This window comes from Roseburia sp. OF03-24, from assembly GCF_003463035.1.
Taxonomy (GTDB): domain Bacteria; phylum Bacillota; class Clostridia; order Lachnospirales; family Lachnospiraceae; genus Roseburia; species Roseburia rectibacter.
Genome location: NZ_QSCK01000022.1, coordinates 356 through 58026, shown reverse-complemented (window position 1 = coordinate 58026; position 57671 = coordinate 356). Strand labels below are relative to the sequence as shown.

Here is a 57671-nt window from a genome sequence, read left to right as displayed (position 1 = left end):
TCATGAGAGTATCCAGGAAAATCGTGAACTGGAAGATCATTTTGAGATGGCACTTGAAAAAGAAGAGTTTGAGATCTGGTATCAGCCCAAATACAGCGCACATACCAGAAAACTTGTAGGTGCAGAGGCACTGGTACGCTGGAGGAGACAGGATGGAAGCCTTATTCCTCCGCTTAAATTTATTCCTCTGTTTGAGCGAAATGGCAACATCATAAGACTTGATGAGTATGTGTTCCGGGCTGTGTGCAGGCAGCAGAAAGCCTGGCAGGAACAGGGACAGAAGATGTTTCCTGTTTCAGTAAATATTTCGCGTGTCAGTCTCTATTATTCGAATGTTGTTGAAAAATATGAAAGCATTATCCGTTCGTATGATCTTGATTCAAAATATATCCAACTGGAGATCACAGAGAGTGCAACAATCGATAATAACGAAATATTTAATCTGTTAGAACAGTTTCACACGGCAGGATTTAAGATACTTCTGGATGATTTCGGAAGTGGTTATTCGTCCCTTTCCACATTAAACCGGATGCATTTTGATACGATCAAGCTGGATAAGAGTCTGGTTGATTATATCGGAGATGACAATGGGGAGAAATTGTTGAATTCTATCACAAAACTGGCGCAGAGTTTTGGAATGGAGATCACGGCTGAGGGTGTAGAGACTGTGGAACAGCTGATGTTTTTGTGCAATCTGGACTGTGATGATATACAGGGATATTATTTTTCACGGCCATTGCCGGTAAGAGAATATGAAGAATGTTTAAAAGAAGCATGCATGTAATATGCTTTGGATTCATACAATATAACAATCGATACCATGGAGGTACAGGGTGAGCGCAAAGACGAGGATCGTAGTCCTTCATATGAAGGAGGTTATCTATACAGCGATATTTGTCGGACTTGGGATCGTATTGATTATATTGCTGCTTTTCATGTTTTTGCCGAAAAAACAGAAGAATGGGGCAGAGCCAACGATGCAGTATACAGCAGGTGTATATACATCGTCGGTAATGATGGGCAGTCAGTCAGCTGATATACAGGTCATTGTAGATGAAAATCGTATACAATCTATTTCCCTGCTCAGTCTGGATGAAACAGTAGCGACAATGTATCCGCTTATGGAACCGGCATTGGAAAATGTCAGCGAACAGGTGATAAAACAGCAGTCAACGGAAGGAATTACATATAATAAGGATAATCAGTATACATCGGTCGTACTGTTAAATGCGATCGAGAATGCACTTGCAAAAGCAGAGATCGCAGAGGGGGAAGCAGATTGACAGAGCATGGAAAAAGAATGGCTGGTCTGCAGATGATATGTTATGTAAAAAAGGTTCCGGATGTTCCGGAACCTTTTTGTTGAAATGTTATTCTTCTGTATCGAGTGTATTCATATAATCATTTACTGCGTCAAGATTGGCATAGATCGTTTTGATCGGTCTGCTCTTTTCATATGCATGATAACCGGAATATCCTGCCCAGCCAACGATAAGGACTGCGATTACCCATCCACAGATAATACCTGCGATGCGTTTTCTTTTTTCCTTTGCGAGAATCTTTTTGCGGTTTGCTTTCTCTTCTTTATAGCGGTCAACTTTTGCCTGACTCATAATTATCCTCCGTATTATTATTTACATGCTGATGCATAGGTAAAAATCATATAAACATATTGATAATATACCCCATTCTGCCCCAAAAAGCAATAGAAATACACCTTGTCATTTTTGGGGAAATTGGTTAAAATGAGAGTTTGAAAGAGTATGGACAGACAGAAAACAACAATGCACAGGGAAAGAAGTGTATTGTGGATGGAGGATAGAAATTTTTATGAATATAATTGTTGCAGCAGATGAAAACTGGGCGATCGGTAATAAAAATGAATTGTTAGTCCGGATTCCGGCAGATCAAAAGTTTTTCCGTGAAACAACGATGGGAAAAGTAGTTGTGATGGGGCGGAAAACGTTAGAAACATTTCCGAATGGACTTCCACTGATGGGGCGGACGAATATTGTGCTGACACATGATAAAAAGTTCCGGGTTCCGGGAGCTTTGATCGTACATGATATGGAAGAACTTCATGAAGAACTGAAAAAGTACGATAGTGAAGATATTTATGTGATCGGCGGCGAATCCGTATATAGGCAGCTCATTGATGAGTGTGATGTGGCACATGTCACAAAGATTGATTTTGCATATGATGCAGATGCACATTTTCCGGATCTGGATGCAGATCCGGCATGGCAGGTAACAGCGGACAGTGAAGAACAGACATATTTTGATCTGGAGTATTATTTTTACCGGTATGAGAGAGTCAGAAAATAAATAAACTAAAACGGAAAGCAGTGCAGCGAAGATGGAAAATTTTATTTACAGTATCAATGTGACGTTCCCGATTTTTTTAGTTATGGTCATCGGTTATTTTTTAAAACAGATCGGAATGTTAAATGACAATTTTGTTACGGTGGCAAATCGTTTTAATTTTAAGGTGACGCTGCCGTTTATGCTGTTTCGCGATATCGCAGGTGTGGATATCAGAGAAGTATTTGATTTAAAATATGTGTTATTCTGTGCACTGGTAAGTACAGCATGTTTCTGGCTGATCTGGGGTGGTGTGAAACTTTTTCTGAAAGATAAGTCCATGCGGGGCGCATTTGTGCAGGCATCGTTCCGCAGCAGTGCAGCGGTCATGGGGCTTGCTTTTATCCAGAATATTTACGGAACTTCGGCGATGGGACCGCTGATGATCGTCAGTGCGGTACCACTTTACAACATTTTTTCTGTGATCGTGCTGACTTTCGAGGGCGAAAATGCGAGCGGAGTAAATGGAAAAGAAAAGATCAAAGAGGCATGTGTCGGAATTGCTAAAAATCCGATCATTCTTGGTATTTTAGCGGGACTGATCGTGGGACTTTCCGGAATCGAATTTCCAACGATCATAAATAAGACGGTAAACAGTGTGGCGCAGATGGCAACACCGCTTGCACTGATCACGATCGGAGCCGGATTTGAGGGGAGAAAAGCACTCGCAAAAATAAAACCGACGATCGCGGCATCTATGATCAAACTGGTGATCCAGCCGCTTATTTTTCTTCCGGTTGCAGCCTGGATGGGATTTAGCGGGGAAAAAATGATCGCGATACTGATCATGCTTGCATCCCCGACAACACCGAGCTGTTATATCATGGCGAAAAGCATGAATAATGATGGTGTACTGACGGCGAGTGTGATCGTGACGACAACGCTGCTTGCAGCATTTACGCTGACCGGATGGATTTTTATATTAAAATCAGTCGGTCTGATTGGATAAATAAAATCATTGCATTTCCCGGTAAGATGGGATATAGTTTTTTGAAAGAAAAATACCTTGGTTTTTTGGGAGGACGATATGGATATAACAGGCAGAAAATTATTTGTAAAAGCGCTGCAGGAAGAGGGCGTGGATACCATTTTCGGTTATCCGGGCGGTACTGTAACAGATCTTTTCGATGAATTATATAAACAGGATAGTATTGACGTCGTCCTGCCGAGACATGAACAGGGACTGATACATGCAGCAGAAGGGTATGCGAAATCTACCGGAAAAGTCGGTGTATGTCTGGTAACAAGCGGACCTGGGGCAACGAATATCATCACAGGACTTGCAGATGCACATTATGACAGTATTCCGTTAGTTTGTTTTACGGGACAGGTTCCACTGTCTTTAATAGGAAATGATGCGTTTCAGGAAGTAGATATTGTCGGAATGACAAGAAGTGTCACAAAATATGGCGTAACAGTGCGCAGACGAGAAGATTTAGGTCGGATCATCAAGATGGCATTTTATATCGCATCCACCGGCAAGCCTGGGCCGGTACTGATTGATATTCCAAAGGATATCCAGACGGCAGCAGGACCGGCAGAATATCCGTCAAATATCCAGATCCGTGGTTATAAGCCGAATGATTCGGTACATATCGGACAGTTGAAAAAAGCATACAAACTGCTCCGTACCGCAAAGAAACCGCTGATTCTTGCCGGAGGTGGTATCAATATTGCGCATGCAAATGATAAGCTGCTTGCGTTAGCAGAGAAGATGCAGATTCCGGTTGTTACGACGATCATGGGAAAAGGTTCGATCCCGACGAGCCATCCACTTTATGTTGGTAACAGTGGCATGCATGGAAAATATGCGGCAAATATGGCAGTCAGCAAATGTGATGTGCTCTTTTCCATCGGAACCAGATTTAATGACCGTATAACCGGAGATTTAAATGAATTTGCACCGAAAGCTAAGATCGTGCATATCGATGTGGATACGGCATCTATTTCCAGAAATGTCGTTGTGGATGTTCCGGTCGTATCGGATGCTAATTTAGCGTTGGAAAAGCTGCTTGAATGGGCAGAATCAAAGGATACAGAACAGTGGCAGAAAGAAATCGCAGAGTGGGATAAGAAAAATCCGCTTGAGATGCGCAGAGACTGTGGCATGACACCGCAGATGGTATTTGAGCATGTAAACCGTACTTTTGGGGAGGCTGTTTATGTAACAGATGTCGGCCAGCATCAGATGTGGGCAACACAGTACTTAGAGTTAGATTCCTGGCATCAGCTGATCACATCCGGTGGACTTGGCACAATGGGATTTGGATTCCCGGCAGCAATCGGGGCAAAGATCGGTAATCGTGATAAGGAAGTCGTCTGCTTTACCGGTGACGGCGGTTTTCAGATGAATATTCAGGAGATGGCAACGGCGGTGGTACAGGAAGCACCGGTGATCATCTGTCTGTTCAATAACTATTATCTTGGCATGGTACGTCAGATGCAGCAGTTGTTTTATGGAAAACGTTACGAGGCAACCTGTCTGCGGAGAAGAAGAACCTGTCCGGCGAACTGTAAGGGGCCGAATGCATCCTGCCCTCCATATACACCGGATTTTATTGCATTAGCGAAGAGTTATGGTGCACATGGTATCCGGGTGGAAAAAGAGGAGGATATCCAGGCAGCACTTGATGAGGCACGTACTTATACAGATGCCCCGACGATCATTGAATTTATGATTTCCACAGATGAGATCGTACTTCCTATGGTAAAGAGCGGAAATCCAATGAACGAGATGATTTTGAAATAGGAGAGGATACGGATATGAAAAATAGATGGATTGCATTATATGTGGAAAACCAGGTAGGCGTTTTAGCAAAAGTATCCGGTCTTTTTTCCGGAAAATCTTACAATCTCCAGAGTCTTACGGTTGGTACAACAGAGGATGAGACAGTTTCAAGAATGACGATCTGTGTGACCAGTGATGATATCACATTTGAGCAGATCAAAAAGCAGTTGAACCGTATGGTCGAGGTCATTAAAGTCATCGATCTTACAGATGTGCCGATCCACATGAAGGAGATTTTATTTGCGAAAGTGTTAGATGTCGATGAGGCTGGAAAACTTGAAGTATTCCAGATCGCACAGGTATTTAATGTGCAGGTGGCAGATATCGGAAACGACAGTGTACTCTTAGAGTGCAAACTGACAGAACGACGCAACAATGAACTGATCGCTCTGTTAAAATCCAAATTCCACCGGATCGAGGTTGTGCGCGGCGGTGCAGTGGCGATCGAGTCGATCAGCACATCGTGCAGGTAAAATTTTCCGGGATTGTTGGGTTTATATAGGCAGAAAAAACGGAATCAGCAAAGATTAGTAAATTTTACAGGGATCAATAGGGTTATATAGTTAAAACAGAACGCAAAAAAAGAGGCGGGTGATGATTTCACCTGCCTCCTTTCATTTGGAAAGAAAAATATATGGGATTGTCTATACACGCTTATTTAAGAAAGCGATAAATTTTTCGAAATGCATCGGTGTTCCCTGTATTTCCTGTACTTTCAGGCGGTTTTTCTCATTAAATCCCACAAGAATATTATGGTTTGCCTCCGAAAGATAATCAATGATACCGTCGATGTCGGATTTGATATTTTTCGGGCACTGGATATACAGATGCTTATTTGCACTGATATGCAGTGTATATGAGATACTGAAATGATACCAGAAGAACTTGTGCAGCGTGGAATATTTGTAGATCCATATGATCTGATCGATCGGTACGATCGCGTTGCCATAAACGGAAGTTTCGATGAAAAAATGTTCCGTGATAAACATATCTTCTGTTGCAAGCTGCGGCAATGTGGCAAGTTCTTCTTCTGCCTGTTCTAACATTTTTTTCGGATTGCCAAAAAGCGCAAGATCCTGGCAGGCAGGAGAGAGTACCGGGAAAAACATATACACAATAGACAGTACGACACAGAGCAGTGCATAAATCCCGGTAATAAAAATAGCTGCAAACAAGATCCGGTTCCCAACATGATTAAATCCGGGTTCACTGATATAATAGGAAGATACCTTGTTGCGGATACCATTTTCTGTCCAGTTTAAATCGGTTGAAAGGTTTGAAAGCAGGGTGTCAAAGTTTTCATTTCCCTTTGAAATCTTTCCCTGAATGGTAACATCTTCGATCGAAGGCAGACCTTCCTCACTTGTATCTGGGGCTAACAATACGATGACACATTCTCCGGCACGCATGGTGTAATAATAATAACCGTTGGTGTGCCCGAAAAGGGACTGTGTATATCCGGTAAATTTTAAATCAGAAAGCGTGGTGCTCACATACTGTTCGCCATTCCGGAAAGCTGTCTCTAAAGAAGTATCTGCAGGCAGAATATCCGGAGAAAATACGGAGGACAGTGAAAAAAAGTGCCATGCAAGAATGAGCACGATCAGGTAAATAATCGGAGCTGCAAGTCTTCGTTTATAAAACGCCTTTATATTTTTGCTGATATAATGATCGTAATTTTCAGGCATATCAAAATCCTTTTCTCAAATAAAAAATGACATACTGTTAATAGTATAGATTCTTTTTTGCTTTATTTCAACTAAAACCTGTGATAAGATGGTACTTGCTTGGAAAGGTGCTGCAGAAATGACTAAAAGGTACGGCAGAAATGACTGAAAAGCAGTAACCAACATTAAAAGGAGATTATAATTTGGAAGCATATACGAGTTTTGCACAGGTGTATGACCTGTTCATGGATAATGTTCCATACGAAGAGTGGAGCCAGTACATTATAGGACTTCTGAAAGAATATGGGATCTGTGAAGGAACAGTGCTTGATTTAGGATGTGGTACAGGAAAGATCACAAGATTGTTGAAAAAAGCGGGCTACGATGTGATCGGTGTGGATAATTCACCGGAAATGTTAGAGATCGCAGCGGAAACCGGATATCAGGAGATGCCGGAGGATGAGATTTTATATCTGCTGCAGGATATGAGAGAACTTGAACTGTATGGAAGTGTGCGTGCAGTCGTAAGTATCTGTGATTCCATGAATTATCTGCTAGAAGAGACGGATCTGCTTTCATTGTTTTATCGTGTAAATGAATATTTAGACCCGGATGGTATTTTTATCTTCGATCTGAACACAGTATATAAATATAAAGAGCTTTTAGGTGAGACGACGATTGCAGAGAACCGTGAGGAAGGCAGTTTTATCTGGGACAATTACTTTGATGAAGAAGAACAGATCAACGAATACGATCTGACACTTTTTATCCGCGAAGAAGAGGGGCTTTATCGTAAGTTTGAAGAGACGCATTATCAGCGTGCATATGCGTTAGAAAACGTAAAACATCTCTTAGAACAGGCGGGACTTGAACTCGTCGCAGCATATGACGCATTTACGAGAGAACCGGTAAAAGAGGAAAGTGAGCGCATCTATGTGATTGCGAGGAGTAATGCCGGAAAGACAGAAATAACTGAATAAAATTATAAATATAGTACGAAAATGGAGGATAAAATATGAGTGATTATATTGTAAGAGCAACAGCGGCAGACAGCCAGATCCGTGCATTTGCCATTAATTCAAAAGAGCTGGTGGAAGAGGCAAGACGTGACCATGAAACAAGACCGGTCATTACAGCAGCGTTAGGACGTCTTTTGAGTGGTGCAGCAATGATGGGAACAATGATGAAGGGGGAGAAGGATCTTTTAACGATCCAGATCCAGTGCGGCGGTCCTGCAAAAGGACTTACCGTGACTGCTGACTCCCATGGTCATGTCAAGGGATTTCCGATGGAGTCCCAGGTAGAACTGCCGTTAAATGCACAGGGCAAATTAGACGTGGGCGGTGCACTCGGACTTGGTGTGATGAGTGTAATTAAAGATATGGGGTTAAAAGAACCGTATGTGGGACAGATCGCGCTGCAGACGGGAGAGATTGCAGAGGATCTGACGTATTATTTTGCGACATCCGAGCAGATTCCGTCCGCAGTAGGACTTGGAGTTTTAGTAGATACAGATCTGTCAGTGCGTCAGGCAGGCGGTTTTATTATCCAGCTTATGCCATTTACCAGTGATGAGATCATCGAGAAACTGGAAAATAAGATCAAAGAGATCGCATCCGTGACAGAAATGTTAGAACAGGGCATGACACCGGAGCAGATCTTAGAGGAGATCTTAGGAGATTTTGGTCTTGAGATCACGGATAAAATTCCGGCGGCATTTGAGTGTGACTGTTCTAAAGAGCGTGTTTCACGCGCAATCTCCACGTTGAGCAAAAAAGATTTAGATTCGATCATCAATGACGGAGAGGCAATCGAAGTAAAATGCCAGTTCTGTAATAAGGCATATCATTTTGATGTGGACGAGTTAAAAGAAATGCGTTCCGCAAAATAGAAAGTAAGGTAAAACGTAACCGGAAAAGAGGAAAGAATGAGACAGGGATTTGTAAAAGTTGCAGCAGTAACGCCAAAGATCAGGGTTGCCGACACCGGATATAATGCAAAAGTAATCTGCCAGGCAATCAAAGAGGCAGCAGATGAGGGAGCAAAAGTGATCGTTCTGCCGGAGTTATGTGTCACCGGGTATACCTGTGGAGATCTGTTTTTGCAGGAAAAGCTGCTTCGGGAGGCAAAAAATGAATTAATAAATATTGCAAAATTTACAGCAGATATAGATGCGATCGTATTTGTTGGTCTTCCACTTGTATATAAAGGTAAATTATATAATGCGGCAGCGGCACTAAACCGTGGAAAAATTCTTGGCATTGTGCCGAAAACCTATCTTCCGAATTACAATGAGTTTTATGAGGCACGTCATTTTACAAGAGGCATGGAAGAAGTGGTTGATGTGAGACTGACCGAAGAAATGATCGTGCCAATGGGAACAAGGCAGCTTTTTACCTGCCTCGAAATGCCGGAACTTGTGATCGCGGCAGAGCTCTGCGAGGATCTCTGGACGATGAATCCGCCAAGCATTTCACATGCTGTGCATGGGGCAACTCTTATCGTGAATCTCTCTGCATCGGATGAGACAACCGGAAAACCGGCTTACCGCAGGGAGCTTGTGAGCGGACAGTCGGCGAGACTGCTCTGTGGTTATATTTATGCGAGTGCAGGAGATGGAGAATCCACACAGGATGTTGTCTATTCCGGGCATAACCTGATCGCAGAAAACGGCCGCCTGCTGGCAGAGTCGGAGCTTTTTTCTACACAGACAGTATCCACAGAGATCGATGTGATGCGTCTTGCGTCCGAGCGCCGCAGAATGACGACATTTGAGACAGCTACAGAGCCTATGTATCATGAGACAGTATTTTCCTTAAAGATGGAGGAGACAAAACTGACACGTTATATCGATCCGATGCCGTTTGTACCGTCCGGGGAGCGTGACAGAACACTGCGTTGTGAAGAGATATTATCCATTCAGTCAATGGGACTGAAAAAACGTTTAGAGCATACACACTGTAAATCTGCGGTGATCGGAATTTCCGGAGGACTCGATTCCACACTGGCACTTCTTGTTACCGTGCGTGCTTTTGATGCTCTTGGAATGGATCATGGCAATATCAAGGCAGTTACGATGCCGGGATTTGGTACGACAGACCGTACCTATGATAACGCTGTATCACTGATCCGCTGTCTTGGAGCGGACTTTACAGAGGTTGATATTAAAGACGCTGTTAACGTCCATTTCCGTGATATCGGACAGAATCCATCCGTGCATGATGTGACTTATGAAAACGGACAGGCGAGAGAGCGTACGCAGATATTGATGGATATTGCAAATAAATCCGGCGGTATGGTCATCGGAACCGGTGATCTCTCGGAGCTTGCGCTTGGATGGGCAACTTATAATGGAGATCATATGTCCATGTATGCAGTCAATGCATCGGTGCCAAAGACGTTAGTGCGCCATCTGGTACGCTATTATGCAGATACCTGTGGGGATGAAACATTAAAACAGGTTCTTCTTGATGTGCTTGACACACCGGTTTCACCGGAACTTTTACCGCCGGAGGACGGAAAGATCTCACAGAAAACGGAAGATCTGGTCGGTCCTTATGAACTGCATGATTTTTATCTGTATCATATGCTGCGTCTTTCCTATGCACCGGCAAAGGTTTACCGTCTGGCAAAACAGGCTTTTGCCGGAACTTATGATGATGCGACGATTTTTAAGTGGTTAGAGACATTTTACCGCCGGTTCTTTGCGCAGCAGTTTAAGCGTTCCTGTCTGCCGGACGGACCGAAGGTTGGAAGTGTTGCAGTATCTCCGCGCGGAGATCTGCGTATGCCGTCGGATGCGTGTGCTGCTATATGGTTATCAGAACTGGAGGAGTTAAAGGATGCAGTATCGCAGGGATAAAAAAGGAAATGAAATTTCTGTTTTGGGATATGGATGTATGCGTTTTACCAAAAACGGCAGCAGTGTGGAAATTGATAAAGCAGAAAAAGAAGTGATGGCTGCGATAAAAGCAGGTGTGAATTATTTTGACACCGCATATGTTTATGCAGGCAATGAAGTGGCAGTTGGAGAGATCTTAAACCGCAACCATTGCAGGGAGCAGATCTATCTTGCAACTAAACTGCCGCATTATCTGATCAAGTCGGTCGCAGGTGCGGAAAAGATGTTTCAGGAGGAACTTCGCAGATTAAAGACCGATTATATCGATTATTATCTGATGCATATGCTCACCGATATTCCAACCTGGGAAAAATTAAAAAAGATCGGTATGCAGCACTGGATCGAGGAAAAGTTAGCGTCCGGTCAGATCCGTAATATCGGATTTTCCTATCATGGGAATACCGAGATGTTCAAACAGCTTGTGGACGCTTATGACTGGGATTTCTGCCAGATCCAGTATAATTATATCGATGAATACTCACAGGCAGGCGTGGAGGGACTGCGCTATGCAAATGCGAAAGGACTTCCTGTTATTATCATGGAGCCGCTTAGGGGAGGCAGGCTTGTAAATCTTCTGCCGGAATCTGCAAAAGAGCTGTTCCGTAACGATGAAGAAGGACGTACACCGGCAGAACTCGCCTTAAAATGGCTTTATAACCAGCCGGAAGTGACCTGTGTACTTTCAGGAATGAATTCCATGGAAATGGTAGAACAGAATGTAAAGACTGCCTCAGAGTCTCATGTGGGCTGTCTGACGACATCGGATGCTGCGCTGATCGAACAGGTAAAGGAAGAAATCAAAAAGCACGTGAAAGTCGGATGTACCGGCTGCGGATACTGTATGCCGTGTCCGCGAGGTGTGGATATACCGGGAACATTCCGCTGCTATAATGCAATGTACTCAGAAGGAAAAAAATCTGGGCGCAGGGATTACTTACAATGCACGGCTTTCCGTAAGGACACGGCAAGTGCATCCCAGTGTATCGGATGCGGAAAATGTGAGACACATTGTCCACAGCATCTTGAAATCCGAAAAGAGCTAAAGTGTGCGGCATCAGAACTGGAAGATGTGAAATATAAAGTAATGAAATCTGCGATCCGGATTTTCAAATTATGGTAAGACAAAAAGAAAAGGATAAAAAGTATTGGAAAAAAAGAGTTTTGTTTTAAAAGGAAATATTGTATTTTCAGGAGAAAATAAAGAACTGTACAGCATGGAAGGAGGTTATATTGTTTGTGAAAACGGTATCTGTAGAGGTGCATTTGAAAAGCTGCCGCAGCAGTATGAAAAACTGCCGATTACAGATTACGGAGATAAGATCATTCTTCCGGGCATGACGGATCTTCATGTGCATGCCCCACAATATACCTTCCGCGGGCTTGGCATGGATTTAGAACTTCTAGACTGGCTGAATGTGCATACTTTTCCGGAAGAGGCAAAATATGTGGATATCTCCTATGCAAAACGTGCATATGGGAATTTTGTGTCTGATCTGAAACACAGTCTGACGACACGTGCATGTATTTTTGCAACGCTTCACAGGAAAGCGACGATCATGTTGATGAATCTTTTGGAAGAGAGCGGAGTTGTAAGCTATGTCGGTAAGGTAGATATGGATCGCAATGGCGGTGAAAATCTATGCGAGGCAGATGCGCTGACAGCAGCGGAGAACACAAAAAAGTGGATTGATGAGACAGCCGGAAAATATGAAAGAACAAAACCGATCTTAACGCCTCGATTTATTCCAAGCTGTACGGATGAGCTGATGATGGCACTTGCAAAACTGCAGAAGACCACCGGGCTTCGTGTGCAGTCTCACCTGTCGGAAAATCCGTCTGAGGTTGCCTGGGTAAAAGAACTTGTTCCGGCGGCAAAAAATTATGCAGATGCTTATGCCATTTTTGATATGTTAGGAGATAAGGAGCATCCGGCGATCATGGCTCACTGTATTTACAGTGAAGATGAGATGGATCTTTTGAAAGAACATGGTGTCTATGTGGCGCACTGTCCGGAATCAAACTTAAATCTTTCCTCCGGTATCGCACCAATCCGGAAGTTTTTAGAAGATGGTATTGCGGTCGGACTTGGCTCTGATGTGGCGGGAGGCTCATCTTTATCCATGGCAAAAGCGTTGACATTAGCAGTACAGGTTTCAAAAATGTACTGGCGTCTGATCGATGAAAACAGCAAGCCGCTGACGTTTGCAGAGGCATTCTATTTAGCAACAGCCGGAGGCGGAAGCTATTTTGGAAAAGTTGGTACTTTTTTGGATGGATATGAATTTGATGCGGTAGTAGTAGAAGATCATATATCGAAGGAAGTCAGAAAATATACACCAATAGAGCGCACACAGCGGATGATGTATGATGAGAATTTGATGACAGTCTGTGCGAAATATGTAGCGGGATACGAGTGCAAATTATAAAAATTTGCGCTCGTATTTGCGCTCGCCAGCCGGCATACGTGCCGGATTCTGTACATAAACAAGCATATACATAAATACTGCCATGATGATTCCGGTAACAACATCGAATACAGAGTGCTGTTTTAAAAACATGGTAGAAAGAATAATACTTACCATAAGAACAGCAGAGCCGATCCGGATAACTTTTTTATCACGGAAATTCCCACTGTGCCATACAGCTAAATTGACGGCAATGGAATTGTAAACGTGAATGCTCGGAAAAAGATTCGTTGCTGTATCAGTTGCGTAAAGCCATTTTACCATATGTACAAATACATTATCACGTACAAAGGTAGTCGGTCTTAAATAATGCCCGTTTGGATAAATGGTAGAAACGATCAGAAAGATCGTCATACCGGTAAATAACATGGTGCATAAACGGAAATATTCATCTTTATTTTTAAAGTAGAAGTAACCAAGTCCCCATGCCACATATCCAAACCATAAGAAGTATGGAATGATAAAATATTCACAGAAAGGAATATAATCATCCAGTGCAACATGGATCACATGAAAATGTGTGGTAACGGTTCTCTCTAAATGACCAAACCATGGCAGATAAATCATGAAATAAAGCAAAAGAAGAGCATGTTTGTTTCTCTCGATAAATGCGTTGACCGCATCACGTGTCTTTGTTTTCACGGTTTCACCCTCTTTTCATTAATCTCAACGATAGGGATTATAGCACAGCAATTTTTCAGAAACAATTACCTTTTTCTTATTTTAAGAAAGATTATTTAAAATTTAAGAAAACTTTAAGCTATGACCAGTGTTTTTGGGGAGTTTGACGGTTTTTTTTATTACAGAACAATGCGAAAAAAGAACGAATTCTTAATTTAATGTTACGATTTGGACAATTTGTTGACAAGACTTTGCGGGATATTATAATAGAGTAGGTGTCCGTTTGCATATTTTATGCGATACAACATATCTTTACACATGGGATGAAAGGATATTTAGGAGAATGAAAGAAAAAAATAAGCGGAAAAAGCAGCAGGCTGCGTCCGGGAAAAATTATACGGGACTGGTGCTTACATGCATTATGACGGCGATCGCAGTGATTTATGTCGGTTTTGCGATTTATTTTGAAAGTCATTTTTGCTTTGGAACGTCTATTGATGGAATTGCTGTCGGTGGCAGCAGTGTGGAAAAAGTCGAGGATGCTTTTCGGACTGAAATGAAAAATTACCAGCTGACAGTTACTGCACGTGAGGATAAAAATGGAACGATCGCAGGTTCGGATATTGATATGGAGCCTGTATTCCAGGGTGAGATAGAAACACTTTTAAATGAGCAGAATGGCTTTTCCTGGCTGATACGGATGTTTCAGAAGCAGGAGTTTGAACTGGAAAAGGTTGTATCCTATGATGAGCAGAAACTGAATGAGGCAGTCAGTAATTTACCATGTATGAAAGATCAGCGCACACCGGTGGATGCGACTTATGCTGATTATACAAAAGAAAACGGTTATGCACTTGTCCCGGCCGATTATGGAACAGAGGTTGATGCGGCAAAAGTGAAAAAGGCAGTAAGTGACGCCATTTTAGTACTGGATGAAACCGTTGATCTAGAGCAGAGCGACTGTTATCGGAAGCCTGCAGTCGGAGATGATGACAAAGATCTGCTGGATTTGATTGACACGTTAAACCAGTATGTAGGTGTTACGATTACATATGACTTTGGGGATGATAAGGAAGTCTTGGATGGAACTACGATCAGTACCTGGCTTTCTGAGGGTACCGATGAAAAGGTTTCCATTGATGAGGAAGAAGTGCTTGCATTTGTAAAGACGCTGGCAAAAAAATATAACACAGCCTATTCCCCGAAAGAATTAAAAACTTCTTACGGTACGACAGTTACGGTCACAGGTGGTTTTTATGGCTGGAGAATTGACAACAGTGGAGAAGTAGAACAGATTTTAGCAGATTTAAAAGCAGGAAAAGACGTGGAAAGAGAGCCGGTATATCTCACAACTGCGAACAGTCATGGAGAGCATGACTATGGTGATTCTTACGTTGAGATCAATCTGACAAACCAGCATTTATTCCTCTATAAAGATGGAAAGCTGGTGGTGGAAAGTGATTTTGTTTCAGGAAATCTTGCAAAAGGGCATGATACTCCGACAGGTGCATTCGGACTGACTTATAAGACCATGAATGCGGTTTTAAGAGGACCGGATTATGAGACACCGGTTACTTACTGGATGCCATTTAATGGTGACGTAGGTATGCATGATGCGACCTGGCGTAACAAATTTGGAGGAAGTATCTATAAGACAGGTGGTTCTCATGGATGTATCAACCTGCCGGCATCTGCAGCAAAGAAGATCTATGAGACGATCGATAAGGGATATGCAGTTTTAGTATATCGTATGCCGGGTGACAATCCGACTGTTGTGCAGCAGCCCCAGGCGGATGTTCCATCTGTGATCAATGCGATCAGTATTATCGGGCCTGTAACATTAGAGAGCGAAACAGCAATCGTGAATGCGAGAAATATGTACAATTCACTTTCAGATGCAGACAAGGCGCAGGTAACGAATTATGATACACTGACAGCGGCAGAGGCGGCACTTGCGGCATTGAAGGCACAGCAGCCGGCTGATGGAGGGCAGCAGCCAGATCAGAGCCAGCCACAGGATCAGAGCCAGCAGCCAGACCAGAGCCAGCCGCAGGATCAGAGCCAGCAGCCAGACCAGAGCCAGCCACAGGATCAGAGCCAGCAGCCAGACCAGAGCCAGCCGCAGGATCAGGGACAGCAGTCAGACCAGAGCCAGCCACAGGATCAGGGGTAATAGACAGATAAAGAGCGGTAAGAGGATGAGAAAACTAATTTAACAGATACAGAGATCAGAGAGAAAAAGCTCCTGCGCATTATGTTTAGCGCAGGAGCTTTTTCGTGGCAGATTACAGATGCTGGTTATTGGAAGAAATACTCTTATGGGCGGTCAAAGTATTCATTTCCGCAGAGTGTTGTTTTTTATGTGAACTGTCTTTTTGTATTGTGGTACCGTGTAAAGGTGCAGGATTTTTGCGTGGCGCACTGCAGCCTAACAGAACGCTGACTGCCTCATGCATTTCCGGATGTGCACGGTAGGCTTCGATGATCATCCGCTCAGAGGGCGTTACATGAAAATTTTCATTACTGTCATAACCGAATGCGTCAAGAATATCGGTAATATTATATATATCACAGAGTGTTAATAGGATATCTGCACTTGGATTTGCCTGCCCGCTTTCCCAACCGTAAATTGTCTTTGGAGCAGCGGTAAAAGAACGTTCGTCCAACAGGAGAGATACATCATTGACAGACAGATGATTACGTTTACGATATTCTTTTAAAACCTTTGCTATATTCTGATTTTTCATGTTGATCTCCGTTCTATTGCATTTTAAAGCAGTCAAAATGCTTTGTAACCGTATCATATCCCACCTCATTTTATCAGTCAACGAGTTCTTAATATGAGAGAAAAATATAATTGCAATTCCTAAAGCTAAAGAATAAAATAAGGGAAAACAGATTTTTGTAGAAGAGGTGCGATAACATGGGAAAATCAAAAGTGACTGATTATATGATCCGTTATATAGAAGAAAACCGGATGGATGCAAAATCGCTTGCGGCACATGCGGGCATCGATGCGGGAAAACTGCGGGAGGATTATGAAGAACCACTGGATGCGGAGGAATTTCTTACTTTATGTGTGTGTCTTGGCATACAGCCGGAGCAGGTGCGAAGCGTGATAAATAAAGTGTAATAAATGAAGTGCAAGTAGATGAAGACTCTGGTATAAATATCTGCAAAATGTACATGCTAAAGCATATAGAGAGCATGATGTTTGAAAAAACAATGCTGTAATTAGATCTGGAAATGGAGAATCATATGAGCATGCAGATGGGAAAACAGAGTATTTATTTTAAGGAGCCGCCTTATATCATAAGCAGCGCAAGCATTGTTGGAAAAAAAGAGGGAGAAGGGCCACTGGGAGATTGTTTTGACCTGATCGGTGAAGATGATAAATTCGGACAGAATACATGGGAAGAGGCTGAGAGTACGCTTCAGAAAGAGGCCTTTGGGATGGCGGTTGGTAAAGCAGGACTTTTTAAAGAAGATATCCGCTATCTTTTTTCAGGGGATCTCCTGGGACAAAATATTGCAACCTCATTTGGACTTATGGATTATCAGGTACCGCTCTTTGGGCTGTACGGTGCATGCAGTACCTGTGGCGAGGCACTTTCACTTGGTGCAATGTGTGTTGCGGCAGGATATGCAGATTACGTTGTGGCAATGACGTCGAGTCATTTTGCAAGTGCCGAAAAACAATTCCGGTTTCCGCTGGAATATGCAAACCAGAGACCAATGTCAGCAACATGGACGGTGACAGGGAGTGGTGCGTATGTGCTTGGAAAAAGGAAAAGCAGTGCCTGTATCACTGGAATCACGACCGGTAAGATCATGGATTATGGAATTAAAGATTCCATGAATATGGGGGCGGCAATGGCACCTGCGGCAGCAGATACGATCTGTCAGAATTTCAAAGATTTCGGACGGAAACCGGAGGACTATGATCAAATTATTACCGGGGATCTTGGAAGTGTGGGACAGGAGATACTGATCGATCTTTTAAAGAAAGAAGGATATGATATCAGCCAGGAGCATTTAGACTGTGGTATGCTGATCTTTGAGAGTAAAGCACAGAAAACCGGCGCCGGAGGCTCAGGATGCGGCTGCTCTGCCGTGACACTTGCAGGACATTTCTTAAAGCAGGTTGAGATGGGAAAATTACGCCGTATCTTATTCGTACCGACCGGTGCACTGCTTTCCACGGTATCTTTTAATGAGGGAAAAACGGTGCCTGGAATCGCACATGGTGTTGTGATCGAGCATGCAGATTAAAAAGGAGGAAAGAAAAAATCATGGATTATGTCAATGCATTCTGGGTGGGAGGTGCGATCTGTGCACTGGTACAGATTTTAATGGAAAAAACGAAGATGCTTCCGGGCAGAATTATGGTCATGCTGGTGTGTCTTGGTGCGCTGCTTGGAGCGTTGGGAATTTATCAGCCGTTTATTGAATTTGCAGGAGCGGGAGCAAGTGTTCCGTTGCTTGGATTTGGAAATACCTTGTTTAAGGGTGTGAAAGAAGCAGTAGATGAATATGGTTTTCTTGGGATCTTTTTAGGCGGCTTAAAAGCAAGTGCCGCTGGTATTTCAGCGGCACTGGTCTTTGCATATCTTGCAAGTATTATTTTTCAGCCTAAGATGAAAAAATAGACTTTATAAGTATTTTTTGATCTCTTCGATCAATGTAGCATATTCTTCCTCTGACAGGAATTTTTCTCCCGGATTCATGGCAAATGTGCCTCCCCACTCGTAACCGTCTGTATATTTTGGAACGAGGTGGAAATGCAGATGATGACCTGTATCACCGTAAGCACCATAATTAACTTTCTGCGGGTGAAATGCTTTGTGAAGTGCTTCTGCCACATGATTGATATCTTCAATGTAAGCAGCACGTTCTTCGGCGGTCAGCTCGGTGATCTCACTGACATGTTTTTTGTGTGCAACGATTACACGGCCTTTGTGGCTCTGCTCTTTAAAAAGATATACCTTTGAACTTGGCAGTTCACAGATTTTAATACCAAACTGGGCAACTAATTCGCCCTCCATACAATATGCACAATTCTGATCCATAAGAAACCTCCCGTGTCTGTTTTTTTATTTAACATTGAAAAAAAGGTCTGCACAAATCATAGACCGGTGCAGACCTGATTTTTTAAAATTATTTCTGGTTGAAGTGAATTGCGAAACCTGCGATCTCGTCTTTTAAGTAGGCAACAGTAAGTTCGCCCTTGTCATTGTATTTGAAAGAAGATTCGTCAAATACGAAACCACGTTTCTCAAGATGATAAATAGCGCGGTCTAAGTAGTTAGTCTGGATGCAGATATGACCATTGGTTCCACGTCCCGGATTTTTCATCATTTCGATCAGGGAACCTACGAACATGGAGCTGTTTCCAACTTTTACGTTTTCACCAAGTAAAGTTGCGAATTTTGCTGACTCAGCAGCAGCTACTTCCTCAGAAGCGTTGTTTACACCTACATGTAACAGTTTGAAACCTAACATGGTAGAAACAGCCTCTTTTGTTAAAGCTGTGATGCCAGCCCAGTCTTTTGCTGCGATCATGTCTTTGTTAACCATCCAGGATCCACCGCATGCGATGATCTTCTTGAAATCAAGATAGCTTGTTAAGTTCTTTGCATTGATACCGCCGGTCGGCATGAATTTCATTTTGGTATAAGGAGCTGCCATGGATTTGATCATGCTAAGTCCGCCTGCAGCTTCTGCCGGGAAGAATTTAACAACGTCAAGACCAAGTTCGATCGCAACTTCAACGTCGCTTGGGTTAGAACATCCAGGAGTTACCGGGATTCCTTTTTCTACACAGTATTTTACAACTTTTGGATTTAAACCAGGGCTTACGATAAATTTAGCGCCTGCATTTACAGCACGGTCAACCTGCTCTGTGGTAAGAACAGTACCTGCACCTACTAACATCTCCGGGAACTGCTCGGACATGATGCGGATAGATTCCTCAGCAGCTGCTGTACGGAAAGTAACTTCTGCACATGGGAGACCACCGTCGCATAATGCTTTTGCTAAAGGTGCAGCATCCTCTACATTGTCAAGTGCGATAACCGGGATAATACCGATTTTGGAAAACTCTTCTAATACTTTGTTCATAATTCTTCTCCTTTATTTTGAATAATTTTAAGGTTCTTAAATTGGTTTCGTAATATGAAACATTGTTTCATACAACGGTACAATAGTATTATAACATTACAAAATGCCTTGTCAATAATTTAGGGAAAGAAAATGTTGTATTTTGCAAAAAACAAAAATTTGACTTTTATTGGAAGGTCATGTTATGATGTCATATGGTTTCATATAATGAAACAATAATGTGAATTATGAAACCTAAAAGACAGGTATTGGAAAAATAACTGATACCTTACATAGAATATGAGGTAATTATGGCAGAACAGAAAGAAACAAAAAATCCGGTGCAGTCGGCAGAGCGCATTTTTCAGGTAATGGAAATGCTGGCCGATCACGGTGAGATGGGACTGATGGAGATCAGCACAGCATTAGGACTTCACAAAAGCACGGTACATCGCCTTCTGATGTCTTTAGTCTATATGGGATATGCAAAGCAGGATGAGGTATCCCAGAAGTATATGCTTTCCTATAAAATAGTAAGCATGGCAGGAAAAATGCTTGACCGCATGGATATTTTACAGGTCGCGAAACCATATATGGAACGTTTGTCAGATATCAGCGGGGAAACGGTGCATTTAGTGCAGCGGGAAGGAAATAATATTTTATATATTTATAAAATAGAAGCAAAGATTGGTACGATCCGCATGGTGTCCCATGTTGGTATGGTGCATCCGATGTATTGTTCCGGTGTGGGTAAAGCGATCATGGCAGAACTTCCGGAGTCGGAAGTGAAACAGATCTGGAATGAGAGCATCATCGAAAAAAAGACAGAGCATACGATCACAGATTATGATGAGATGCTTCGGGTGTTAAAAGAAGCAAAAAAGAATGGCTATGCGCTTGATGATGAAGAAAATGAAGAAGGTGTGCGCTGCATCGCGGCGAGTCTTCGTGATTATCATAATGAAGTAAAATATGCATTCAGTATTTCCGGTCCGACCAGCCGGATGACGCGAGAGCGCGTGGAAGAGCTGTCTGTGGATGTCAAAAAAGTACAGGAAGAATTATCCATGGAATTAGGCTGGTATAGAAAATAGCAGAGTTGGTCATACTATCCTTGAAAAGGTAATGGTTCAGAGAGTTTTTGAGCGGTTACAAATAATTTCTTGTAAAGTAAAGGAGAAGAATGACCATGAAAAAATTCAAAATGCTTGCGGCATGCCTGGTGCTTACATTGTCTCTTAGTGCACTGACCGCATGCGGCACAAACAGTAACAACACGGATACCAATAACAATGGAAATAATCCGGCTGTAGGTACGGAAAATCAGGTAAAAGGTAACACGGAAAATGGTGTTAATGCTACCGAAAATGGTATGAATGATACCAATGTGAATGGAACTGATACAATGAATGATACCAACGCAAATGGCACGAATGGAACCGTAAATAATAACAATGGCAATGACACAGACGGTGGTGCTGTTGTGGATGATGTAGTAGACGGCATCGGTGATGCGGGAAAAGATATTATCGACGGTGTTGAAAACGGTGTGGATGATGCAACCGGAAATAATAACAATAGTGGAAATGCTACTGATAACAGTGCAAGATAACGGATGTGGAATCTCCGGGTATGACCTTTCGGTGAAAGGAATGCCCGGATTTTTTCTGCTACAGAATATTCGCAGAAATCCTTAAATAAAAATGAAATCTTCCTGATTTCCTTGTGATTGCAGATATTTTGCGGTACAATGTCTTAAATAAGTCTGTTTTAAAGATAGATGAATGGAATGATTTAGGAGATTTTCAGATGAATAATAATGATTATAGAGAAGTAACAGAGGATGAAGCAACAACAGTTTCTACAAGTTCAAAGGACGAAATAAACGGACAGGAAAACAGTAGTGATACCCATGATGTATCAGAACATGAAAAAGAAACCGCAGAGGCAGAAGTGACAAATGCAGACACACCGGAGGAGAAAGAAACGGAATACGAAGATATCTGCTATATCTGCCGCAGACCGGAACATATTGCAGGAAAGATGATACGGATACCGAATAATATCTGTATCTGTCAGGATTGCATGCAGAAAACTTTTGACAGTATGAACCAGACAGGATTTTCCATGGATGATATGCTGAACATGAATATGGGCAAGATGCCGAATATCAGCATGATCAATCTGTCAGATCTTCAGGGGATGCAGGGATTTATTCCGAATAACCAGAAGATCAAAAAGAAAAAGCCAAAAGAAAATAAAGAGCCGGTGCTTGATATCAAAAAGATCCCGGCACCGCATAAGATCAAGGCATCGTTAGATGAGTACGTAGTAGGACAGGAGCACGCAAAGAAGGTTATGTCTGTTGCTGTCTACAATCACTATAAGAGAATCGCATCAGATGAGAAGGATGGTATTGAGATTGAAAAATCCAATATGTTAATGATCGGACCGACCGGTTCCGGTAAGACTTATCTGGTGAAAACACTTGCAAAACTTTTAGATGTGCCGCTTGCCATCACAGATGCAACATCCCTGACAGAGGCAGGATATATCGGTGATGATATCGAGAGCGTTGTAAGTAAGCTGCTTGCCGCAGCAGATAATGATGTGGAGCGCGCAGAGCACGGTATTATTTTTATCGATGAAATCGATAAGATCGCCAAGAAACGCAATACGAACCAGCGTGATGTCAGCGGTGAGTCCGTACAGCAGGGAATGTTAAAACTGTTAGAGGGTGCAGAAGTTGAGGTGCCTGTCGGAGCCAGCAGTAAGAATGCGATGGTACCGATGACTATGGTCAACACAAAGAATATCCTTTTTATCTGTGGAGGTGCATTCCCGGAGTTAGAGGATATCATTAAGGAACGTCTCAATAAGTCTGCGTCGATCGGCTTTAAATCAGAATTAAAGGATAAATATGATCAGGACGAAAATATCCTGCAGAAAGTGACTACAGAAGATGTGCGTAAGTTTGGCATGATACCTGAGTTCTTAGGACGTCTGCCGATCATGTTTACGCTAGAAGCACTTACAGAAGATATGCTGGTACGCATTTTGAAAGAACCGAAAAATGCGATTTTAAAACAGTATCAGAAGCTGCTTGCCATGGATGAGGTAAGACTCAAATTTGAGGATGATGCGTTGATGGCGATCGCAAAGCAGGCGAAGGAAAAGAAAGTCGGTGCGCGTGCACTTCGCGCGATCATCGAGGAATTTATGCTTGACATCATGTATGAAATTCCGAAAGATGACAATATCGGTATGGTAACCATTACGAAAGAGTATGTGGAGAAAAAAGGCGGTCCGCTTATTACGATGCGTGGCTGTGCACAGATTGCTGCTGTTCAGACGCAAGCTTGACACTTTGCTGTCAAGCTATGCGCCGTAGTGTATATTGTTGTGAGATTACAGCCCCTGCCTCGAAGAGGCACTTTTCATGGGCTGTAATCGTTGCTGGTCACACTGGAAGTGTGAACAGTAACCACAGATCGGGGAACAGAAAGCTCCGGAGATCGCGGCTTTCGAATAATACAATTAAATAAGTCTGTAACGGGCACTCCGGCATCTGTTTTACGATAAACAGATGACCGGAGTTTTTTCAATTTATAAAACATTTAGGGCGTATTTGTTGCGGACATTGACAGTAATGTATCTATTACATCAGGTGACACGATCTCCGGAGATGATTATGATGCAGGAGACAGCACAGTCAGTTACATTAAATGAACTTGTGCAGAAGTTCGAATTAAAATAAAAAATATGGTTCTAAAGTAAAAGATTCCGGCATCTATTTAGTAATTGAATAGATGACTGGAGTTTTTTTATTTATGGCAGATTGCAGGGAACAGGTATATTCTGATGATTTTTTTGATTTTATCGTATCTTATGAGGAAACCAGTGGACAGACGATCGCAGAGGCTTGTATCCAGAGAATCGATGAAGGGTATGATATCTATTATTATCCGAGGGAGAGATTACCTCCGCTTAGTGTAGGCGGTTATTCTTATTCTGAGATCCCAAAATGTTATGGACTGCTGGATCGGACAGCACTTGAGGTGTCCGGTATTTTAAAAATGCAGAATCAGCCTGTTCTTGCATTAAAGGGAAACGGTGTGCTGATCGGATTTATTGATACGGGGATTGATTATACCAATCCGGCATTTCGCTACAGTGACGGGAGCAGCCGGATCGTCCGTATCTGGGATCAGACGATACAGGATGGAACGCCACCAGCGGGTATTTTATATGGGGCAGAGTATACAAAAGAACAGATCAATGCGGCGTTATTTTCCGAAGACCCGTACGATATCGTGCCGTCGCGTGATACCAATGGACATGGTACATTTCTTGCAGGAGTGGCATGTGCAAGTGAGAGTGAAAACGGTGATTTTGTCGGGGCGGCACCCCAGTCTGAGATCATTATGATAAAATTAAAAGAGGCAAAGCAGTATCTTCGGGATTTCTTTTTTGTGAAGGACGGTGTTCCGGCATATCAGGAAAATGATATTATGATGGCAGTTTCTTATTTAAACAGTGTAGCAAATATTTTGAATCGTCCGCTTGTCATATGCATGGCATTAGGAAACAGTGCCGGGAGCCATGCGAGTGAGGGTTTTCTTCCTTCTTATCTTAATTATATGTGCGGAAGAAGAAAACGAGTCGTTGTGGTTGCAGCCGGAAACGAGGCGAATGCAAGACATCATTTTCAGGGACGTATCATAGGGGAGATGGAGCATGAGGATGCAGAAATCACGGTAGAGCAAAATACGAAAGGTTTTTTTGTGGAACTGTGGGCATCTGCGCCGGAACTGTATGCGGTTGCGGTAATTTCACCATCAGGAGAGCAGATTCCGCGGATTTCGGTGCGCCGTGGGGCATCAGAGCAGTTTAACTTTATTTTTGAGGGGACGACGATCACGGTAGATTACCGGATCGATATGAAAGAAACGTCAAGCCAGCTGATTTTTTTCCGGTTTATAAGACCGACACCGGGACTTTGGACAATACGTATTTTTCCACAGCTTACTGTCACCGGAAATTATCATCTCTGGCTTCCTTTGAAAGAAATGACAGATGGCAATAATTTTTTCCTTCGGTCGAATCCGGAAATTACACTGACTTCCCCCAGTGCGGCAAGACAGGTCATCACAGTGGGCGGTTATCAGGCATCGAACACCAGTATCTATGCGGATTCCGGAAGAGGTTATACTACGACAGGAGAGATCAAACCCGATTTTGTGGCACCGGCGGTGGATGTTTATGGTCCCGGACTTCGCAATAATTTTATCACTTTTACGGGAACAAGTGCAGCCGCAGCGATCACAGCAGGAGCCTGTGCGCAGATCATGCAGTGGGCGATCGTGGATCAGAATAATACGATCATGTCACATACATCTATCAAAAACATGTTGATCCGCGGTACTGCAAAACCGGAAAACCGGACATATCCGAACCGGGAGTGGGGATATGGGACACTTGATGTGTATGGGGCATTTCAGAACCTGAGACTGTGATAAAACGACGAAATATTATTTAGAAAATGTTTAGAAAAAACAGCAAGATTGTTTATCTGTATTTATGTAATTTTTGTGAAACTGGTTATAAACTTCAAAATGTAATACGATATAAATAAAAATAAGAATACAAACGGGGAGAGAAAGGCGATATCTTAAAAGTGATCCAGAAAACAAAAGCAGAAGTAGGTCAGTCTGATGGATATTCTGCTTCCGGCGGAGAAGGAAAGACAGGGCAGGCATCCGGAACTGGGGCTGCTGGTAGTGCCGGTGGCGGTGGAGACAGTGTTGACGAAACTACTACAACAACAAAGACGGTTGTGGTCAATGGTATTACTTATCTTGAAACAACGACTGTGGAGAACGGTGTCACAAGTGTGCAGAGGACAAAGATCAGTGGAGTTGGTGAAGAATAGCGATGGTAAAAAATCCGAAGGGAGTGTGAACCTTCGGATTTTTGCTGAAATCAGGAAAGTAATCCCTAAATGTTAAAATAAAATTGCTTGCAATTTGTAACATGATATGATAAGATGTTTATTGTTCGAGCGATTAAAAAAGAATAAGCCGGCGTGGCGGAATGGCAGACGCACCAGACTCAAAATCTGGCGGTGGCAACATCGTATGGGTTCAAGTCCCATTGCCGGCATTAGAAAAAAGTCCAGTTTTACTGGACTTTTTTCTTGATTCATAGGAAATTACGTCCTATGAATCAAAAAGCCCTCCGGGCAGGATCGCACTGCGGCGGAGTGGAATAATGTCGCTAGAGCGACCCGCCGCAGGACCTCCGGTGGATGTCCGCTATGCGCGGACCGGAGCGGAAACGAAGAAACTCGAAAGTTCGAGTCCGGCAGGACTCGATTTATCAAAAAAAGGACATCTGAATGATGTCCTTTTTGATGAAAGAGAGCGCGAGACGGGACTCGAACCCGCGGCCCCGACCTTGGCAAGGTCGTGCTCCACCAACTGAGCCACTCGCGCATATCTGAAATTATTCTGTATCTGTCTGTCAGACACATTTGATATCATACTATGGCAAAAACAATTTGTCAACAATTTTTTTTAAATAGCAATCATATTTTTTGAATCCTTAAGAGAAAAAGTTCATCTGTGATTTAAAAAAGAATTAATAATATTCATCTATATATTAAGTAGGAAAAATGCTATAATACGGAATGTCTGATAATCAGGATGCAGACAGTGTACATTTAAGGAGGAACTATGGAAAAGAAAAAAATAATTATTCCGGTCGTAGCCATTGCAGTAATTGGAGCAGTAGGAGGAACCGGTTATTATTATCGCGACAATATTATAGATGTGACAACACAGGCAATTGATGTAGTTTCAGAGAAAATTCCGTTTTTACAGTCAGGAAAATCGGATGACAAGGTATATGTTGAGAAAGTTTCTAAGATCATGAATACATATACGGGAAATACCAACCGGTATAATGGTGTTGTGGAATCGCAGGACAGTTATGAGGTAAATGTAGATTCATCGCGTACCATCAAAGAAATCCTTGTAAAAGTAGGGGATGAGGTAGAAGAGGGTCAGACACTTGTTACCTATGATACCAGCGAACTTGAGATGCAGGTGAAACAGGCAAAACTTGAACTCGAGGGAATCCAGAATGAGATTGACAGTTCCAAAAAAAAGATAGCCACATTGACCGATGAATTAAATAAAACGACAGATGAGGACGATAAATTTTCACTGACGACAGATATTCAGTCGGAGGAAAATTCCATCGAGGAGAATAAACTTGATCTTGAGAGCAAGAACCTTGAAATATCAAAATATGAAGCCCAGATCGATGCATCGTCTGTTGTCAGCAAAAAATCCGGCGTGGTAAAGGAAATCAACGAGAACGGTACAGACAGTAATGGTAATAATGCTGCGTTTATGACGATTCTTCAGACAGGTGAATACCGTGTAAAAGGAAGTATCGATGAGCAGAATGTATGGATGATCTCAGATGGACAGGCGGTCATCATACGTTCGAGGGTGGATGAAAGTCAGACATGGAATGGAACGATTTCAAAGATTGATACAGATAACGTGCAGAAAAGTGATGACGATTCATCTTCAGACAGTAGTGTCTCTGCAACAAAGTACCCGTTTTATGTGGAACTTCCATCTGCAGAGGGACTGCTGTTAGGACAGCATGTATATATTGAACTTGACGAAGGTCAGGACGATCAGCAGAAAGAAGGAATCTGGCTGTATTCAAACTATGTTGTTCAGGATGACAGCGGTGCTTATGTCTGGGCTGCAAATGATAAGAAACGTCTGGAAAAACGATATGTAGAACTTGGTGAATATGATGAGGATCTGGCAGAGTATGAGATCTTATCCGGTCTTTCACTTGATGATTATATCACATGGCCGATGGAAGGACTCTATGAAGGAGTAACTACGGTGACAGATGTGAGCGAGGTCGATTATTCTTCTCCGTTGTACAATCAGGATGGTACAGAGATGCTTGATTACGGAACCGAAATGTTGTATGAAAACGGAATGTACGATACGGAAATGATGAACGATAATGGCATGCAGAATTATGTAAATGGCGATATGGAAGATGGATCAGGTTATGATGGAGCTGACGATGGCGATTCTGCGGATGATGCGGAATATGATGACTCTGATTACGATGATTCTGACTATGAGGATTCTGATGATTCCTATGATGATTCCAATGATATGGAGGTAGGGGAATGATACTGAATCTGCAGAATATTTACAAGGATTATCAGCAGGATAAGCTGGTCGTTCCGGTATTAAAAGATGTCTGTCTTACCGTGGAAGAGGGAGAGTATGTTGCGATCATGGGACCATCCGGCTCCGGAAAGACAACACTTATGAATATCATAGGCTGTCTGGATAAGCCGACGAGCGGGACTTATGAGCTGGCAGGAGAGGACGTCTTAAAGTTAAAAGACAAGCAGCTGTCAGATTTAAGACTGCGTAGTATCGGGTTTGTATTTCAGAGTTTTCATCTGATGCCGAGAGAGACTGCGGTGGAAAATGTATCACTGCCGCTTAGTTATGCCGGCGTGAAAAAAAAGGAGCGCAGGGAGCGTGCAATCAAAGCACTGGAACGTGTCGGACTTGGTGACAGGGTGGACTTTCGTCCGACGCAGCTTTCCGGTGGACAAAAACAGAGGGTTGCGATTGCGAGAGCAATGGTCAATAATCCAAAGATCTTACTTGCGGATGAACCTACCGGAGCACTTGATTCCAAGTCAGGAGAGCAGATCATGGAACTGTTCCAGAAACTCAATGAAGAGGGTGTTACGATCGTTATGATCACACATGATCCGCATATCGCATCCAATGCAAAACGCATGGTGAAAATCATTGACGGGGAGATTTTTGAGGGCGATGAAAAGGAGGATGCATCATGAAATTAAAAAAAGTAATCGCAGTCATTGTCGTACTTGCCGTCACTGTTGGTGCAGTCACCGGAGGAATTTATGGTTATAAGTCGTATCAGAAGAAGAATCTGGTGGCAGAAGTACAGTCTGTTTCCAGTTTAAACTATGGATATTATGGGAACTCTGAAACAAGCTATGGTGTTGTGACGAATGATTCTTCCCAGGAAGTACATTTAGATGATTCCAACAAAGTGCAGGAGGTTTATGTTTCAAAAGGCGATACAGTGAAAGAGGGAGATCCGCTGATCCAGTATGATACATCGGAGGCAGAGATCGATATCCAGAGGAAAAACCTTGAGATCAGTACAACAGAAAACAGTCTTGCGAAGGCACAGCATTCTTTAGAGTCATTAAAAAACACAAAACCGGTGGATAAGACACGGCCTTCTACTGCCAGTACTGCATCCTCGTACATAAATAAAAAGCTGCAGGAATTAGAGCAGAAGAAAGCCTACATAGAGTCACTGCCGGAAAAGGATGCGAAGGATAACCGCATTTATAATTATGTGACGGAAGATTCGGAGCCATATAATAAAGACACGGCAGATGGAACAGCAGAGAATCCTTACATTTATTATTGTAATAAAGATGTTTTTGCATATGGAAGTTTTTACAATTCGCTGCGGCCGCAGAAAAAATCAGATGGCACCTATACGGATGGAAAATATGTAAAGTTTATTATCTGCAAAAAAGACAGCGATGGGAAAATGGTGTTTGAAAGTGTGGAAACAGGAGATGAAGTGGTGGATGACAGTACTGAGTCGAATGGTGCCACAAAAGAAGTTACAGTACAGAAATATGAGCCTGTGGCAGATGACAGTATTTCACCGAATGTAAAAGATGTCGATGGAAGTACCATGCCTATGGACTATGATAAAAGCCGGTCCTGGTATGTTTTTTCAGGAGAAGAAGTTGGAAAAAGTCTTCAGGATTATCTGGATGAACTTGAGAATGAAGATAACTGGAACGATGAAGATGACTGGGAAGAGCCGGAAGGATATACCGAAAAAGAACTTGCAGAGGCAATCAATGACAAAGAATCAGAAGTAAAAAAACTGGATATACAGCTTCGCAAGTTAAAACTGGAGCTGGAAACGTTACAGGACAGCATCAATGATGGTGTGGTTTATGCAAAACTTGATGGTGTTGTGAAATCTGTGGGAGATCCGGATCAGAAACAGGATGATGGGAATGCATTTCTTGTGGTAACCGGGGATGACGGACTGTACGTGAGCGGTACGATCAGCGAACTTTTGTTAGATGAAGTCAAACCGGGAACGGTTGTTACCGCAAATTCATGGGAATCAGGAATGACATTTGAGGCAACCGTAACGAGCGTATCGGATTATCCTGTGAGTGGCAATTCCTGGGGAGAAGGAAATCCGAATGTTTCTTATTATCAGTATACTGCATATATGGAAGACAGTTCTGCACTGAAAAATGGAGAATATGTGGATCTTGCAATTCAGACAAATCAGTCAGAAACAGGCGGTATTTACCTTGATAAGGCATATGTGAGACAGGAAGATGGAAAATCATATGTTATGATCGCAGATGAGAGTGATCATCTGAAAAAACAATATGTTGTAACCGGAAAAACAGTATATGGTACTGCAGTTGAGATCAAATCAGGACTGACAGAGGATGACAGGATCGCCTTCCCTTATGGAAAGACAGCAGTCGAGGGAGCAGCAGTAACAGAGGATGAAAGTGTTGAATATTAATCAGGAGGAACAGGATGTTTGAGAATATAAGATTATCTTTTCAGGGAATCTGGTCCCACAAGATGCGTTCCTTTCTGACCATGCTTGGAATTATCATAGGTATCGCAGCGATCATTGCGATCGTATCAACGATCAAAGGAACGAATGAACAGATCAAAGAAAACCTGATCGGCTCCGGAGAGAATACAGTGGAAGTGTCTCTTTATCAGGGCGAGTGGGAATACGAGATGGATTACAACGGAGTGCCGCAGGGAGTGCCGCTTGTAACGGATGAGGTCATGAGTGACATCAAAGATCTCGATCATGTAGAGAATGCATCTGCATACTTAAGCAGACAGGATTATAGCGGAGTGTATCATTTAAATACGGCTTTTTCCGGTGGATATGTGCGCGGAATCGACAACAGCTATTTTGATACCTGCAATTATGTTATGAAAGAGGGACGTGCTTTTACGGATGAGGACTTTAAAAAGTATAAAAAAGTCGCTATTTTGGATACGGATTCCGCAAATGCGCTGTTTCAGGGAGAAGATCCGGTCGGAAATACGATCGAGATCCAGAAGGAGCCTTATACGGTAATTGGAATCGTAACCAAGGCAAAGGTGTTTGAGCCGGTCATCAATTCCATTGATGATTATTATACATATGCGCAGGATACGGCAGGTTCTATTTATATCCCGAATACGACCTGGCCGATCATATATCAGTATGACGAGCCACAGAATGTTGTGATCCGTGTGGACAGTACGGATAATATGACATCTGCCGGAAAAGCATGTGCAGATCTGCTAAACAATTATCTGTCACCGAAAGATGATACGATCCAGTATAAGGCAAAGGATCTTTTAGAGCAGGCACAGCAGATACAGGAACTCAGCAGTTCAACAAATACGATGCTGATCTGGATCGCTGGAATTTCCCTGATCGTTGGTGGTATCGGTGTTATGAATATCATGCTGGTATCAGTGACAGAGCGTACGCAGGAGATCGGTTTAAAGAAGGCAATCGGTGCAAGAAAGTCAAAGATTTTGAATCAGTTTCTGACCGAAGCAGCGGTGCTTACAAGTTTAGGCGGTGTGCTTGGTGTAATTGTCGGTATCATATTAGCAGAGATCATTTCCTATGTGACGACGATGCCGGTTGCAATCAGTATTCCGGCGGCGATCGGTTCCGTGCTGTTTTCTATGGTGATCGGAATTGTATTCGGGGTTTTCCCGTCTTATAAGGCGGCGAATCTAAACCCGATTGATGCGCTGCGCCATGAATAAACGTCTGGATAATGGAAATGGAGATTCGTGTGAAAAAAATCGTGATGTTTGAAGGAGGCGTGGAAACGCTTGCGTATTTCTCGAAACAGATGGCGGGGCAGTTTGAAAAGATGGGACATGCAGTATTTTTCTACGACCTGAAAGATGAAAAGGGAAGTGCCAAAAGGCTGAGAAAATTCATAAAACCCGGCGAGACAGTGATGATCACTTTCAATTTTCAGGGACTGGAAAAAGAAGCGGGTGTATACAGTGAAAGAAACGGTTATATTTGGGATGAATATAAGATTCCCTGTTATAATATTGCGGCAGATCATCCGTACTATTATGATAACCGTCTGCATGATCTGCCATCCGGATATCACCACATCAGTATTGACAGAAAACAGGAAGCATATTTTTTAAAATATTATCCCGGATATAAAAGTGCCGGATTTCTTCCGTTAGCGGGAACCGGGCTGGATGGAGCACTTGATGTGTCGTATGAACAGCGGAATATTGATGTGATCATGACCGGAAATTACACGCCTCCGTCTTTTTTTGAACAGCATATCAACTGGATCAATGATGAGTATGCGGCATTTTACCGCGGAATCATTGACGAGCTGCTGGAAAAAACGGACCAGACCATCGAGGAGGTGGCATTGCGTCACTGTGAACGTGAGATGGGGAAGGTGGCACCGGATGATTTCAGACTTGTGATGCATAAGATGATATTCATTGATCTGTATGTGCGCAATTACTGGCGTGGACTGGTCATAAAGACGCTGGCAGAAGCAGGGATCACCGTGGATGTTGTTGGAAAGGGCTGGGAAGAACTTGACTGTACTGCGATGCAGAATATAAGAATACATCCGCAGACGGATTCCCTGACCTGTTTAGAGCAGCTTGCACATGCGAAGATTTCAATTAATGTGATGCCATGGTTTAAAGATGGTGCACATGACCGGGTGTTTAATTCGATTTTAAACGGTGCAGTCTGTGTTTCGGATACCAGTCACTACCTCTGCGAAGAACTAAAAGAGGGAGATGGTGTCTCGTATTATGACCTGAAACATTTAGAGCAGCTACCGGTAAAAGTAAGTGATCTGCTGAAAAATGAACAGCAGATGAGAGATATTGTTATGCGTGGAGTGGAGAAAACGGCAGGGAAGCATATCTGGGCGATGCGGGCAATCGAACTGGAAGAAAAAATCAGGCAGGAAGCATATTAGACTTGCATTACGGAAATAATGAGTGTATAATGACGAAAGAATTTGGCAGTGATGGAAGCTGCGGCAGCAAGACTGTTTCAGAGAGCCGGTGGGTGCTGGAAACCGGTACAGAAAAGATGCCTTTCCACTTCCGGAGTCAGTGATGAAAGTCACGGGGTCGTATCCCATAGCATACGAATTGAGAGGTCACAGCAGGAGAAACAGATACTGGAAATGAGCATCTGTGTTAAAAAGAAAAAGCAGTGACAAGATGGGTGGCAACGCGGAAGAGTGATTTATAGCCTTTCGTCCCATGTGCAGGATGGCACACAGGGCGGAAGGCTTTTTGTGTTATCGTTAAGAAAATGTCAGACAGATATTAGGTCAGGCAAAATGAAAATCTACAAAAACGGGCGGCATGTTCCGCAGAAAGAGGAGAAAGATGATCGATTTAAAATTTTTAAGAGAGAATCCGGAAGTTGTAAAACAGAATATTAAAAATAAGTTCCAGGATCACAAACTGCCATTAGTAGATGAGGTGATTGAGCTTGATGCAAAAGCGAGAGCTGTACAGCAGGAAGCAGATGATCTGCGTGCAAGCAGAAATAAACTGTCAAAACAGATCGGACAGTTAATGGGACAGGGTAAAAAAGATGAGGCAGAAGCAGTAAAGGCACAGGTAAATGCCAATGCAGCACGTCTTGCAGAGTTAGAGGAGCAGGAAAAAGAACTGCAGGAAAAAGTAACAAAGATCATGATGACGATCCCGAATATCATTGATCCGTCTGTACCGATCGGAAAAGATGACAGCTGCAATGTAGAGATCGAAAAATTCGGCGAGCCGGTCGTACCGGATTTCGAGATCCCATATCATACAGAGATCATGGAGCGTTTTAATGGTATCGATCTTGATGCTGCAGGAAAAGTTGCAGGAAATGGTTTTTATTATCTGATGGGCGATATCGCACGCCTTCATTCAGCAGTGATCTCTTATGCGCGTGATTTTATGATCGACCGTGGCTTTACCTATGTGATCCCGCCATTTATGATCCGAAGCAACGTTGTTACAGGTGTTATGAGTTTTGATGAGATGGATGCAATGATGTACAAGATCGAGGGTGAGGATCTCTATCTGATCGGTACTTCCGAGCATTCCATGATCGGTAAATTTATCGACACGATCAACGATGAGGAGAAATTACCGTATACACTGACTTCCTACTCTCCATGTTTCCGTAAAGAGAAAGGTGCACATGGTATTGAGGAGCGTGGAGTATACCGTATCCACCAGTTCGAGAAACAGGAGATGATCGTTGTCTGTAAACCGGAAGAGTCTAAAACATGGTATGATAAATTATGGCAGAACACGGTAGACTTATTCCGCAGCCTTGATATTCCGGTTCGTACCTTAGAGTGCTGCTCCGGCGACCTTGCAGACTTAAAAGTAAAATCCTGCGATGTTGAGGCATGGTCTCCAAGACAGAAGAAATACTTTGAAGTTGGAAGCTGTTCTAATTTAGGAGATGCACAGGCAAGACGTTTAAAGATCCGTGTGAAAGGTTCCGACGGAAATAAATATTTTGCACACACTTTAAACAATACTGTTGTTGCACCACCTAGAATGTTGATCGCATTCTTAGAGAACAACTTAAATGAAGACGGCAGTGTTAATGTACCGAAGGCATTACAGCCGTATATGGGTGGAAAAGAGAAACTTATTCCGGTAAAATAATTGACGGTTCAAACAATTTATAATAAAAATCCACAGTGCACACGATATGGTGTGCGCTGTGGATTTTTTGTCTTGTCAGGATAACAGGTTTGCAGTCTGGATCAGCATTTCTCCGGTTCCGGATAATCCACACCGAAAGTCTCAACAGTAACAGTTTTCATACGCTGTGTCTCTAATGGCCTGTCACTGTAATCGGTTGCGGTTTCTGCGATTTTATTTACGATATCCATTCCTTCAGTGATTTTACCGAAAGCAGCATAAGCTCCGTCTAAGTGCGGAGATGTTTTGTGCATGATAAAGAACTGGCTGCCGGCTGAATCCGGGTGCATAGCTCTTGCCATGGATAAAACACCTTCGGTGTGTTTTAAATCATTTTTGAAACCATTCTGGGAAAATTCACCTTTGATATCATAGCCAGGACCGCCCATACCGGTTCCGTCAGGACATCCGCCCTGGATCATAAATCCTTTGATCACGCGGTGAAAGATCAGTCCGTTGTAATAACCTTTCTGGATCAGGCTGATAAAGTTATTGACAGTATTCGGAGCGATTTCAGGATAAAGTTCCGCTTTCATGATATCGCCATTTTCCATTTCAATCGTAACGACTGGATTTGCCATAATTGTGTACCTCTTTTCAAAATAATAGTGTCTGTAATGATACTGCTCTATTGTAGCGGAAAAAAAAGGAGTAGTAAAGTAAATAATTTAAGAAAATCTTTGCTTGAATAAAGATTCTTTACAAGGTAACATAAATATAGACGGGTTTGAGATGAAAATGGGAGATACTATTTAAAAATATCAGAAATCAGATCAGAATTGGGAGGAAGGGTATTTGAATCGTCAGAAAAGAAAGGAGTACAGATTCTATGCGATGTTAGCAGGAATGTTTCTGCTGATTGCTGGGGCATACTGTCTGGATGGAGATTTTACATCAGAAAATGATCAAAATGCTGCAGACGTTTCTGCCACGCAGCCGGAATATGTGCCGGCAGTGAAACTGTATGCTGGTATTTTTACAAAACTGGACGGCGAAGAGTATGCTGTGATCAAAAAAAATAAAGACATTCTGGTAGCTGCGGCAAACAGGGGATATTATAATGAGACGGATGTCTACTCTTTTTTGCAGGGACCAAAATCCTGGGGAGAGGGACGGGCCTGGTCCGGCGAATGGAGTAATCAGTATGTAAGAGGCAATTATTTTGGTAATTTCGGGTGTGGACTGTGCTGTATGGCAAATATATACAGTACATTTTCGGATCATACCTGTTCGCCATGGGATATGTTTCTATATGCACGGGAGACTTCCGGATATACGCCGACGAAAAAGATTGGGGCGATCGGCTGGGGTGATATGAAAACGGTTATGCGTAAATGCGGATTTGATGCGGAGCTTTATATAAAACCACAGACTTATGAGGCATTCCGGGAGCAGATCAAAACAGCAAAAAGTGCCATTGTTTTAGTCAGCAGTCATGATGATAATACTTACTGGAAAAAGACAGGTGGTCATTATGTGAATATCTGTCTGTACAAAGAAGAGACAGATGAAGTATTTCTTGCAGATCCGGCAGACCCGGATGGAAACCGGAATTATATTCCGCTGCGCTATGTTTATGATGCTTTAAAAACGGTCAGTAAATATCAGTATCTGGTTGTAGATGGTTATTCTGAGGAACAGAACCAGTGGAAACAGGATGGAATAGATGAGGCATGGGTGGCACCATAAAAAATGTGCGTACAATATAAACAGAAATATATGGAAATGGAGAATGTATGAATCAGGAAGAAAGAAGACAGAAAAGACAGGACGATTTTAAACATGCAGTAGTTGTAGTAGCTGTGTTTGTGTTGATTTTGGCGGCATTGCTTGCAGGGGCAGCAGCTGCCATACATAAGTTTTTACCAAAGAATGATAAAGCAGAAAAAATACCGGAAACACAAAGTACGGAGATAATGGAGGATTCACAGACCGTACAGGAACAGAGTGAAGCAGCAGAACCTGTAGTTGATCCGTTAGTTGAGCAGGCTGCACAGCTTGTGTCAGGCATGTCACTGGAAGACAAAGTCGCACAGATGTTTGTTATTACACCGGAGGCGCTGACAGGGTATGCGAGTGTGACGGCAGCCGGCGATACAACAAAAGCGGCATATGAAAACAGACCGGTCGGAGGTCTGATCTATATGGCAGATAATCTTGTCAGTACGGAACAGACGACAGAGATGCTTACCAATATGCAGAATATAGCCATGGAGCGGACCGGGCTGCCCGTCTTTTTAAGTGTGGATGAAGAAGGCGGAACAGTTGCAAGAGTTGCAAAGAATGAAGCGTTTGGTGTTACAGATGTTGGGAACATGAGTGATATCGGTGCGACCGGTGATCTGCAGAAAGCATATGATGCGGGAGCATCGATCGGAACATATTTAAAACAGCTTGGTTTTAATGTGGACTATGCACCAGTAGCAGACGTACTTACTAATCCGGACAATACAGTTATTGGGACAAGATCTTTTGGCTCGGATGCATCTGTGGTGGCAGATATGGTCACAAAAGAACTTGAAGGATTAAGCAGTCAGGGAGTTTTTGGCGTAGTAAAACATTTTCCGGGACATGGCGGCACTTCGGGCGACTCCCATGACGGAGCAGTGACACTTGATAAATCATTAGAAGAACTGATGCAGACCGAACTTGTGCCATTCCAGAGAGCGGTTGAAAACGGTGTGTCATTTGTTATGGTCGGACATATCTCAGTTCCGCAGGTAGTTGGAGATAATACGCCGGCATCACTGTCCCAGATGATGGTAAGCAATGTGTTGAGGGAACAGCTTGGATATCAGGGGATCGTGATCACAGATGCCATGAATATGGGGGCAGTCACAGGCAGTTATACGGCAGACCAGGCAGCAGTCATGGCAGTCAATGCAGGTGTTGATATGATCTTAGCACCTTCTGATTATGAAACAGCATATAACGGACTTCTTCAGGCGGTAAAGGATGGAACGATCACGGAGGAACGTATCAACGAATCGGTTGTGCGTATTGTAAAAGTAAAACTGCAGATGCAGTAAAGAGTTGTTATTCTCCAGTGATTCAGACTTTACAAATAACTGGAAAAATAGGATAATAGTAATAGATTTATGATATACGAATGGGGAATACGACATGGAAATAAAGCGCGTAGGAGAAAATAAAATCAGATGTGCCCTGACCGAGGAAGAAATCCGGGATATGGGTTTTGATATTGATGAGATCATTGGAAATGGAGAAGCAACACAGAAATTTATGCGTGTTGTCTTAAAGATCGTGGAAGAACACGAGAACATCAGTCTGGAGAACATTTCACCGATGGTAAAAGCAGAACTTCTTTCAGATCACAGTATGGCGATCACATTTGGCGGCGATTCAGATACGAGTTTTCAGCAGCTGATGGAGGCAATCTCTGATCTGGTCGGTCAGATGACGCCGGAGAAGATGCAGGAGTTCCGGAACTTAAGCAAAGAGGAGCGCCAGGGAGTACTGGATGCGTTCTTAGACCGGAAGAAAGATACAAAAGAACAGGAATATACGCAGGAAAAAGAAAATCAAAAGAAGTCATCAAAAGAAGAAAAAAAATCAAAAAAACAGCAGATGATCAACAGACAGATGGTCTGTGCACTCCGGTTCTTTGATTTAGATGAAGCATCACGCATGGGAAGGGCATGTTTTGAGGAGATTTTTCCAAAGAGCAGTCTTTACCGGTTAGAGGGTGCATATTATCTGATTATGGATTTTTCGAAGTTCCCAAGAGACGAAATGAGGGCGTTTGCATTCGGTGCTGTCGAGTATGATGCGGGCAGAATTTCGGAGATAGGACAAATTTCCTATATCCGTGAACACGGAGATTGTATTGTTAAAAAAGAGGCTCTGCAAACGCTGATAGCGTTGTAACAAATGAATAAAAGATAGTTTGTAAATAGGCAAAATGGGAAAATCCATCTCCAAAATTTGGTGAAATTGCCGAACAAGTTGATGCTCTAAAATTTACCAGATATGCTATTATGTCATAGGTGCGTGCACAGCATATAGTTATACTTATGGCGAAGGATTTGCCGTATGTCGGCAGATCAGAGAAGGCAGTATAGAATAAGAGCAGGAGATGGAGAAGCGTTATGAGCAGAGAGCAGCTTTTGGAACTCGAAGACATGAAGAGGGGACTTTTAGTACAGGCATATCGAATGAAACAGGAGTGCCCGCATATGTCACCAGTGGGATTAGAGCATGAAATGTATGCGGCTATTATGGCTGAGGTAAGGGATATTACAGCCAGAATACAAAGGTCTGCAGAAGCATAGCGGAGAAAAAGTAAATATTGTATACAAGAAGATCAGCCGGTGTAGCGATACATTGACTGGTCTTTTTTGTATTATAAAAAAGCATCTGACATTTATATTGACTGAAAAAACAACCGAAATAATGCCTTGCTATCAGATTAAGAAACGAATATAATTAATATATCAGTAATTTTTGGAGAACGTAATAGACAACAGAAAGGTTACAGGGGTTTTTCATGAATGAGATCATTACGAAGCTTGATGAGATCGAAAAGAAGGCAGAGTCTATTCTGACGGATGCAGCTGCGGAAAAAGAAATGATATTAAAACAGTTAGAATTTGATAAACGAGAGATGGACAGGCAATATGCTTCCATGAGACAAAAACAGGAAGAAGAGATAAAACAGCAGCTTTTATCGGAGTCTAAGACAAAACTTTTGGGGCAGAAAGAACATTACGAAGCCAAAATGAGACAGTTGGAAGAGGAATTTCTGCAGAAAAAGGAGACTCTTGCAGAGAAAATTTTTGAAAGTATTATAAGCTCCTGATGTTATGCGCGGTGATAGCTTGAGAAAATGCAGGTAGCAATGCTGATAGCAATGCTGATAGCATGGCGAAATGGGGGAAGATAATGGCAGGAGGATTGTTAGAGTACAGCGGTCTGGTGACAAAGACCAAAGCAATGCGTGCAAGACTGCTTGAGGCGGATGATTATGCGGTAGTTTCGGAATATGAATCTGTGACAGATTTTATTGCTTTTTTGCGGGAACAGCCTGCATATGCACCGGTATTTGAGCGGCACGGGGAAGTGGCACACCGTGGTCAGGCAGAAGCGGTGATAAGGGATTCACTGTATATGGATTACTGCAAGTTATACCGGTTTTCCGGTGTGCAGCCAAGAAGTGCATTGCAGTTTGTATTTTCACGCTATCAGGTCAATGTGATTAAAAACTGTCTGCAGTCTGCGATGGAAGGAAACGGACGTGAGCTTACCTTAAGCGGGGGTTTTTTTGAACGGCATGCAGATTTTGATTTAAGAGCAGTGATGGCGGCATGCAGTGTGCAGGAGCTGATACAGGCGGTGGCTGGAACGGAATATGAAGCTCTGTTAAGGGAATTAGAGACGGAAACAGGACAAAACTACGCGGATTATGCATTTGCACTTGATATTTATTACTATAAGAAAATATGGAAAGAGATCGCAAAGGTTTCCGACAAAGAAACGAGGCAGATCTTAGAACAGATTTTCGGAACAGAGATCGACTGGCAGAATCTGATGTGGATGTACCGGGCAAAGCGGTTTTATTCGATGGGAGAGGCGGATATGAAAAAACACCGGATACCGGTAAGCTACCGTTTAAAGCCTGCGGAGACAAACAGACTTTTAGAAACAGAATCGGCAGAGCAATTTGTGGAATTTGTCCGGCAGACTGCATATTTTCGTGGAAAACAGGCAGTGCTTGAGCCGGAGGATGAACTGACGTGGGAGCGGGTCATGATAAGGACATATGAGAAAATATGTAAAAAGCATCCAATGTCTGTGGCACCGGTTCTACGTTATCTGTATGAGAAAGAGCATGAGATCGATCGCCTGACGACGGCACTTGAGGGAATCCGTTACCACATACCGCCGTATGAGATACGGAATCTTATTTTTGCAATGTAAAGGATGGAGGGGTGCAAGTGGTAGAGAAAATGAAACTGCTTCATATTACCGGACCGAAAAATGATATCGACCGTGTAATGGAGCAGTATCTGAGCAGATATGAGATACATTTTGAAAATGCCACATCCGGATTTGGCATATCCGGTCATGTGAGACCGTTTGCCGAGACGAATATCTACAAGGATGCCTGTACAAAAGCACAGGCATTGTGGGAGCATATCAAAGATGAGCCGGGTGGGACAGCAGATTATGCCGTGCCGGTAAAAATGGAACCTGCAGAAGCAGAGAAAGTAGTGGAAGCCGCGTACCGTCTGACCGACGAGATCGTAAAACGTCAGGAAGAAGTGCGGAAGGAACGCATGGAGAATCAGAGTCTGATGGATCAGATTTCACCATTTCGAAGACTTGATTATGAATTTAAAAAAATTCTGGAATTTCAGTTTATCGCATTCCGTTTTGGAAGGATCGCAAGAGAACATTATCAGAAACTCGAACGTTATATCCATGATACTGATCATGTACTGTTTTATGAATGTGACAGCGATGAGGCATATGTGTGGGGCGGCTATTTTGTGCCGAGAGTCTACGCAAAAGAAGTAGATGCAGTGTGCCTGTCATTTCATTTTGAGCGTATCTATATACCGGATTCTTTTGATGGAACGCCGGAAAGTGCTTATCAGGAGGCATTGCAGAAAAAACAGGCATATGATGAGGAAGAGCAGAAGCTGAAAAAACAGCTTCATGATACGTTAGAAAAACATGCCGGGAAAATTGCAGGTGCATGTGCTGCATTAGAACATTACTGTAATAATTTTGATGTGCGTAAATTTGCGGTCTGTACAACACCGGGAAGAAAACCGGGAGAACAGACAGAATATTATATTTTATATGGCTGGATGAGTGCGGAAGATGCCGTGAAATTAGAAAAAGAGACAGTGGAAGATCCAAAGATCCATGTGATGGAGGAGGATGTGGAAGATCATATGTCCGTCAGTCCACCGACAAAATTAAAGAATCCGGCATTGTTTAAGCCGTTTGAAATGTTTGTGGAAATGTACGGACTCCCGGCATATCAGGAAATGGATCCGACGATATTTATTGCCCTTACTTATACGCTGATGTTCGGTATTATGTTCGGGGATGTCGGGCAGGGACTATGTCTTTTGATCGGAGGGTTTGTTTTTTATAAGATAAAACATATGAATCTTGGAGCAATCCTTTCGTTAGCAGGCATCTGGTCTACCGTATTTGGATTTATGTATGGCAGCGTGTTTGGATTTGAGGGAATACTAAAACCTGTGTGGATGCGTCCGATGGATAATATCATGACAACGCTTATGTTGGCGATCGGCTTTGGAATGTTTTTGATCCTGGTTGCGATGGTTTTAAATATCATCAATGCAGTGCGTGCAAAGGATCTGGGGCGCATTTTATTCAGTCCGAGCGGAATTGCAGGAATGATATGTTATGGCTGTGTAGTCCTTTGTATTGTATTGTACGTGATGGGCAGACCGGTTCCGGCGACTGGTATTCTTGGTGTCCTGATCGGGGTGCCGCTCATTGCAATTCTTTTGAAGGAACCGCTTACGAATCTGATCGAGCGAAAGAAGAAGTTGTTTCCGGAAGGAGAGAGCAAGGCAATGTTTTTTGTCGAATCTCTTGTGGAATTGTTTGACGTGGTATTAAGTTATGCAACAAACAGTATATCCTTTGTCCGTGTTGGCGCATTTGCGTTAAGCCATGCGGGAATGATGGGCGTAGTACTGACACTTGCCGGATATGAGAGCGGTTCGCCAAACTGGATCGTTGTGGTACTTGGAAATATTGTCGTGACAGGACTGGAAGGACTTGTCGTAGGGATTCAGGTATTAAGACTTGAATATTATGAGATGTTCAGCAGATTTTATCAGGGAACAGGAAAACCATTTGTGGCTTTTTCCGGAAAACGAAAATAGGAGGAGAAAAGATATGGCAGCAAAAATAACACTGGTGGCAATTTTAATTTTCAGTATGGTGATCCCTTTTTTGGGATACTATCTTGGACAAAAGAAAGAGAAAAGTTTTAAAGCGTCCCTTGCGGTAAATCTGGTATTGTTTTTTGGAACGGTTGTGGTGGCAGACATGCTGCTCTTTAGCGGACATATTTATGCGGCATCGGATACGGCAGCTTCTGCAGCGGAGGGCTGGAGATATATGGCAGCAGCACTGTCGACAGGACTTTCCTGTATCGGTGCAGGTGTTGCAGTTGCAAGTGCAGCTTCCGCAGCAATCGGAGCATTGAGCGAGGATTCCGGTATTATGGGTAAAGCACTCATTTTCGTTGCACTGGCAGAATCTATTGCGCTGTATGGTCTTTTGATCTCATTTTCCATTCTGGGATAAAAGAGACGGAAAGGATGGCGGATTTCCATGAGGATGTATTTGATCAGCGACAATATAGACACATATACGGGGATGCGGCTTTCCGGTGTTGAGGGAGTGGTCGTACATGAGAGAGAAGAATTAGAAGAGGCACTTACCTTTGTGACGGGACAGGCAGATATAGGCATTGTATTGCTGACAGAAAAGTTAGGCAGGGATTTTCCGGAGCTGGTGAGTGATCTGAAATTAAACCGGAGAACGCCTTTGTTTGTGGAGATCCCGGACCGGCACGGAAGTGGCAGAAGCAAGAATTTTATTACGGATTATGTTAGTCAGGCGATCGGACTGAAGCTGTAAACGGGGGATGGATGCATGGAGATCAATGAAAAACTGGAAGTTTTTTATGGTGCGGCGATCGGTGCTGCAAACAGTCAGAGTGCGGCGATATTAGGCGAGCAGAAAAATATTTATCAGTCGGCGATGGAAGAACATGAACAGTCATGCCGTGCTGCACTTGAAAGCTCAAGACGTATTTTCTTAGAAAAACAGAAAAAAGAAGTAAACCGTCAGGCTGCGGAGCAGATGATGACCTGGAAAAAAGATTATCAGGCGCGAAGAGAGCAGAAAACCAGAGAATTATTTGAAATAGTAATAAAGAAGCTCGCATCATACCGGCAGACAGACGGATATGAGACATTTTTACTTGCCCAGATTAAGAAGGCAGAAGAATTTGCACAGGGTGAGGAAATGATAATTTTTATCAGTCCCTCGGATCGGGAAAGGCAGACAGTGCTGCAGGAAAAGAGTGGGTGTAAGGTAGAGATTGCCGAGGATGAATTTTCCGGTGGCATACGGGCTGTCATTCCGTCAAAGAACGTTCTGATCGATGAATCGTTTGCGGAGAGAATGAGACGCGCACAGGAAACCTGCTGGATATGATATGAGTTGTCTTAGGGCAGAGACTGATTTGCAGGAATATTTTGCAGCAATAGGCTGCCTGAAAACGGATAGTAGTGAGAGGATCAGACATGGGTATAACAGGAAAGATATATGGGATTAACGGACCGGTTATCACGATACAGGGAAATCTCGGTTATAAAATGAATGAGATGGTATATGTCGGAGAGAAACATTTAGTCGGGGAAGTGATCCGGCTGACGAAAGAGAAAACGACGATTCAGGTGTATGAGGAGACTTCCGGGTTAAAGCCGGGGGAAAAAGTTATCGGTGCCGGCAGTGCCATCAGTGTAAAATTAGCTCCTGGAATCTTAAATAATATCTTTGACGGTATTGAACGTCCACTGCAGAAGATTGCAGAAAAAAGCGGGGCATTTATCCCGACAGGTGCGCAGGCGGATGCGTTGGACAGAGAGAAACTCTGGGAGACGCACATCACGGTACAGGCTGGTGATCAGGTAAAAGAAGGTTCTGTTATTGCAGAGGTACCGGAGACAAAGTCGATCGTACATCGTGTGATGCTTCCGCCCGGAGTATCTGGGACGGTAACAACTGTAAAACCGGATGGAAAATATACAATCTGTGACGGGATCGTTACGATACAGACGGAGGATGGCAGTACAAGAGAACTTACCATGACACAGGAGTGGCCGATCCGTAAACCGCGCCCGGTATCAGACAGGTATCCGGCAGACAGACCGCTTGTGACGGGACAGCGTATCTTAGATACACTTTTTCCTATTGCAAAGGGCGGTACGGCGGCATTGCCGGGAGGATTTGGAACAGGAAAGACCATGACACAGCATCAGCTTGCAAAATGGTGTGATGCAGATATTATCATTTATATCGGCTGCGGGGAACGTGGAAACGAGATGACCAACGTTTTAGAGGAATTTGGTGAGTTAAACGATCCAAAGACCGGCAACCTTCTGATGGATCGTACCACACTGATCGCAAATACTTCCAACATGCCGGTAGCAGCACGTGAGGCAAGTATTTATACCGGCATTACACTGGCAGAATATTATCGTGATATGGGATATCATGTGGCGATCATGGCAGATTCCACATCGCGCTGGGCAGAGGCACTGCGTGAGCTTTCGGGCAGACTTGAGGAGATGCCGGCAGAGGAAGGTTTCCCGGCATATTTAGCATCAAGGCTTTCTGCATTTTACGAGCGTGCCGGATATGTGAAAAATCTAAATGGTTCGGATGGAAGTGTGACGATCATTGGAGCAGTCTCCCCACAGGGAGGCGATTTTTCGGAACCGGTCACACAGAATACCAAGCGGTTTGTCCGCTGTTTCCTTGCGCTTGATAAATCACTTGCCTATGCGAGACATTATCCTGCGATCAACTGGCTGACCAGTTATTCCGAATATATTCCGGATCTGACAGCATGGTATGAGACGAATGTCGGACCGACATTTGTACAGTGCCGGAATGAGATCTTAAATCTGCTTACCATGGAAAATCGTCTGAATGAGATCGTAAAGCTGATCGGAAGTGATGTGCTCCCGGATGACCAGAAGCTGGTGCTTGAGATCGCACGTGTGATCCGGCTTGGATTCCTGCAGCAGAACGCATTCCATAAGGAAGATACCTATGTGCCGATGGAAAAACAGCTTCGCATGATGGAGATCATCCTTCATCTGTATGACCGGTGCAAAGCCTTGATCGACCGGAATATGCCGATGGCGCTTCTGCGCGAAAGTGATATATTTGAGAAGATCATATCCATTAAATATGATGTGGCAAATGACAAGTTAGAACAGCTGAATCTGTATGATGACAGAATTGAAGAATTTTATCAGCATCTGATGGCAGAAAACGCATAAAAGGCGGCTGACTACGCATAAATTGTGTTTGCGCACGAACTTAAGATGCGCTGAGGGCAGTGCAGGAATGGAGATTAGTATGGCGATTGAGTATCTGGGATTAAGTGAGATCAATGGACCGTTAGTTGCTGTGGAAGGCGTAAAAGGTGCTTTCTATGATGAGATCGTGGAATTGGTCGTGGATGGAAAACAGAAAAAATTAGGGCGCATTGTAGAGATCAATGATGATTATGCAGTCGTTCAGGTATTTGAGAGCACGGAGGAAATGTCTCTTTTAAATACGCATGCAAGGTTAACCGGCAGACCACTTTGTGTGGGATTATCAGAGGAGATCTTAGGAAGGACGTTTAACGGCTTAGGACAGCCGGTTGATGGGCTTGGGGCAGTACGTGCCGAGGTTGTACGCGACGTGAACGGTCAGCCGATGAACCCGTGCAGCAGGGAATATCCAAGAAACTATATCAGAACCGGTATCTCTGCGATCGATGGTCTTACAACACTGATCCGTGGACAGAAGCTTCCTATCTTTTCAGGTAACGGTCTGCCGCATGACGAGCTTGCAGCCCAGATCGTAGAGCAGGCAAGTTTAGGAGACGGGGAAAATGAGGATGAGCCGTTTGCAGTCGTGTTTGCGGCAATGGGCGTAAAATATGACGTGGCGGAATATTTTAAACGGCGTTTTGCAGAATGTGGTGTAAGTGATCATGTTGCAATGTTTTTAAATCTTTCCAATGATCCGGTCGCAGAGCGTCTGATCACGCCGAAGGTGGCTCTGACTGCTGCTGAATATCTTGCGTTTGAAAAAAATATGCATATTCTTGTAATACTGACGGATATGACATCGTTTGCGGAGGCAATGCGTGAGGTATCGGCACAGAAAGGTGAGATCCCAAGCCGGAAAGGATATCCTGGTTATCTCTACAGTGAATTTGCAGCTCTATATGAGAGAGCCGGAATCGTAAAAGGATCGGCCGGTTCTGTGACACAGATCCCGATTCTGACAATGCCAAATGATGATATCACGCATCCGATCCCGGATCTTACCGGTTATATCACCGAGGGTCAGATCGTACTTGAAAGATCACTTCACCAGAAAAATATTTATCCGCCGATCAATGTGCTGCCGTCTTTGTCGCGTCTGATGAAAGACGGCATTGGTGAAAAATACACGAGAGAGGATCATCAGGATCTTGCCAATCAGCTCTTTTCATCCTATGCCCGTGTCGGCGAGGCGAGAGATCTTGCAAGTGTTATCGGTGAGGATGAACTTTCCGATACCGATAAACAGTATTTAAAGTTTGGTACAGCTTTCGAAAAAGAATTTATCGGGCAGGGAAAAGATGAGAACCGTTCAATGGCAGAGACACTTGATATCGGATGGAGACTGCTTCATATTCTGCCACGCGGAGAGTTAGACCGTATTGATACAAAGATCCTTGAAAAGTACTGGGACAGGGAAGAATAATTCTGTTCACCGCAAATTTTTTTACAGGGAGGGATGACGCATGGATCCGAATACGTTTCCGACGAAAGGAAACCTCATACTGGCAAAAAATGCGCTTGCATTATCCAGACAGGGATTCGATCTGATGGATAAAAAAAGAAATATCTTGATCCGGGAATTGATGGAATTAATTACGGAAGCGTCGGATATCCAGAGTCAGATCGATGAGACATTTTCCAATGCCTATCAGGCATTGCAGAAAGCCAATATCCAGATGGGAATCCATCAGGTAGAACAGATCGCAAAGGCAGTTCCGGTGGAAAATTCCATCCGTATCAAGCGCCGCAGTGTCATGGGTACGGAGATTCCAAAGGTAGAGTATGAAAAAAACAAGCAGACCCCTGCGTATTCTTTTTATCATACAAGAATGTCGTTAGATGAGGCATGTCAGCAGTTTGAAAAGGTAAAAGAGCTTACCATCCGCCTTGCAGAGGTTGAAAATTCTGCCTACCGTCTTGCATATAATATAAAAAAAACACAGAAGCGTGCAAATGCGCTATCGAATATTACGATTCCGAAATATGAAAAATTGTCGCGTGAAATACAGGAGTATCTGGAAGAAAAAGAGAGGGAAGAATTCACAAGACAGAAAGTTGTAAAGAAAAACCGGATAAAGAATGAAAAATAAAAAACATGGGTGCCAAAATCTGGATTTTGAATTTATGATTGTGCAATTTGACAGTCTTTAAGTTATGAACCAGATTTTGCACCCATATTTTTATAAGAAGCGAAATGCCTGGCGCATCAGCTCCGGTAGGTATCGGAAAACAGCTCGCGGTACCATTTCAGGGCATCAATATAGGCATCATATACGGTCTGTGTATCGAGATTTTCTAAGATCATAAGTCTTGAAACTTCAGACCAGTTGCCAGCCTCGTACTGTTTGATAAAATATAACGGTTCTGCAAAAATGCCGCTTTGCCGGATGAGTGCATCTTCAATGTCATGCGAAACCTTGACAAGGGATAGTGCTTCCTCCATTGGTTTGTCGAGGATAATATCAAGCACGGAGAAGAGTCCGGTTAAGAACAGTTCGGAAGCCTTTCCGCCAAGTTCAAATGCAGGAGCGAGATTTTCGGCAAATTTTGCACGTAACAGGGATAAACGCGTGATCTCGTTTGGCTTGTCAGAGCACAACTGATTGACAACGGCTGTGTTGATCCAGCGTTTCAACTCTTTCTGTCCGAGCATGGCAGCCGCGTGCCGGATAGAAGTAATCTCCGAGTTGACAGCCATATGATTGACCATACGAAGAAGTGAGATGACAAGCGCAGTGTCATGAGCGATAATGTCTGCTGCTTTTGTCAGGTCAAAGTCTTCTGTATTGACCAGATTCATAAGTTCAATGTAATTGATCTTTAATGGAGCTACCTTGTGTGTTCCTTTTGTGACAGGCAGTCTGTAAAAACTTCCCTCATAAAGGCAGCAGCTCTTATCCTGACGGATCGCATCGAAGGTCTCTGTATCTGTTATGTTTGAAGCACAGAGTCTGATATCCGGATAAACCTGATTAAAGTAAATACGGGCTTTACTGATATCGATCTGTTCACAGTCTAACATGACATAATCCATCAGTGTGAGCAGATCATGATAAGCCTCATAGCTTGATACAGGAAGTTTACGGATGGCAAAACGGTATCCCATCTCTTTGAGCGCTTTTACACGGTCAATATACATTGGTGTACATGGAATATTTCCTTTTAGCAGTAATACGAAAAATTCGTGTGGCAGACCGCATTGTGCAGGAATATCGGAAAAGATCGATATTTCATTGACCGGAACAAAAATCTCTTTTGCAGGGGAAAGTGTTTCAAGCCCCATATTTAAGATCAGTTCGAACCCTTCAATCTGGGCGGCACCGTCATTGCTTCCGCTTCCTAAAAGATTTGGGTGAAGCAGGAAATTCGCTTTCTGCGTATATAGAGAATATGCGCTGACTTTTATGTTTTCATCAAATAGGGGTATTAATGTAACCAGCATAGGCGTTCTCCTTATAGCATGGATTCCTGTTGGAAAAACCATACAAAACTTTAATATTTATCTATCTTTACTATACTATAAATCTGTGAAAAAAGACACATTTTTTTACAATTAATAAACAGAAAACATATTTTTTGAAAAAATATGAAAATGCTTGATATTTCAGAATGAATGTGAAAAACTAAAGAAAGAAGAACTGGATGAACGTGAAAATAAAACATGAAAGAATGGAGGGTTTTGCATGTTAAAACAATGGGAAAAACCAGAGCGTCCGTCGGATGAGAAATTAGAGGGGCGGCTTAAGGATGCACGGATGAAATTACAGGAGCAGCAGCTTAAGGTAAAAGAACACGGACTGCCGGTACTTGTGCTGGTCGAAGGCTGGGGAACCGCAGGCAAAGGTTCTCTGATCGGTCAGATCATCAAAAATATCGATCCACGATTTTTTAAGGTAGAATCAATGTCAGCACCGACGGAGGAGGAAAAAAGAAAGCCGTTTTTGTACCGTCATTTTGTGAAGATTCCGGAAAACGGCAAGTTCAGTTTCTTAGATTCCGGCTGGATGGACGAGATCATGAAAGAAAGACTGCACGAAAAGATCAGCGATGAGGCATATGCGCACCGTATTGAGAGTGTCAAGCGGTTCGAACGTCAGCTGACAGACAACGGTTATCTTGTTGTGAAATTATTTTTGCAGATTTCCAAATCTGAGCAGGAAAAACGTATAGAGCATCTGTCGAAGGAGAAGGATACCAGATGGCGTGTCAGTAAAAATGACCGTTGGCAGAATGATCACTATGAAAAATGCTCAGATGCATTTGATTCCTATTTAAAGGAAACGAATCTGCCGTCGGCACCATGGTATATCATTGATGCAGAATCAAAAAAATGGACAGAGCTGCAGGCACTTGAGATTCTGACAGAGGGAATTGATGTGGCACTTGCCAATAATGCGATGGCAGTACCGATCTTACAGAATGTATTTTCCATGAAAAAAATGCCGTTATTATCTGAGATTCCACTGGATAAGACGATGGAAGAAGATGCGTACAAAAAAGAGCTGAAACAATTACAGCACAGATTAGGAGAACTTCATAACCGTCTGTACCGTAAAAAGGTTCCGGTTATCATTGCATACGAGGGATGGGATGCGGCAGGAAAGGGTGGCAATATTAAACGGATCACAGGCGCATTGGACCCAAGAGGCTATGAAGTACATCCGATCGCAAGTCCGGAGCCGCACGAGAAAGCGAGACATTATCTCTGGCGTTTCTGGACAAGGCTGCCAAAGACAGGGCATATTGCGATCTTTGACCGTACCTGGTATGGCAGAGTCATGGTAGAACGCCTTGAGGGATTCTGCAGTGAAAATGACTGGAAACGTGCTTACAACGAGATCAATGAGTTTGAAAAAGAGCTGCACGACTGGGGCGCTGTCATTATCAAGTTCTGGGTGCAGATCGATAAGGATACGCAGTTGGAACGTTTCAATGAGCGGCAGAATACACCGCAGAAGCAGTGGAAAATCACAGATGAGGACTGGCGCAACCGTGAAAAATGGGATCAGTATGAAGATGCGGTCAATGAAATGATCCAGAAAACAAGTACCACGTATGCGCCGTGGCATATTTTAGAGTCGGTAGACAAGCGGTATGCAAGGATCAAGGCACTTAAGATCGTGATCGAAGAGTTGGAAAAGGCACTTGGAAAGTGATAAATAAAATATGGTTATGTACTTTCCTTTTTGAAACAAAAGCATTATAATAGGAAGAAATACAACAGACACAACAGATTGTTTAGAAATGGAGATTTGCATGCCATATATATTACTAGCAGGGATTGTATTTGGTTCTGATTTGTGGATCAAGCACCATATGGATAAAAAATATGCCAGATATGTGGTGCATCCGAGGCGGCGGAATAAGATTCTGATTGAAAAATATTATAACCGCGGGGCTGCACTTAATTTCTTGGCAAAAAAGCCTCGTGTAATGCGCACGCTGCATACGGTGATCATGTTTTTTGTCGGAGTTTTATATTATTTCCTGCTTCGTATGCCGGGGCACCGTCTGAGCAAGACAGGTGCATCTTTACTTGTCGGTGGAGGGCTAAATAATCTGCTGGACCGTTATACCAGAGGGTATGTGGTTGATTATGTGAAGTTTAATTTTGGACCGAAGTGGCTGCGTGGGATCATATTTAATATCTCAGATTTCTGTATTTTTATCGGTGCATTTTTATCGGTTGTGGGAAGTGAGGTCTCATCATGACGCAGCAGACTTACCGGAAGATGATGGGGTACTTTTTACAGGATAAAAAAAAAATCTGCCGGATCGTCTGGGCAAACAGGATTTTTACAGGGATCGTTTTTTTCAGTTATCCGCTTTATCTGCTGTATTTGTTTTTTTTAGGAGATACTTTCCTGCTGCAGGCGGTACTGGTACCGGCGGTTTCATTTGTGGTAGTGTCGGTGTCACGTAAGATTATCAATGAACCGCGACCTTATGAAAAATACGGCATTCCGCCGGTGTTAGACAAGGATACCAGTGGAAAATCGTTTCCGAGCCGTCATGTGTTTTCTGTATTTGTGATTGCTGTTACGGTATTTGTAAAGAATCCGGTGGCAGGTTGTATACTTGCAGTGACAGGGATCCTGATCGCAGTGATCCGGGTGATCGGGGGCGTTCATACGGTACTCGATGTCGCAGCAGGCGCAGCAGTGGGGATTGTAAGCGGTGTACTTGGATATTATCTGCTTCCGTATTAGCGATAGTAAACGAATATTACCATATATTTTTGGAAAAATAAAAACAACGAACTGTAAATGAAAATTTTTTGGATTTGCAGAAATGGAGTAGAAGATGGACACGATGATGAATAGTTTTTCAAGAGAACAGATGGAATATATCGTGGAATTGTTTAATCCGTGTATGGACGATTATCTGTATGTGTTTGATCTGCAGAAAGATTTTTATAAGATCTCAAAACATGCGACAGATCGTTTCCTTTTACCGGGAGAAACTTTTGACAATGCAGCAAAAGAGCATCATACATTTGTGTACACAGAAGATCAGCCGCGTCTGGATGAAGAGTTTAACCGTATTATGAATGGGGAGATTGTTTTTCATAATATGCATTACCGGTGGTTAGACCGTGAGGGGCATCCGGTCTGGATCAACTGCAGGGGGCGTGTGTTAAATGACGCTGACGGAAGACCACATTTTCTGGTTGGATGTATCAATGAGATCGGTCAGAAACAAAAGGCAGACAATGTCAGCGGACTGCTTGGTGAATCGAGCCTTTCGGCTTATGTGGAGCAGTTTGGGGACGGACTGCCGGATGGATTTTTCCTTCGTATTGGCATTGATGATTTTCGGGATATCAATGGTGACTTCGGAATGGAGTATGGCGATTATATCTTAAAAAGTACGGCAGATTGTATCAGCGCTAACATCAAACCGGGGCAGAAGCTGTACCGTGTATTAGCAGATGAGTTCATGGTTGTTGATTTTTCCGGTGGTGATATGGAAGCAGCAACGGAACTCTATAAAGCAATCCGGAAGAGTCTTGACGTATTTATTGAGGAAAATGGATATAAATCTGTATTTACCATATCTGCGGGGGCTGTCGATACAGCAAAGACATCCGGAACATACAAAAATATCATGAAATTGTCCGAGTATGCTCTTAACACTGCCAAAGATCTGGGAAAGAACCGCTGTTATATATTTATGAAGGAAGATTATGACAGTTTTCTACGGAAGAAACAGATCACACGCCAGCTTCATCATGCAGTAAATCATGGATTTGAGGGATTTGCGACTTATTATCAGCCAATCGTGGACACAAAGACACGCCGGCTGGTCGGTGCAGAGGCACTGATGCGTTTTTCCATGCCGGAAAAAATTCAGGCGGGAGAGTCTGAAAAAGAAGTGGTATGTGTAAAGGAAGATGAAAACGGGGCAAAAGATACAGTCCGCTGGGAGCGTATCTCTCCGGTAGAATTTATTCCGCTGCTGGAGGAAACCGGTCTGATCATTCCGGCAGGAAAATGGATGCTTCATCAGGCAATCTCAACCTGCAGCAGATGGCAGAAATATATTCCTGATTTCAGGATTAATATCAATCTGTCCTATGTGCAGGTCATGAAAAGCCGTGTTCTGACAGAGATACTGACAGCACTGCGTCTTTACGGACTTGAACCGTCCGCAGTAGGAATTGAGCTGACAGAAAGTGGTTATCTGGATTCTAATACACATTTCAAAAAACTGTGGGATGGATTAAAGAAAAACGGTGTACTTGTAATTTTAGATGATTTTGGAACAGGATATTCCAATCTTCACTGTCTTGGTGATCTAAGACCGAATTATATCAAAATCGACCGTTCCTTTACATTAAAAGCATTAAATAACCAGTACGAACACGATCTGATGACACAGATCATCACGATGACGCACAAACTTGGGCTGACGCTCTGTGTTGAGGGAATTGAGACAGAGAGTGAGTTTAAAAAGATATCAGAGTTAGATCCGGATTATATCCAGGGATTCTTATTCGGCAGACCACAGCCGGCAGAAGAATTCTATGAGAATCTGATTGGGCCGGCGGTGGCTGCTGCTCATCTTACTGCGTGATCGGACATGACAGGATCTTAGGCGCAAAGCCTGACAGTGGATGTCAGGCTTATGGATGAACCGTATCCGGCGACTGCCGCCTGCGGTATTCGCGGGGGGTCTGTCCGAAGCGTTTCTTAAAAATACGGTTAAAATAAGAAAGATTTTCAAAACCGACTTCCGATGCGATCGCAAGGATTGAAGAGTCGGAGGAGATCAAAAGTCTTGATGCCATGGTGAGCCTGTATTCGTTGAGATAATCGACGAAAGAGGTTCCCATGGTATTTTTAAAATATTTCATAAAATGGGACTGGCTTAAGTCCACTTCGTTTGCGATATCTTCGATCGTGATCTTTTCCATATAATTGTTTTCTACATATTTTAGGATCAGCTTCATTTTTTCTAAAGACTTGCTGCGGTCTTTGCCGGAAAGTTCTTTTGTGCTGCACTTATGAAACAAAGTATAAAACAGCAGAAAAAGCTGCCCTTTGATAAAAAGCTGATAACCGGACGGATAAGTTTTGCATATCTCATCATTTGCATCGATACAGGCAGAAATCTCCCCATAATGCGGACTGTCCGGTGTATACAAAAGCGGCAGGGAGACATTGCCGGAGATCAGCGGAACTAAAAAATCCGTATTACAGGTATCCGTTTTCTTGGAGATCAGCATGTTTGGGTGAAAAATGATATTTTCGTACTCCATGGATTCAGACTCAAACTGCCCGATCGAGTGAAGCTGTCCCGGAAGAATCAGGGCAATGTCTCCTGCAGTTACCATGTGCTGGGCGAAATCGACCGTGATCGAGCCTTTTCCTTTTTTTATATAGATAATTTCCATCTCATCGTGCCAGTGCATCGGCACATACCCGAAATCTAACGGAATTGAGCAGAGATATGTGATATAAGGAAATAAAGGATCGCCATGTGAAATTTTTTCCTGGTAGTTTTCATATTCTAAAATATTCATGATGATAGGATTGTACCACTTTTTGAGTCAATATTACAAGAAAAAAGTGAGTATGGAAACTATAATAACATCATAAACAATGATTTTGCGAAAAAAAGCGAAATCAGGACAACAGGAACAAGCATAAACATTAAAATTGGGGAACATAATGAAAACAGCGCAGGGGCGCTGGAATGGAGGAAAAAATGAAATTACAGGAAATCGTATCAAACAGATGTGGCAAAGAAATTTCACAGTGCACAAATGAGGAACTTTACTATGCACTGCTTGAGATGACAAAAGGAATGGCTAAGGAAAAAGAAAGCAATCAGGGAAAACGTAAATTATATTACATTTCCGCTGAGTTCCTGATCGGTAAATTATTATCCAACAACCTGATCAACCTTGGTATTTACGAGGATGTGAAAAAACTTTTAGCAGATAACGGCAAGAGCCTTGCTGAGATCGAAGAGGTTGAGCCGGAGCCGTCATTAGGAAACGGTGGACTCGGACGTCTTGCAGCATGTTTCCTTGATTCTATCGCAAGCCTTGGATTAAACGGTGACGGTGTTGGTTTAAATTACCATTACGGATTGTTCAAACAGGTATTCAAAAACAATCTGCAGAATGAAACACCAAACCCATGGATTGAAAAAGAAAGTTGGCTGACAAAAACAGACGTTACTTACCCGATTCAGTTTGGCGGTTTTACGTTACAGTCCAGATTATATGATATCGATGTGATCGGTTATGAGAACCGTACCACAAAACTTCATCTGTTCGATGTTGAGACAGTGGATGAGAGTTTGGTTGGAGACGGCATCGATTTTGACAAAGAGGATATTGCAAAGAATTTAACATTATTCTTATATCCGGATGATTCCGATGATAAGGGAAGAATCCTTCGTGTATACCAGCAGTACTTCATGGTCAGCAACGCAGCGCGCCTGATCATTGATGAGACACTTGCAAGAGGCGGAGATCTTCACAAATTAAATGAGTATGCAGTGATCCAGATCAACGATACACACCCAAGTATGGTAATTCCTGAGATGATCCGTCTGTTGATGGAGCGTGGAATCTTAATGGATGAAGCGATCGATATCGTATCTAAGACATGTGCTTACACAAACCACACCATTTTAGCAGAAGCACTTGAAAAATGGCCGATCCATTTCTTAGAGAAAGCGGTTCCGCAGTTACTGCCGATCATTTATGAGTTAAACAGCCGTGTGACAAAGAAATATGATGACAAATCCGTAGCAATCATTGATGATGAGAAACGTGTTCATATGGCACATATGGATATTCATTACGGATACAGCGTCAACGGTGTTGCTTACCTGCACACAGAGATCTTAAAGAATACAGAGTTAAATAACTTCTACAAGATTTATCCGGAGAAGTTCAATAATAAGACAAACGGTATCACATTCCGCCGCTGGTTATTACACTGCGATCCGGAGATGACCGAATTTATCACATCCTTAATCGGACCTGGATTTAAGAAAAACGCAGAAGAGTTAGAGAAACTCGGCGCATATGTAAATGACGAAGAAGTATTAAAGAAACTTCTTGCAGTAAAAGGTACAAGAAAGACAGAGTTAAAGAATTATCTTGCAAAAACACAGGGGATCGAATTAGATGATAACTCTATCTACGATATCCAGATCAAGAGATTACATGAGTACAAGAGACAGCAGATGAATGCTCTTTATGTGATCCACAAATATTTCGAGATCAAAGCAGGAAAGAAACCGGCTCGTCCGATCACTGTTATTTTCGGTGCAAAAGCAGCTCCGGCATATATCATTGCAAAGGACATCATCCATCTGATCCTCTGCTTACAGGAACTGATCGCAAATGATCCGGAAGTCGCACCATACTTAAAAGTAGTGATGGTAGAAAACTACAACGTAACATTAGCTGAGAAACTGATCCCAGCAGCAGATATCCATGAGCAGATCTCTTTAGCTTCCAAAGAGGCAAGTGGAACATCCAACATGAAATTCATGTTAAACGGTGCTGTTGCGATCGGAACCATGGATGGAGCAAACGTTGAAATGCATCAGTTCGTTGGTGATGACAATATTTATATCTTCGGTGAATCATCTGAGGAAGTTATCAGACACTACGAGAAAGCAGATTACGTTTCAAGAAGCTACTATGAGAATGATGCGAACATCAAACGTGCGATCGATTTCATCGTAAGTGACCAGATGAAAGCAGTCGGATGTGCAGAAAACTTAGAGCGTCTCTACAATGAGCTGTTAAATAAAGACTGGTTCATGACTCTTCCGGATTTCGAGGAGTACGTTGCAACCAAAGAGCGTATCTACGCAGATTACGAAGACCGCATGACATGGGCTAAGAAAATGCTTGTCAACATCAGTAAGGCAGGATTCTTCTCATCAGACCGTACCATTGCACAGTACAATGAGGATATCTGGCATCTGTAAGATGCCATGCATCTGTAAAATGCCATGCATCTCGTAAGATGCCATGCATCTCGTAAAATGCCATGCGTCTTGTAAAATCTTGTAAGCGATTATGTGGCTTGCAGAGCAGCAGTTAATTCACAATATTTAAATTACAAATTCTTCCTAATTGGGAACCGCAAAACTTAGAATGGTTTTGTGGTTCCTTTTTTGCTTTATAGAACGCGTTATCTGATAAATATTGGTTTGCGGGTGACATGAGTTTCCTCGTGTAGGGTGGTTCTGGGGG

General features: G+C 42.9%; 53 protein-coding genes and 2 tRNA genes (1 of these 55 cut by a window edge). 45 read left to right on the top strand and 10 right to left on the bottom strand.

Annotated features, from left to right (window positions below; genetic code table 11):
• Both DXA60_RS12190 and DXA60_RS12185 read left to right on the top strand, forming a co-directional pair.
• Positions 1 to 784, top strand: the end of a protein-coding gene (locus DXA60_RS12190; protein WP_117921579.1) for a bifunctional diguanylate cyclase/phosphodiesterase. Its footprint begins 1442 nt before the window's first position; the window shows 784 of its 2226 coding nt (coding positions 1443-2226); its start codon lies beyond the left edge, outside the window; the stop codon is at positions 782 to 784.
• Between the two features lie 82 nt (positions 785 to 866).
• Entirely contained in the window at positions 867 to 1283 is a 417-nt protein-coding gene (locus tag DXA60_RS12185; protein WP_117921613.1) for an FMN-binding protein, read from the top strand.
• 87 nt (positions 1284 to 1370) lie between these two features.
• Here the strand turns inward: DXA60_RS12185 and DXA60_RS12180 are convergent, their stop codons facing one another.
• Positions 1371 to 1613: a hypothetical protein gene (locus tag DXA60_RS12180; RefSeq protein ID WP_117921576.1), complete on the bottom strand. Its 243-nt coding sequence runs from the start codon at positions 1611 to 1613 to the stop codon at positions 1371 to 1373.
• A gap of 217 nt (positions 1614 to 1830) precedes the next feature.
• Between DXA60_RS12180 and DXA60_RS12175 the strand changes: the two genes are divergently transcribed.
• From DXA60_RS12175 to ilvN, 4 genes are all read left to right on the top strand, one after another.
• Entirely contained in the window at positions 1831 to 2325 is a 495-nt protein-coding gene (locus DXA60_RS12175; protein WP_186900281.1) for a dihydrofolate reductase, read from the top strand.
• A gap of 31 nt (positions 2326 to 2356) precedes the next feature.
• A complete protein-coding gene (locus DXA60_RS12170; RefSeq protein ID WP_117921575.1) occupies positions 2357 to 3310 on the top strand; it encodes an AEC family transporter in 954 nt (317 codons plus the stop codon).
• Positions 3311 to 3388: 78 nt separating this feature from the next.
• Complete coding sequence (gene ilvB / locus DXA60_RS12165; protein WP_117921573.1) at positions 3389 to 5110, top strand: biosynthetic-type acetolactate synthase large subunit; 1722 nt, start codon at positions 3389 to 3391, stop codon at positions 5108 to 5110.
• A gap of 14 nt (positions 5111 to 5124) precedes the next feature.
• Entirely contained in the window at positions 5125 to 5622 is a 498-nt protein-coding gene (gene ilvN / locus DXA60_RS12160) for an acetolactate synthase small subunit (RefSeq protein WP_006855521.1), read from the top strand.
• A gap of 171 nt (positions 5623 to 5793) precedes the next feature.
• Here the strand turns inward: ilvN and DXA60_RS12155 are convergent, their stop codons facing one another.
• Positions 5794 to 6837: a DUF6709 family protein gene (locus DXA60_RS12155; RefSeq protein ID WP_117921571.1), complete on the bottom strand. Its 1044-nt coding sequence runs from the start codon at positions 6835 to 6837 to the stop codon at positions 5794 to 5796.
• Positions 6838 to 7019: 182 nt separating this feature from the next.
• On the opposite strand from DXA60_RS12155, the gene DXA60_RS12150 reads away from it, so the two are divergent.
• From DXA60_RS12150 to DXA60_RS12130, 5 genes are read left to right on the top strand one after another with little or no spacing between them, the layout of a single operon-like run.
• The gene (locus DXA60_RS12150) at positions 7020 to 7796 is read left to right on the top strand and encodes a class I SAM-dependent DNA methyltransferase (protein ID WP_117921569.1); all 777 of its coding nucleotides are present in this window, start codon (positions 7020 to 7022) and stop codon (positions 7794 to 7796) included.
• Between the two features lie 35 nt (positions 7797 to 7831).
• Positions 7832 to 8707: an Hsp33 family molecular chaperone HslO gene (hslO, locus tag DXA60_RS12145; RefSeq protein ID WP_117921567.1), complete on the top strand. Its 876-nt coding sequence runs from the start codon at positions 7832 to 7834 to the stop codon at positions 8705 to 8707.
• A gap of 36 nt (positions 8708 to 8743) precedes the next feature.
• Entirely contained in the window at positions 8744 to 10678 is a 1935-nt protein-coding gene (locus DXA60_RS12140; RefSeq protein ID WP_117921565.1) for an NAD(+) synthase, read from the top strand.
• Complete coding sequence (locus DXA60_RS12135; RefSeq protein ID WP_117921563.1) at positions 10659 to 11837, top strand: aldo/keto reductase; 1179 nt, start codon at positions 10659 to 10661, stop codon at positions 11835 to 11837. The genes DXA60_RS12140 and DXA60_RS12135 overlap by 20 nt, the downstream gene beginning before the upstream one ends.
• Positions 11838 to 11862: 25 nt before the next feature.
• Positions 11863 to 13143 carry an amidohydrolase family protein gene (locus tag DXA60_RS12130; protein ID WP_117921561.1) on the top strand — a complete coding sequence of 427 codons (1281 nt, stop codon included), beginning with the start codon at positions 11863 to 11865 and terminating at the stop codon, positions 13141 to 13143.
• Here DXA60_RS12130 and DXA60_RS12125 read toward each other — a convergent pair.
• Positions 13138 to 13824: a phosphatase PAP2 family protein gene (locus DXA60_RS12125; RefSeq protein WP_199536221.1), complete on the bottom strand. Its 687-nt coding sequence runs from the start codon at positions 13822 to 13824 to the stop codon at positions 13138 to 13140. The two genes, DXA60_RS12130 and DXA60_RS12125, sit on opposite strands and share 6 nt — an antisense overlap.
• Positions 13825 to 14146: 322 nt before the next feature.
• Here DXA60_RS12125 and DXA60_RS12120 point away from each other — a divergent pair, with 322 nt between their 5' ends.
• A complete protein-coding gene (locus tag DXA60_RS12120; RefSeq protein WP_117921559.1) occupies positions 14147 to 15976 on the top strand; it encodes a L,D-transpeptidase family protein in 1830 nt (609 codons plus the stop codon).
• Positions 15977 to 16088: 112 nt separating this feature from the next.
• On the opposite strand, the gene DXA60_RS12115 is transcribed toward DXA60_RS12120, so the two are convergent.
• A complete protein-coding gene (locus tag DXA60_RS12115) occupies positions 16089 to 16550 on the bottom strand; it encodes a helix-turn-helix transcriptional regulator (protein WP_243006870.1) in 462 nt (153 codons plus the stop codon).
• A 176-nt stretch (positions 16551 to 16726) separates the two neighbouring features.
• On the opposite strand from DXA60_RS12115, the gene DXA60_RS12110 reads away from it, so the two are divergent.
• The 3 genes from DXA60_RS12110 to spoVAE all read left to right on the top strand — a co-directional run bounded on the left by DXA60_RS12110 (position 16727) and on the right by spoVAE (position 18452).
• The gene (locus tag DXA60_RS12110; protein WP_117921557.1) at positions 16727 to 16936 is read left to right on the top strand and encodes a hypothetical protein; all 210 of its coding nucleotides are present in this window, start codon (positions 16727 to 16729) and stop codon (positions 16934 to 16936) included.
• Positions 16937 to 17061: 125 nt separating this feature from the next.
• Positions 17062 to 18075 (top strand): stage V sporulation protein AD, encoded by a 1014-nt coding sequence (spoVAD, locus tag DXA60_RS12105; protein WP_199536220.1) that lies wholly within the window; start codon positions 17062 to 17064, stop codon positions 18073 to 18075.
• 20 nt (positions 18076 to 18095) lie between these two features.
• Positions 18096 to 18452 carry a stage V sporulation protein AE gene (gene spoVAE / locus DXA60_RS12100; protein WP_117921553.1) on the top strand — a complete coding sequence of 119 codons (357 nt, stop codon included), beginning with the start codon at positions 18096 to 18098 and terminating at the stop codon, positions 18450 to 18452.
• Positions 18453 to 18455: 3 nt separating this feature from the next.
• Here the strand turns inward: spoVAE and DXA60_RS12095 are convergent, their stop codons facing one another.
• Together DXA60_RS12095 and DXA60_RS12090 are read right to left on the bottom strand one after the other, a co-directional pair.
• Complete coding sequence (locus DXA60_RS12095) at positions 18456 to 18872, bottom strand: HIT family protein (RefSeq protein WP_117921551.1); 417 nt, start codon at positions 18870 to 18872, stop codon at positions 18456 to 18458.
• Positions 18873 to 18960: 88 nt separating this feature from the next.
• Positions 18961 to 19923 (bottom strand): bifunctional 4-hydroxy-2-oxoglutarate aldolase/2-dehydro-3-deoxy-phosphogluconate aldolase, encoded by a 963-nt coding sequence (locus tag DXA60_RS12090; protein WP_117921549.1) that lies wholly within the window; start codon positions 19921 to 19923, stop codon positions 18961 to 18963.
• 290 nt (positions 19924 to 20213) lie between these two features.
• On the opposite strand from DXA60_RS12090, the gene DXA60_RS12085 reads away from it, so the two are divergent.
• The 6 genes from DXA60_RS12085 (at position 20214) to DXA60_RS12060 (ending at position 26064) form a co-directional block, all read left to right on the top strand.
• Positions 20214 to 20996 carry an IclR family transcriptional regulator gene (locus DXA60_RS12085; RefSeq protein WP_117921547.1) on the top strand — a complete coding sequence of 261 codons (783 nt, stop codon included), beginning with the start codon at positions 20214 to 20216 and terminating at the stop codon, positions 20994 to 20996.
• A gap of 95 nt (positions 20997 to 21091) precedes the next feature.
• Positions 21092 to 21514: a hypothetical protein gene (locus DXA60_RS12080; protein WP_241070902.1), complete on the top strand. Its 423-nt coding sequence runs from the start codon at positions 21092 to 21094 to the stop codon at positions 21512 to 21514.
• A 197-nt stretch (positions 21515 to 21711) separates the two neighbouring features.
• Positions 21712 to 23265, top strand: coding sequence for an ATP-dependent Clp protease ATP-binding subunit ClpX (clpX, locus tag DXA60_RS12075; RefSeq protein ID WP_117921543.1), 1554 nt, complete (start codon positions 21712 to 21714; stop codon positions 23263 to 23265).
• A gap of 467 nt (positions 23266 to 23732) precedes the next feature.
• On the top strand, positions 23733 to 25418 hold the full coding sequence (locus DXA60_RS12070) for a S8 family peptidase (protein ID WP_241070903.1): 1686 nt from the start codon (positions 23733 to 23735) through the stop codon (positions 25416 to 25418).
• Between the two features lie 161 nt (positions 25419 to 25579).
• Positions 25580 to 25834, top strand: coding sequence for a hypothetical protein (locus tag DXA60_RS12065; protein ID WP_243006869.1), 255 nt, complete (start codon positions 25580 to 25582; stop codon positions 25832 to 25834).
• Between the two features lie 147 nt (positions 25835 to 25981).
• Positions 25982 to 26064: transfer RNA gene (locus DXA60_RS12060), tRNA-Leu, on the top strand.
• A gap of 259 nt (positions 26065 to 26323) precedes the next feature.
• On the opposite strand, the gene DXA60_RS12055 is transcribed toward DXA60_RS12060, so the two are convergent.
• Positions 26324 to 26396 (bottom strand) — tRNA-Gly (locus DXA60_RS12055).
• Between the two features lie 240 nt (positions 26397 to 26636).
• On the opposite strand from DXA60_RS12055, the gene DXA60_RS12050 reads away from it, so the two are divergent.
• From DXA60_RS12050 to serS, 6 genes are all read left to right on the top strand, one after another.
• Positions 26637 to 28136: an efflux RND transporter periplasmic adaptor subunit gene (locus DXA60_RS12050; RefSeq protein ID WP_117921539.1), complete on the top strand. Its 1500-nt coding sequence runs from the start codon at positions 26637 to 26639 to the stop codon at positions 28134 to 28136.
• On the top strand, positions 28133 to 28822 hold the full coding sequence (locus tag DXA60_RS12045) for an ABC transporter ATP-binding protein (RefSeq protein ID WP_006855684.1): 690 nt from the start codon (positions 28133 to 28135) through the stop codon (positions 28820 to 28822). Before DXA60_RS12050 ends, DXA60_RS12045 begins: the two co-directional genes overlap by 4 nt.
• Positions 28819 to 30576: an efflux RND transporter periplasmic adaptor subunit gene (locus DXA60_RS12040; protein WP_117921537.1), complete on the top strand. Its 1758-nt coding sequence runs from the start codon at positions 28819 to 28821 to the stop codon at positions 30574 to 30576. Before DXA60_RS12045 ends, DXA60_RS12040 begins: the two co-directional genes overlap by 4 nt.
• A gap of 14 nt (positions 30577 to 30590) precedes the next feature.
• The gene (locus DXA60_RS12035; protein WP_117921535.1) at positions 30591 to 31844 is read left to right on the top strand and encodes an ABC transporter permease; all 1254 of its coding nucleotides are present in this window, start codon (positions 30591 to 30593) and stop codon (positions 31842 to 31844) included.
• Between the two features lie 29 nt (positions 31845 to 31873).
• A complete protein-coding gene (locus tag DXA60_RS12030) occupies positions 31874 to 33055 on the top strand; it encodes a glycosyltransferase (RefSeq protein ID WP_243006868.1) in 1182 nt (393 codons plus the stop codon).
• A gap of 421 nt (positions 33056 to 33476) precedes the next feature.
• Positions 33477 to 34766, top strand: a complete 1290-nt coding sequence (gene serS / locus DXA60_RS12025; RefSeq protein WP_117921531.1) for a serine--tRNA ligase — start codon at positions 33477 to 33479, stop codon at positions 34764 to 34766.
• 101 nt (positions 34767 to 34867) lie between these two features.
• Here serS and DXA60_RS12020 read toward each other — a convergent pair whose 3' ends face one another.
• Complete coding sequence (locus DXA60_RS12020) at positions 34868 to 35386, bottom strand: peptidylprolyl isomerase (RefSeq protein WP_117921529.1); 519 nt, start codon at positions 35384 to 35386, stop codon at positions 34868 to 34870.
• A gap of 214 nt (positions 35387 to 35600) precedes the next feature.
• On the opposite strand from DXA60_RS12020, the gene DXA60_RS12015 reads away from it, so the two are divergent.
• The 13 genes from DXA60_RS12015 (at position 35601) to DXA60_RS11955 (ending at position 48030) form a co-directional block, all read left to right on the top strand.
• Complete coding sequence (locus tag DXA60_RS12015) at positions 35601 to 36494, top strand: C39 family peptidase (RefSeq protein ID WP_117921527.1); 894 nt, start codon at positions 35601 to 35603, stop codon at positions 36492 to 36494.
• Positions 36495 to 36541: 47 nt separating this feature from the next.
• Positions 36542 to 37834: a glycoside hydrolase family 3 protein gene (locus DXA60_RS12010; protein ID WP_117921525.1), complete on the top strand. Its 1293-nt coding sequence runs from the start codon at positions 36542 to 36544 to the stop codon at positions 37832 to 37834.
• Positions 37835 to 37928: 94 nt separating this feature from the next.
• The gene (locus DXA60_RS12005) at positions 37929 to 38693 is read left to right on the top strand and encodes an adaptor protein MecA (protein ID WP_117921523.1); all 765 of its coding nucleotides are present in this window, start codon (positions 37929 to 37931) and stop codon (positions 38691 to 38693) included.
• Positions 38694 to 38914: 221 nt separating this feature from the next.
• Positions 38915 to 39097 carry an aminotransferase class-III gene (locus DXA60_RS12000; protein WP_117921521.1) on the top strand — a complete coding sequence of 61 codons (183 nt, stop codon included), beginning with the start codon at positions 38915 to 38917 and terminating at the stop codon, positions 39095 to 39097.
• 215 nt (positions 39098 to 39312) lie between these two features.
• A complete protein-coding gene (locus DXA60_RS11995; protein WP_117921519.1) occupies positions 39313 to 39624 on the top strand; it encodes a hypothetical protein in 312 nt (103 codons plus the stop codon).
• Between the two features lie 83 nt (positions 39625 to 39707).
• Complete coding sequence (locus tag DXA60_RS11990) at positions 39708 to 40742, top strand: V0D/AC39 family V-type ATPase subunit (RefSeq protein WP_117921517.1); 1035 nt, start codon at positions 39708 to 39710, stop codon at positions 40740 to 40742.
• Between the two features lie 17 nt (positions 40743 to 40759).
• The gene (locus tag DXA60_RS11985) at positions 40760 to 42697 is read left to right on the top strand and encodes a V-type ATP synthase subunit I (protein ID WP_243006867.1); all 1938 of its coding nucleotides are present in this window, start codon (positions 40760 to 40762) and stop codon (positions 42695 to 42697) included.
• 13 nt (positions 42698 to 42710) lie between these two features.
• The gene (locus DXA60_RS11980; RefSeq protein WP_117921514.1) at positions 42711 to 43124 is read left to right on the top strand and encodes an ATP synthase subunit C; all 414 of its coding nucleotides are present in this window, start codon (positions 42711 to 42713) and stop codon (positions 43122 to 43124) included.
• A 27-nt stretch (positions 43125 to 43151) separates the two neighbouring features.
• The gene (locus DXA60_RS11975; RefSeq protein ID WP_117921512.1) at positions 43152 to 43460 is read left to right on the top strand and encodes a V-type ATP synthase subunit F; all 309 of its coding nucleotides are present in this window, start codon (positions 43152 to 43154) and stop codon (positions 43458 to 43460) included.
• Positions 43461 to 43475: 15 nt separating this feature from the next.
• Positions 43476 to 44042 carry a V-type ATP synthase subunit E gene (locus tag DXA60_RS11970; protein WP_117921510.1) on the top strand — a complete coding sequence of 189 codons (567 nt, stop codon included), beginning with the start codon at positions 43476 to 43478 and terminating at the stop codon, positions 44040 to 44042.
• An 89-nt stretch (positions 44043 to 44131) separates the two neighbouring features.
• Entirely contained in the window at positions 44132 to 45898 is a 1767-nt protein-coding gene (locus DXA60_RS11965; protein WP_117921508.1) for a V-type ATP synthase subunit A, read from the top strand.
• Between the two features lie 79 nt (positions 45899 to 45977).
• Positions 45978 to 47363, top strand: a complete 1386-nt coding sequence (locus tag DXA60_RS11960; RefSeq protein ID WP_117921506.1) for a V-type ATP synthase subunit B — start codon at positions 45978 to 45980, stop codon at positions 47361 to 47363.
• A 40-nt stretch (positions 47364 to 47403) separates the two neighbouring features.
• Positions 47404 to 48030: a V-type ATP synthase subunit D gene (locus DXA60_RS11955; RefSeq protein ID WP_117921504.1), complete on the top strand. Its 627-nt coding sequence runs from the start codon at positions 47404 to 47406 to the stop codon at positions 48028 to 48030.
• 116 nt (positions 48031 to 48146) lie between these two features.
• Here DXA60_RS11955 and DXA60_RS11950 read toward each other — a convergent pair whose 3' ends face one another.
• Complete coding sequence (locus DXA60_RS11950; protein WP_117921502.1) at positions 48147 to 49382, bottom strand: EAL and HDOD domain-containing protein; 1236 nt, start codon at positions 49380 to 49382, stop codon at positions 48147 to 48149.
• A gap of 241 nt (positions 49383 to 49623) precedes the next feature.
• Here DXA60_RS11950 and pap point away from each other — a divergent pair, with 241 nt between their 5' ends.
• The 4 genes from pap (at position 49624) to DXA60_RS11930 (ending at position 54016) form a co-directional block, all read left to right on the top strand.
• Positions 49624 to 51096: a polyphosphate:AMP phosphotransferase gene (pap, locus tag DXA60_RS11945; RefSeq protein WP_117921500.1), complete on the top strand. Its 1473-nt coding sequence runs from the start codon at positions 49624 to 49626 to the stop codon at positions 51094 to 51096.
• 100 nt (positions 51097 to 51196) lie between these two features.
• Positions 51197 to 51652, top strand: a complete 456-nt coding sequence (locus DXA60_RS11940) for a signal peptidase II (protein WP_117921498.1) — start codon at positions 51197 to 51199, stop codon at positions 51650 to 51652.
• The gene (locus DXA60_RS11935) at positions 51649 to 52149 is read left to right on the top strand and encodes a phosphatase PAP2 family protein (RefSeq protein WP_117921496.1); all 501 of its coding nucleotides are present in this window, start codon (positions 51649 to 51651) and stop codon (positions 52147 to 52149) included. The genes DXA60_RS11940 and DXA60_RS11935 overlap by 4 nt, the downstream gene beginning before the upstream one ends.
• 94 nt (positions 52150 to 52243) lie before the next feature.
• Entirely contained in the window at positions 52244 to 54016 is a 1773-nt protein-coding gene (locus DXA60_RS11930; protein ID WP_243006866.1) for a GGDEF and EAL domain-containing protein, read from the top strand.
• Positions 54017 to 54065: 49 nt separating this feature from the next.
• Here DXA60_RS11930 and DXA60_RS11925 read toward each other — a convergent pair whose 3' ends face one another.
• Entirely contained in the window at positions 54066 to 54965 is a 900-nt protein-coding gene (locus DXA60_RS11925; protein ID WP_117921494.1) for an AraC family transcriptional regulator, read from the bottom strand.
• Between the two features lie 185 nt (positions 54966 to 55150).
• On the opposite strand from DXA60_RS11925, the gene DXA60_RS11920 reads away from it, so the two are divergent.
• Entirely contained in the window at positions 55151 to 57403 is a 2253-nt protein-coding gene (locus DXA60_RS11920; RefSeq protein WP_117921603.1) for a glycogen/starch/alpha-glucan phosphorylase, read from the top strand.
• Positions 57404 to 57671: the final 268 nt, after the last annotated feature.

Excerpts from the sequence above, each read along its gene's own strand:
- DXA60_RS12185 (WP_117921613.1), top strand. The coding sequence starts at position 867 with ATGAAGGAGGTTATCTATACAGCGATATTTGTCGGACTTGGGATCGTA.
- DXA60_RS12180 (WP_117921576.1), bottom strand. The coding sequence starts at position 1,613 with ATGAGTCAGGCAAAAGTTGACCGCTATAAAGAAGAGAAAGCAAACCGC.
- DXA60_RS12175 (WP_186900281.1), top strand. The coding sequence starts at position 1,831 with ATGAATATAATTGTTGCAGCAGATGAAAACTGGGCGATCGGTAATAAA.
- DXA60_RS12170 (WP_117921575.1), top strand. The coding sequence starts at position 2,357 with ATGGAAAATTTTATTTACAGTATCAATGTGACGTTCCCGATTTTTTTA.
- ilvB (WP_117921573.1), top strand. The coding sequence starts at position 3,389 with ATGGATATAACAGGCAGAAAATTATTTGTAAAAGCGCTGCAGGAAGAG.
- ilvN (WP_006855521.1), top strand. The coding sequence starts at position 5,125 with ATGAAAAATAGATGGATTGCATTATATGTGGAAAACCAGGTAGGCGTT.
- DXA60_RS12155 (WP_117921571.1), bottom strand. The coding sequence starts at position 6,837 with ATGCCTGAAAATTACGATCATTATATCAGCAAAAATATAAAGGCGTTT.
- hslO (WP_117921567.1), top strand. The coding sequence starts at position 7,832 with ATGAGTGATTATATTGTAAGAGCAACAGCGGCAGACAGCCAGATCCGT.
- DXA60_RS12140 (WP_117921565.1), top strand. The coding sequence starts at position 8,744 with ATGAGACAGGGATTTGTAAAAGTTGCAGCAGTAACGCCAAAGATCAGG.
- DXA60_RS12135 (WP_117921563.1), top strand. The coding sequence starts at position 10,659 with ATGCAGTATCGCAGGGATAAAAAAGGAAATGAAATTTCTGTTTTGGGA.
- DXA60_RS12120 (WP_117921559.1), top strand. The coding sequence starts at position 14,147 with ATGAAAGAAAAAAATAAGCGGAAAAAGCAGCAGGCTGCGTCCGGGAAA.
- DXA60_RS12115 (WP_243006870.1), bottom strand. The coding sequence starts at position 16,550 with ATGAAAAATCAGAATATAGCAAAGGTTTTAAAAGAATATCGTAAACGT.
- DXA60_RS12110 (WP_117921557.1), top strand. The coding sequence starts at position 16,727 with ATGGGAAAATCAAAAGTGACTGATTATATGATCCGTTATATAGAAGAA.
- spoVAD (WP_199536220.1), top strand. The coding sequence starts at position 17,062 with ATGAGCATGCAGATGGGAAAACAGAGTATTTATTTTAAGGAGCCGCCT.
- spoVAE (WP_117921553.1), top strand. The coding sequence starts at position 18,096 with ATGGATTATGTCAATGCATTCTGGGTGGGAGGTGCGATCTGTGCACTG.
- DXA60_RS12095 (WP_117921551.1), bottom strand. The coding sequence starts at position 18,872 with ATGGATCAGAATTGTGCATATTGTATGGAGGGCGAATTAGTTGCCCAG.
- DXA60_RS12090 (WP_117921549.1), bottom strand. The coding sequence starts at position 19,923 with ATGAACAAAGTATTAGAAGAGTTTTCCAAAATCGGTATTATCCCGGTT.
- DXA60_RS12085 (WP_117921547.1), top strand. The coding sequence starts at position 20,214 with ATGGCAGAACAGAAAGAAACAAAAAATCCGGTGCAGTCGGCAGAGCGC.
- DXA60_RS12080 (WP_241070902.1), top strand. The coding sequence starts at position 21,092 with ATGAAAAAATTCAAAATGCTTGCGGCATGCCTGGTGCTTACATTGTCT.
- clpX (WP_117921543.1), top strand. The coding sequence starts at position 21,712 with ATGAATAATAATGATTATAGAGAAGTAACAGAGGATGAAGCAACAACA.
- DXA60_RS12070 (WP_241070903.1), top strand. The coding sequence starts at position 23,733 with ATGGCAGATTGCAGGGAACAGGTATATTCTGATGATTTTTTTGATTTT.
- DXA60_RS12050 (WP_117921539.1), top strand. The coding sequence starts at position 26,637 with ATGGAAAAGAAAAAAATAATTATTCCGGTCGTAGCCATTGCAGTAATT.
- DXA60_RS12045 (WP_006855684.1), top strand. The coding sequence starts at position 28,133 with ATGATACTGAATCTGCAGAATATTTACAAGGATTATCAGCAGGATAAG.
- DXA60_RS12040 (WP_117921537.1), top strand. The coding sequence starts at position 28,819 with ATGAAATTAAAAAAAGTAATCGCAGTCATTGTCGTACTTGCCGTCACT.
- DXA60_RS12035 (WP_117921535.1), top strand. The coding sequence starts at position 30,591 with ATGTTTGAGAATATAAGATTATCTTTTCAGGGAATCTGGTCCCACAAG.
- serS (WP_117921531.1), top strand. The coding sequence starts at position 33,477 with ATGATCGATTTAAAATTTTTAAGAGAGAATCCGGAAGTTGTAAAACAG.
- DXA60_RS12020 (WP_117921529.1), bottom strand. The coding sequence starts at position 35,386 with ATGGCAAATCCAGTCGTTACGATTGAAATGGAAAATGGCGATATCATG.
- DXA60_RS12010 (WP_117921525.1), top strand. The coding sequence starts at position 36,542 with ATGAATCAGGAAGAAAGAAGACAGAAAAGACAGGACGATTTTAAACAT.
- DXA60_RS12005 (WP_117921523.1), top strand. The coding sequence starts at position 37,929 with ATGGAAATAAAGCGCGTAGGAGAAAATAAAATCAGATGTGCCCTGACC.
- DXA60_RS12000 (WP_117921521.1), top strand. The coding sequence starts at position 38,915 with ATGAGCAGAGAGCAGCTTTTGGAACTCGAAGACATGAAGAGGGGACTT.
- DXA60_RS11995 (WP_117921519.1), top strand. The coding sequence starts at position 39,313 with ATGAATGAGATCATTACGAAGCTTGATGAGATCGAAAAGAAGGCAGAG.
- DXA60_RS11990 (WP_117921517.1), top strand. The coding sequence starts at position 39,708 with ATGGCAGGAGGATTGTTAGAGTACAGCGGTCTGGTGACAAAGACCAAA.
- DXA60_RS11980 (WP_117921514.1), top strand. The coding sequence starts at position 42,711 with ATGGCAGCAAAAATAACACTGGTGGCAATTTTAATTTTCAGTATGGTG.
- DXA60_RS11975 (WP_117921512.1), top strand. The coding sequence starts at position 43,152 with ATGAGGATGTATTTGATCAGCGACAATATAGACACATATACGGGGATG.
- DXA60_RS11970 (WP_117921510.1), top strand. The coding sequence starts at position 43,476 with ATGGAGATCAATGAAAAACTGGAAGTTTTTTATGGTGCGGCGATCGGT.
- DXA60_RS11965 (WP_117921508.1), top strand. The coding sequence starts at position 44,132 with ATGGGTATAACAGGAAAGATATATGGGATTAACGGACCGGTTATCACG.
- DXA60_RS11960 (WP_117921506.1), top strand. The coding sequence starts at position 45,978 with ATGGCGATTGAGTATCTGGGATTAAGTGAGATCAATGGACCGTTAGTT.
- DXA60_RS11955 (WP_117921504.1), top strand. The coding sequence starts at position 47,404 with ATGGATCCGAATACGTTTCCGACGAAAGGAAACCTCATACTGGCAAAA.
- DXA60_RS11950 (WP_117921502.1), bottom strand. The coding sequence starts at position 49,382 with ATGCTGGTTACATTAATACCCCTATTTGATGAAAACATAAAAGTCAGC.
- pap (WP_117921500.1), top strand. The coding sequence starts at position 49,624 with ATGTTAAAACAATGGGAAAAACCAGAGCGTCCGTCGGATGAGAAATTA.
- DXA60_RS11940 (WP_117921498.1), top strand. The coding sequence starts at position 51,197 with ATGCCATATATATTACTAGCAGGGATTGTATTTGGTTCTGATTTGTGG.
- DXA60_RS11935 (WP_117921496.1), top strand. The coding sequence starts at position 51,649 with ATGACGCAGCAGACTTACCGGAAGATGATGGGGTACTTTTTACAGGAT.
- DXA60_RS11930 (WP_243006866.1), top strand. The coding sequence starts at position 52,244 with ATGGACACGATGATGAATAGTTTTTCAAGAGAACAGATGGAATATATC.
- DXA60_RS11925 (WP_117921494.1), bottom strand. The coding sequence starts at position 54,965 with ATGAATATTTTAGAATATGAAAACTACCAGGAAAAAATTTCACATGGC.
- DXA60_RS11920 (WP_117921603.1), top strand. The coding sequence starts at position 55,151 with ATGAAATTACAGGAAATCGTATCAAACAGATGTGGCAAAGAAATTTCA.